General features: G+C 63.5%; 50 protein-coding genes and 2 tRNA genes (2 of these 52 only partly in view). 12 read left to right on the top strand and 40 right to left on the bottom strand.

Features of this window, described 5'->3' with window-relative positions:
* The 5 genes from atuC to H3H51_RS08605 all read left to right on the top strand — a co-directional run.
* Positions 1–272, top strand: the 3' portion of a protein-coding gene (gene atuC, locus H3H51_RS08625; protein ID WP_183088629.1) for a geranyl-CoA carboxylase subunit beta. It extends 1345 nt beyond the left edge of the window; the window shows 272 of its 1617 coding nt (coding positions 1346–1617); its start codon lies beyond the left edge, outside the window; its stop codon occupies positions 270–272.
* Positions 273–292: 20 nt separating this feature from the next.
* Positions 293–1453 (top strand): citronellyl-CoA dehydrogenase, encoded by a 1161-nt coding sequence (gene atuD, locus H3H51_RS08620; protein ID WP_183088628.1) that lies wholly within the window; start codon positions 293–295, stop codon positions 1451–1453.
* A 10-nt stretch (positions 1454–1463) separates the two neighbouring features.
* Positions 1464–2261: an enoyl-CoA hydratase/isomerase family protein gene (locus tag H3H51_RS08615; RefSeq protein WP_183088627.1), complete on the top strand. Its 798-nt coding sequence runs from the start codon at positions 1464–1466 to the stop codon at positions 2259–2261.
* A gap of 156 nt (positions 2262–2417) precedes the next feature.
* The gene (gene atuF, locus H3H51_RS08610) at positions 2418–4406 is read left to right on the top strand and encodes a geranyl-CoA carboxylase subunit apha (RefSeq protein WP_183088626.1); all 1989 of its coding nucleotides are present in this window, start codon (positions 2418–2420) and stop codon (positions 4404–4406) included.
* 208 nt (positions 4407–4614) lie between these two features.
* Positions 4615–5439, top strand: coding sequence for an SDR family oxidoreductase (locus H3H51_RS08605; RefSeq protein ID WP_183088625.1), 825 nt, complete (start codon positions 4615–4617; stop codon positions 5437–5439).
* An 81-nt stretch (positions 5440–5520) separates the two neighbouring features.
* Here the strand turns inward: H3H51_RS08605 and H3H51_RS08600 are convergent, their stop codons facing one another.
* Positions 5521–7155, bottom strand: a complete 1635-nt coding sequence (locus tag H3H51_RS08600) for a mechanosensitive ion channel family protein (protein ID WP_183088624.1) — start codon at positions 7153–7155, stop codon at positions 5521–5523.
* A gap of 109 nt (positions 7156–7264) precedes the next feature.
* The gene (locus tag H3H51_RS08595; RefSeq protein WP_183088623.1) at positions 7265–7945 is read right to left on the bottom strand and encodes a Fe2+-dependent dioxygenase; all 681 of its coding nucleotides are present in this window, start codon (positions 7943–7945) and stop codon (positions 7265–7267) included.
* A 268-nt stretch (positions 7946–8213) separates the two neighbouring features.
* On the opposite strand from H3H51_RS08595, the gene H3H51_RS08590 reads away from it, so the two are divergent.
* Together H3H51_RS08590 and H3H51_RS08585 are read left to right on the top strand one after the other, a co-directional pair.
* The gene (locus H3H51_RS08590; protein ID WP_183088784.1) at positions 8214–10793 is read left to right on the top strand and encodes an autotransporter domain-containing protein; all 2580 of its coding nucleotides are present in this window, start codon (positions 8214–8216) and stop codon (positions 10791–10793) included.
* 105 nt (positions 10794–10898) lie between these two features.
* Positions 10899–11741: a dienelactone hydrolase family protein gene (locus H3H51_RS08585; protein ID WP_183088622.1), complete on the top strand. Its 843-nt coding sequence runs from the start codon at positions 10899–10901 to the stop codon at positions 11739–11741.
* A gap of 1 nt (position 11742) precedes the next feature.
* Here the strand turns inward: H3H51_RS08585 and H3H51_RS08580 are convergent, their stop codons facing one another.
* From H3H51_RS08580 to H3H51_RS08545, 8 genes are all read right to left on the bottom strand, one after another.
* Complete coding sequence (locus H3H51_RS08580) at positions 11743–12276, bottom strand: hypothetical protein (RefSeq protein WP_183088621.1); 534 nt, start codon at positions 12274–12276, stop codon at positions 11743–11745.
* A 151-nt stretch (positions 12277–12427) separates the two neighbouring features.
* Positions 12428–13342: a hypothetical protein gene (locus H3H51_RS08575; protein WP_183088620.1), complete on the bottom strand. Its 915-nt coding sequence runs from the start codon at positions 13340–13342 to the stop codon at positions 12428–12430.
* Positions 13339–13923 carry an RNA polymerase sigma factor gene (locus tag H3H51_RS08570; RefSeq protein WP_183088619.1) on the bottom strand — a complete coding sequence of 195 codons (585 nt, stop codon included), beginning with the start codon at positions 13921–13923 and terminating at the stop codon, positions 13339–13341. The genes H3H51_RS08575 and H3H51_RS08570 overlap by 4 nt, the downstream gene beginning before the upstream one ends.
* Positions 13924–15675, bottom strand: a complete 1752-nt coding sequence (locus H3H51_RS08565) for a vWA domain-containing protein (RefSeq protein WP_183088618.1) — start codon at positions 15673–15675, stop codon at positions 13924–13926.
* 84 nt (positions 15676–15759) lie between these two features.
* Entirely contained in the window at positions 15760–17193 is a 1434-nt protein-coding gene (locus tag H3H51_RS08560) for an aminotransferase-like domain-containing protein (protein WP_183088617.1), read from the bottom strand.
* 202 nt (positions 17194–17395) lie between these two features.
* Complete coding sequence (locus H3H51_RS08555; RefSeq protein ID WP_183088616.1) at positions 17396–18199, bottom strand: OmpA family protein; 804 nt, start codon at positions 18197–18199, stop codon at positions 17396–17398.
* Between the two features lie 2 nt (positions 18200–18201).
* The gene (locus H3H51_RS08550) at positions 18202–18525 is read right to left on the bottom strand and encodes a DUF4398 domain-containing protein (protein ID WP_183088783.1); all 324 of its coding nucleotides are present in this window, start codon (positions 18523–18525) and stop codon (positions 18202–18204) included.
* A 23-nt stretch (positions 18526–18548) separates the two neighbouring features.
* A complete protein-coding gene (locus tag H3H51_RS08545) occupies positions 18549–19385 on the bottom strand; it encodes a substrate-binding periplasmic protein (protein ID WP_183088615.1) in 837 nt (278 codons plus the stop codon).
* A 112-nt stretch (positions 19386–19497) separates the two neighbouring features.
* Between H3H51_RS08545 and H3H51_RS08540 the strand changes: the two genes are divergently transcribed.
* The gene (locus H3H51_RS08540; RefSeq protein ID WP_183088614.1) at positions 19498–20427 is read left to right on the top strand and encodes an alpha/beta fold hydrolase; all 930 of its coding nucleotides are present in this window, start codon (positions 19498–19500) and stop codon (positions 20425–20427) included.
* A 101-nt stretch (positions 20428–20528) separates the two neighbouring features.
* Here H3H51_RS08540 and H3H51_RS08535 read toward each other — a convergent pair whose 3' ends face one another.
* Complete coding sequence (locus tag H3H51_RS08535; RefSeq protein WP_183088613.1) at positions 20529–21458, bottom strand: electron transfer flavoprotein subunit alpha/FixB family protein; 930 nt, start codon at positions 21456–21458, stop codon at positions 20529–20531.
* The gene (locus H3H51_RS08530; RefSeq protein ID WP_183088612.1) at positions 21459–22208 is read right to left on the bottom strand and encodes an electron transfer flavoprotein subunit beta/FixA family protein; all 750 of its coding nucleotides are present in this window, start codon (positions 22206–22208) and stop codon (positions 21459–21461) included.
* Between the two features lie 323 nt (positions 22209–22531).
* Between H3H51_RS08530 and H3H51_RS08525 the strand changes: the two genes are divergently transcribed.
* On the top strand, positions 22532–24196 hold the full coding sequence (locus tag H3H51_RS08525; RefSeq protein ID WP_183088611.1) for an electron transfer flavoprotein-ubiquinone oxidoreductase: 1665 nt from the start codon (positions 22532–22534) through the stop codon (positions 24194–24196).
* Positions 24197–24251: 55 nt separating this feature from the next.
* Here H3H51_RS08525 and H3H51_RS08520 read toward each other — a convergent pair whose 3' ends face one another.
* The 11 genes from H3H51_RS08520 to H3H51_RS08470 all read right to left on the bottom strand — a co-directional run bounded on the left by H3H51_RS08520 (position 24252) and on the right by H3H51_RS08470 (position 39096).
* Complete coding sequence (locus tag H3H51_RS08520; RefSeq protein WP_183088610.1) at positions 24252–24755, bottom strand: VOC family protein; 504 nt, start codon at positions 24753–24755, stop codon at positions 24252–24254.
* A 147-nt stretch (positions 24756–24902) separates the two neighbouring features.
* Positions 24903–27281, bottom strand: a complete 2379-nt coding sequence (locus H3H51_RS08515) for an efflux RND transporter permease subunit (protein WP_407926473.1) — start codon at positions 27279–27281, stop codon at positions 24903–24905.
* Between the two features lie 28 nt (positions 27282–27309).
* Entirely contained in the window at positions 27310–28389 is a 1080-nt protein-coding gene (locus H3H51_RS08510; RefSeq protein WP_183088608.1) for a WD40/YVTN/BNR-like repeat-containing protein, read from the bottom strand.
* Positions 28390–28606: 217 nt separating this feature from the next.
* A complete protein-coding gene (locus H3H51_RS08505; RefSeq protein WP_183088607.1) occupies positions 28607–29977 on the bottom strand; it encodes a DUF1329 domain-containing protein in 1371 nt (456 codons plus the stop codon).
* Positions 29978–30039: 62 nt separating this feature from the next.
* Positions 30040–31983 (bottom strand): DUF1302 domain-containing protein, encoded by a 1944-nt coding sequence (locus H3H51_RS08500; protein ID WP_183088606.1) that lies wholly within the window; start codon positions 31981–31983, stop codon positions 30040–30042.
* 571 nt (positions 31984–32554) lie between these two features.
* On the bottom strand, positions 32555–35212 hold the full coding sequence (pepN, locus tag H3H51_RS08495) for an aminopeptidase N (RefSeq protein WP_183088605.1): 2658 nt from the start codon (positions 35210–35212) through the stop codon (positions 32555–32557).
* Positions 35213–35226: 14 nt separating this feature from the next.
* Positions 35227–36057: a DUF2797 domain-containing protein gene (locus H3H51_RS08490; RefSeq protein ID WP_183088782.1), complete on the bottom strand. Its 831-nt coding sequence runs from the start codon at positions 36055–36057 to the stop codon at positions 35227–35229.
* A gap of 11 nt (positions 36058–36068) precedes the next feature.
* Positions 36069–36332 carry a YeaC family protein gene (locus H3H51_RS08485; protein WP_183088604.1) on the bottom strand — a complete coding sequence of 88 codons (264 nt, stop codon included), beginning with the start codon at positions 36330–36332 and terminating at the stop codon, positions 36069–36071.
* A gap of 40 nt (positions 36333–36372) precedes the next feature.
* Positions 36373–37236 (bottom strand): rhomboid family intramembrane serine protease, encoded by an 864-nt coding sequence (locus H3H51_RS08480; protein ID WP_183088603.1) that lies wholly within the window; start codon positions 37234–37236, stop codon positions 36373–36375.
* The gene (locus H3H51_RS08475) at positions 37233–38207 is read right to left on the bottom strand and encodes a metallophosphoesterase (RefSeq protein WP_183088602.1); all 975 of its coding nucleotides are present in this window, start codon (positions 38205–38207) and stop codon (positions 37233–37235) included. Before H3H51_RS08475 ends, H3H51_RS08480 begins: the two co-directional genes overlap by 4 nt.
* Before the next feature lies 1 nt (position 38208).
* A complete protein-coding gene (locus H3H51_RS08470) occupies positions 38209–39096 on the bottom strand; it encodes an NAD(+) kinase (protein ID WP_183088601.1) in 888 nt (295 codons plus the stop codon).
* A 79-nt stretch (positions 39097–39175) separates the two neighbouring features.
* On the opposite strand from H3H51_RS08470, the gene H3H51_RS08465 reads away from it, so the two are divergent.
* Positions 39176–40123 carry a DUF1853 family protein gene (locus H3H51_RS08465; protein ID WP_183088600.1) on the top strand — a complete coding sequence of 316 codons (948 nt, stop codon included), beginning with the start codon at positions 39176–39178 and terminating at the stop codon, positions 40121–40123.
* Here H3H51_RS08465 and H3H51_RS08460 read toward each other — a convergent pair.
* The 5 genes from H3H51_RS08460 to H3H51_RS08440 form a co-directional block, all read right to left on the bottom strand.
* On the bottom strand, positions 40120–41229 hold the full coding sequence (locus tag H3H51_RS08460; RefSeq protein ID WP_183088599.1) for a cyclic nucleotide-binding domain-containing protein: 1110 nt from the start codon (positions 41227–41229) through the stop codon (positions 40120–40122). The two genes, H3H51_RS08465 and H3H51_RS08460, sit on opposite strands and share 4 nt — an antisense overlap.
* Positions 41230–41261: 32 nt before the next feature.
* Positions 41262–42200 (bottom strand): 1-aminocyclopropane-1-carboxylate deaminase/D-cysteine desulfhydrase, encoded by a 939-nt coding sequence (locus H3H51_RS08455; protein WP_183088598.1) that lies wholly within the window; start codon positions 42198–42200, stop codon positions 41262–41264.
* The gene (locus H3H51_RS08450; protein ID WP_183088597.1) at positions 42200–43564 is read right to left on the bottom strand and encodes a chromosome partitioning protein ParA; all 1365 of its coding nucleotides are present in this window, start codon (positions 43562–43564) and stop codon (positions 42200–42202) included. The genes H3H51_RS08455 and H3H51_RS08450 overlap by 1 nt, the downstream gene beginning before the upstream one ends.
* Before the next feature lie 282 nt (positions 43565–43846).
* On the bottom strand, positions 43847–44278 hold the full coding sequence (locus H3H51_RS08445; RefSeq protein WP_183088596.1) for a nuclear transport factor 2 family protein: 432 nt from the start codon (positions 44276–44278) through the stop codon (positions 43847–43849).
* A gap of 329 nt (positions 44279–44607) precedes the next feature.
* Positions 44608–46641, bottom strand: a complete 2034-nt coding sequence (locus H3H51_RS08440; RefSeq protein WP_407926472.1) for an oxidoreductase — start codon at positions 46639–46641, stop codon at positions 44608–44610.
* Between the two features lie 215 nt (positions 46642–46856).
* Between H3H51_RS08440 and H3H51_RS08435 the strand changes: the two genes are divergently transcribed.
* Complete coding sequence (locus H3H51_RS08435) at positions 46857–47990, top strand: carbon-nitrogen hydrolase family protein (protein ID WP_407926478.1); 1134 nt, start codon at positions 46857–46859, stop codon at positions 47988–47990.
* Between the two features lies 1 nt (position 47991).
* Positions 47992–49035, top strand: a complete 1044-nt coding sequence (locus H3H51_RS08430) for an AraC family transcriptional regulator (protein WP_183088594.1) — start codon at positions 47992–47994, stop codon at positions 49033–49035.
* A gap of 229 nt (positions 49036–49264) precedes the next feature.
* On the opposite strand, the gene H3H51_RS08425 is transcribed toward H3H51_RS08430, so the two are convergent.
* The 12 genes from H3H51_RS08425 to H3H51_RS08370 all read right to left on the bottom strand — a co-directional run.
* Positions 49265–49341 (bottom strand) — tRNA-Asp (locus H3H51_RS08425).
* 19 nt (positions 49342–49360) lie between these two features.
* A tRNA-Val gene (locus H3H51_RS08420) sits at positions 49361–49436 on the bottom strand.
* Positions 49437–49674: 238 nt separating this feature from the next.
* Entirely contained in the window at positions 49675–50187 is a 513-nt protein-coding gene (locus H3H51_RS08415) for a type II secretion system protein M (RefSeq protein WP_235981315.1), read from the bottom strand.
* Positions 50188–50195: 8 nt separating this feature from the next.
* Entirely contained in the window at positions 50196–51341 is a 1146-nt protein-coding gene (gspL, locus tag H3H51_RS08410) for a type II secretion system protein GspL (protein WP_183088592.1), read from the bottom strand.
* On the bottom strand, positions 51338–52297 hold the full coding sequence (gene gspK, locus H3H51_RS08405; RefSeq protein WP_183088591.1) for a type II secretion system minor pseudopilin GspK: 960 nt from the start codon (positions 52295–52297) through the stop codon (positions 51338–51340). The genes gspL and gspK overlap by 4 nt, the downstream gene beginning before the upstream one ends.
* On the bottom strand, positions 52294–52965 hold the full coding sequence (gspJ, locus tag H3H51_RS08400) for a type II secretion system minor pseudopilin GspJ (RefSeq protein ID WP_183088590.1): 672 nt from the start codon (positions 52963–52965) through the stop codon (positions 52294–52296). Before gspJ ends, gspK begins: the two co-directional genes overlap by 4 nt.
* Positions 52962–53351, bottom strand: coding sequence for a type II secretion system minor pseudopilin GspI (gspI, locus tag H3H51_RS08395; RefSeq protein WP_183088589.1), 390 nt, complete (start codon positions 53349–53351; stop codon positions 52962–52964). Before gspI ends, gspJ begins: the two co-directional genes overlap by 4 nt.
* A complete protein-coding gene (gene gspH, locus H3H51_RS08390) occupies positions 53348–53872 on the bottom strand; it encodes a type II secretion system minor pseudopilin GspH (RefSeq protein ID WP_328803637.1) in 525 nt (174 codons plus the stop codon). Before gspH ends, gspI begins: the two co-directional genes overlap by 4 nt.
* Positions 53873–54059: 187 nt before the next feature.
* A complete protein-coding gene (gene gspG, locus H3H51_RS08385) occupies positions 54060–54569 on the bottom strand; it encodes a type II secretion system major pseudopilin GspG (RefSeq protein ID WP_407926477.1) in 510 nt (169 codons plus the stop codon).
* Between the two features lie 62 nt (positions 54570–54631).
* Positions 54632–55846 (bottom strand): GspF family T2SS innner membrane protein variant XcpS, encoded by a 1215-nt coding sequence (gene xcpS, locus H3H51_RS08380; RefSeq protein ID WP_183088586.1) that lies wholly within the window; start codon positions 55844–55846, stop codon positions 54632–54634.
* On the bottom strand, positions 55846–57357 hold the full coding sequence (gene gspE, locus H3H51_RS08375; protein ID WP_183088585.1) for a type II secretion system ATPase GspE: 1512 nt from the start codon (positions 57355–57357) through the stop codon (positions 55846–55848). Before gspE ends, xcpS begins: the two co-directional genes overlap by 1 nt.
* 223 nt (positions 57358–57580) lie before the next feature.
* Positions 57581–57671, bottom strand: the 3' end of a protein-coding gene (locus H3H51_RS08370; RefSeq protein ID WP_183088584.1) for a peroxidase family protein. The gene runs 2660 nt beyond the window's last position; 91 of the gene's 2751 nt are visible here — the last part of the coding sequence; its start codon lies off the right edge, out of view; its stop codon occupies positions 57581–57583.

Here is a 57671-nt window from a genome sequence, read left to right as displayed (position 1 = left end):
AGGCCGGCAAGGTGCTGCGCATTGTCACCGAGGACAAGCACCGCAAGGAAGGCAAAGAAGCCGACCCGAAGATGCTCGACATGCTGGAAATGGCCACCGCGCAGAAGCTCGACAGCCAATCCACCGCGCTGTACGGCACCGCCAGCCTGTGGGACGACGGCCTGATCGACCCACGTGACACGCGCAAGCTGCTCGGCTTCCTGCTGGATATCTGCGCAGAAGCCGAAGTACGCCCCCTCAAATCCAACTCGTTCGGCGTCGCCCGCCTGTAACCCTTCGGAGAACAATAAAAATGATCTTCACCCAAGAACACGAAGAGCTTCGCCGCACCGTCCGCAACTTCGTCGACAAGGAAATCAACCCGCACGTTGACGAGTGGGAAAAGGCCGGCGGCTTCCCCATGCACGATATCTTCAAGAAAGCCGGCGACCTCGGCCTGCTGGGTATCTCCAAACCGGAAAAATTCGGCGGCATGGGCCTCGACTACAGCTACTCGGTGGTCGCCGCCGAAGAGTTCGGCACCATCCACTGCGGCGGTATCCCCATGGCCATCGGCGTGCAGACCGACATGTGCACCCCGGCCCTGGCGCGCTTCGGCTCCGATGAGCTGCGCGAGGAATTCCTCCGTCCCGCCATCGCCGGCGACATGGTCGGCTGCATCGGCGTCTCCGAAGTCGGCGCCGGCTCCGACGTGGCCGGGCTGAAGACCACCGCGCGCAAGGACGGCGACGACTACGTGATCAACGGCGCGAAGATGTGGATCACCAACTCGCCGTCTGCCGACTTCATCTGCCTGCTGGCCAACACCAGCGACGACAAGCCCCACGTCAACAAGTCGCTGATCGTGGTGCCAATGAACACCCCGGGCATCAGCCTCAGCCCGCACCTGGACAAACTCGGCATGCGCAGCTCGGAGACCGCCCAGGTGTTCTTCGACAACGTGCGCGTGCCGCAGCGCAACCGCATCGGCCACGAAGGCGCCGGTTTCATGATGCAGATGCTGCAGTTCCAGGAAGAACGCATGTTCGGCGCGGCCAACATGATCAAGGGCCTGGAATACTGCGTCGACACCACCATCGAGTACTGCAAGCAGCGCCACACCTTTGGCCAGCCGCTGATCGACAACCAGGTCATCCACTTCCGCATGGCCGAGCTGCAGACCGAGATCGAGTCCCTGCGCGCCCTCGTCTACCACGCCACCGAGCTGTACATCAAAGGCCGCGACGTGACCAAGCTGGCCTCCATGGCCAAGCTCAAGGCCGGTCGCCTGGGTCGCGAAGTCACCGACAGCTGCCTGCAGTACTGGGGCGGCATGGGCTTCATGTGGGACAACCCGGTGTCGCGCGCCTACCGCGACGTGCGCCTGGTCTCCATCGGCGGCGGCGCCGACGAAATCATGCTGGGCATCATCTGCAAGCTGATGGGCACCCTGCCCGGCAAAAAGAAGGGCTGAGGAAGCAATCATGGCCGAACTGCCGAACTGCCAAACCCTGCTGCTGGAACAGGTCGAGGGCGTGCTCTACGTCACCCTCAACCGCCCGGACAGCCGTAATGCCATGAGCCTGGCGATGGTCGAGGAACTGCGCGCCGTGCTGCGTGCGGTACGCGGCGACCAGGCCGTGCGCGCCCTGGTGCTGCGCGGCGCTGAGGGCCACTTCTGCGCCGGCGGCGATATCAAGGACATGGCCGGTGCGCGGGCCAAAGGTGGCGACGCCTACCGCGAGCTGAACCGCGCCTTCGGCAGCCTGCTGGAGGAAGCCCAGTACGCGCCGCAAGTGCTGGTCGCCGTGCTGGAAGGCGCGGTGCTCGGTGGCGGTTTCGGCCTGGCCTGCGTCTCCGATATCGCCATTACCCACCAGGGCGCCAAGTTCGGCCTGCCGGAAACCAGTCTGGGCATTCTGCCGGCGCAGATCGCCCCCTTCGTGGTCAAGCGCATCGGCCTGACCCAGACCCGTCGCCTGGCCCTCACCGCCGCGCGTTTCGACGGTGCCGAGGCCTTGCGCCTGGGCCTGGTGCACTTCAGCGAAGCCGACGACCAGGCCGTGGTCGATCGCCTCGCCGAATGCCTGCAACAGATCCGCCAGTGCGCTCCTGGTGCCAACGCGGCGACCAAGGCGCTGCTGCTGGCCACCGAGACGGAAAACCTCGGCAGCCTGCTCGACCACGCCGCCGGCCAGTTCGCCGAAGCGGTGCTGGGTGGCGAAGGCATGGAAGGTACCATGGCCTTTGTGCAGAAGCGCAAGCCGAAGTGGGCGGAGTGATTTCAGGCACATGCGGACAACTCCCTCTCCCTCCGGGAGAGGGCTGGGGTGAGGGGAAGACCGCACAGGCTGAATCATCCCTCACCCCTAGCCCCTCTCCCGGAGGGAGAGGGGAACAAATCGAAGTGGTTTGAACGGCAGGAGTAGAACAACAACATGGCTGCATTCAACAAGATCCTCATCGCCAACCGTGGCGAGATCGCCTGCCGGGTGATGCGCACCGCGCAAGCCCTGGGCTACCGCACCGTGGCGGTGTACTCCGTGGCCGACGCCGGCGCACGCCATGTGCAACTGGCCGACGAGGCCGTGTGCATCGGCCCAGCCCAGGTCAACCAGTCGTATCTGCTGATCGACAACATCATCGCGGCGGCGCAGAAGACCGGCGCCGATGCCATCCACCCCGGCTACGGCTTCCTCTCCGAGAACGCCGACTTCGCCCGCGCCTGCGAGGCCGCCGGCATCGTATTTATCGGCCCGACCGTGGAAGCCATCCACCTGATGGGCAGCAAGCGCCTGTCGAAGATCGCCATGCTCGAAGCCGGCGTGCCGTGCATTCCCGGCTACGAAGGCGCCGCCCAGGACGACGACACCCTGAGCCGCGAGGCGGCGCGCATCGGCTACCCGCTGATGATCAAGGCCAGCGCCGGTGGCGGTGGCCGCGGCATGCGCCTGGTGCACGAATCCGGCGAACTGCTGGCGCAGATCCGCACCGCCCGTTCCGAGGCCCAGAACGCCTTCGGCTCCGGCGAGCTGATTCTCGAGCGCGCGGTGATCCGCCCGCGCCATGTGGAAATCCAGGTATTCGGCGACCAGCACGGCAACATCGTCTACCTCGGTGAACGCGACTGCTCGGTGCAGCGCCGCCACCAGAAAGTGGTCGAGGAAGCGCCCTGCCCGGTGATGACGCCCGAGCTGCGTAAAGCCATGGGCGAGGCAGCGGTGAAAGCCGCGGCCTCGGTCAACTACGTCGGTGCCGGCACCGTGGAGTTCCTGCTCGACCAGAGCGGCGAATTCTTCTTCCTGGAAATGAACACCCGCCTGCAGGTCGAGCACCCGGTCACCGAGCTGATCACCGGGCAAGACCTGGTCGCCTGGCAGATCCGCGCCGCCGAAGGGCAGCCGCTGCCGCTCCAGCAGGACGAGATCCGTCTCACTGGCCACGCCATGGAAGTACGCCTGTATGCCGAGGATTCGGCGCACAACTTCCTGCCGCAGACCGGCGAAGTGCTGCGCTGGGAACCGGCGTTGCTCGACGGCATCCGCATCGACCACGGTCTGGTCGAAGGCCAGGCCGTCAGCCCGTTCTACGACCCGATGCTGGCCAAGGTCATCGCCTACGGCGCCACCCGCGACGAGGCCCGGCGTAAGCTGGCCCGCGCGGTCGAGGATTGCGTGCTGCTCGGCGTCAACGGCAACCAGCGCTTTCTTGCCAACCTGCTCAAACACCCGGAATTCGCCGCCGGCAACGCGACCACGGCCTTCATCGCCGAACACTTCGCCGACGACCCGAGCCTGACGCCGCAAGCACCTGCTGCCAGTGAGCTGGCTACTGCCTGCGCCCTGCTCTACCAGGCCTCGGCCGATGCTCGCGCGCACCAGGGCGGCCTGGCCGGCTGGCGCAGCTCCGGCAGCGCACCCTGGCGCTTCGTACTCAAACAGGGCGAGCACAAGCACGAGGTCGAGCTGCACGTGCTGGAGTCCGGTCAGCAGCCGCTGCTACGCGCCCAGATCGGCGAGGGCCAGGTCGACCTGCGCCTGCTGGCCAGCGATGGCCGCTGGGCTAGCCTGGAACTGGATGGCATCCGCCAGCGCCGCGCCTATCACTTGAAGGGTGAGCAACTGTGGCTGTACGGCCATGCCGGCAACCTGGAGTTCACCGATGTCACCCACGAACCCGCCGGCGGGCAGAACGCCGCCAGCTCGGGTACGGTCAAGGCACCGATGGATGGCGCGATCGTCGAGGTGCTGGTCAGCGAAGGCCAGCAGGTCAGCAAAGGTCAGCTGTTGGTAGTGCTGGAAGCGATGAAGATGGAGCACCCGCTCAAGGCCGGCATCGATGGCGTAATCCGCCGCGTCGGAGTCAGCCAGGGCGACCAGGTGAAGAACCGTCAGGTGCTGGTGGAGATCGAAGCCGCCGAAGCCTGACCCTAGGGTGGATGGCGCCTTATTCATCCACCGCCACATCGCCAAGGTGGATGAACAGAGCGTCATCCACCCTACGAACTTACCCTGTAGGAGCCAGCTTGCTGGCGATATGGCCCCGCTGATCGCCAGCAAGCTGGCTCCTACACATGATGCCCCAATGCTCCACGTAGGGGCCTCAACAACAAACAACAAGCCCCGGAGCACGCCCATGTCCCTGCAAGGCAAAACCCTGTTCATCACCGGCGCCAGCCGCGGCATCGGTCGCGAGATCGCCCTCAAGGCTGCTGCCGACGGCGCCAATATTGTCATCGCCGCCAAGAGCGCCGAGGCCCACGCCAAGCTGCCGGGCACCATCCACTCGGTGGCTGCCGAGGTCGAAGCCGCTGGCGGCAAAGCGCTGGCCCTGCAGTTGGACGTGCGTGACGAAGCCGCGGTGAAGGTCGCCATGGCCCAGGCCGCCGAACACTTCGGCGGCATCGACGTGCTGATCAACAACGCCGGGGCCATCAAGCTGCTCGGAGTCGAACAGCTCGAGCCCAAGCGCTTCGACCTGATGTTCCAGATCAACACCCGCGCGGTGATGGTCTGCAGCCAGGCGGCAATTCCCTACCTGAAAAAGAGCGGCAACGGCCACATCCTCAGCCTGTCGCCGCCGCTGAACATCGACCCGAAATGGTTCGCCCAGTACGGCCCCTACACCGCGACCAAGTACGGCATGAGCATGCTGACGCTGGGCATGAGCGAGGAATTCAAGAAGTACGGCATCAGCGCCAATGCGCTATGGCCGAAGACCATGATCGCCACCGCGGCCATCGAGTTCGAGCTGGGCAGCCGCGACGCCTTCAAGCGCTCGCGCACCCCGGCGATCATGGCCGATGCAGCCCACGCGATTCTTTCCAGCCAGGGCCGCAGCATCACCGGGCGCTTGCTGATCGACGAAGACATCCTGCGCGAGCACGGCCAGACCGACTTCGAGCACTACCGCTTCGATGCCGATGGCGGCACTCTGGTGCCAGACCTGTTCGTCGACTGAGAGGCCATCCCGTGGGGCGGGTGCAGTCCGCGCCGCAGACTGCGCGGGTTACACCCGTCCTACGTTTCCCCCTGGCTGGCCTCAGACTTCCCCTTCGCGCCGCGCCGGCGCCGCGTATAGCTGGTCCTCTGGCACCACTTTGGCGTGCTGCGGGTCCATGATGTAGTGCGGCGACATGATCTGTACGCCGTACTCGTTGAACACATCCTGGATATTCGCGTGCAACGCCGACAGCAGCAGCGCGCGCGGCCGTGGCTGGCTGAGAATGGCCTGGGCCACCAGCCGGTACTCGGGGTAGTAATCGGACAGCGCCGTCTGGAACACCTGTGGCGCGGGCTCGGCAACGATGCCCTGAGTACGTCGTGCCGCCTCTATCAGCATCGCCTCAACCTGTCGCCACGGCGTGTCGTAGCCAATGGTCACTACCGTATCCACCACGTACCCCATGCCCTGCACGGCGCGCGAGTAGTTCTTGGTCACCGAGCTGGTGATCATCGAGTTGGGCAGCGTCAGCACCTCGCCCAGGCCGGTGCGGATACGGGTGGTGAACATACCCATCTCGGTCACCGTGCCCTCGTAGTCGCCGATGCGCACGTACTCGCCAGGACGCAGAGTGTGCGTGTAGGTGAGGATCAGCCCGGAAGCAGCCTGCCCCACCACGCTGGACGCACCCAGCGAAATCATCAGGCCGATCAGCACGGACAGTCCCTTGAACGCCTCGGTACCGGCACCCGGCAAGTACGGATAGGCCATGGCCAGGGCGAACAGCCAGATCGCCAGGGCGGTCAGGCGCATGGTCGGTGGCAGGGTCTCGTTGTTCAGCCAGGAGACGCTGCTATTGGGCACTGCAACACGCGTGAGCAGCCGCTTGGAAAAGCTGCTGACCCAGCGTGCAATGAAGAAGATCGCGATGGCCACACCCAACCCAGGAATGGCGCTGACGATGCTCTCCAGCAGGTAACTGGCGACGTCCACCAGGTAGGTGTTGAGGCTTTCGCCCCACGGCCGGGTGTAGGGGAAACGCGACAGCACGAAGCTAAGCCATTCATAGGCCAGCAGTAGCATCACCAGCCAGCGCAGCAGATTGAGCACGCGACTGACCATCGGGTAGAGCTGCCGCGAATCGATGACCTGGGCGCCGCCCAGGCGCAATTCCTCGGCCTTCTGCTGCATCACCGCCGGCAACACCTGCAGCACCTTGGCCCGGAGGAAATAGATCAGGCGAATCAGGCCGACGAAAATCAGCGTGGCCAGCACGGAATAGCCAATCGCCTTGAGCATGAAGCTCAGGTTGCGGCTCTCGCGCGTCTCGTCCACCACCTGCCGCAGCTTGCCGGCCGCAGTCTCGGCGGCCTGCTCGACGGTGTCCTGCTGCAGGGGGTCGACATCCTTGGGCGTCACCATGAATGCGCGGCGCCCGTCCAACAGCACGAGGTAGCTGTTGCGCACCGGCTGCAGCGTGACCTGCAACTCGCCCCCCACCTGCAGCACGTCATTGATCGCCGCACGCGCACGCGCAGCACGCACCTCCGGGGTTTCTCCCAGCAGTACCGCACGGAAAACGATGATGCTGCGGTTAGCTACCAACAACGGCGCCACCGAGTCACTGCTGACGACGGCCTCCTCGATGGTGTCCGGAATCTCTACCGCCAATGCCGGCAACGCCAGCAGCAACGCCAAGCCATACCCCAGAACGGCTTGCAGTGTCTTACGCATCAACAACTCTCCTTGTGTCTACAGCATTGCTGCTTAATCACCATCGACCATACCGCACAGCCAGTTTTCAGACTGCCTGTTGCCTGCACATGACGCCAGCCAGTGCGGCTCAGACCTCCGCCCAGCGCCGCAATAGATTGTGGTAGACGCCCGTCAGCTGCGCACAACCGGCATGCCCGCTACCCAGCTCGCGGTTGAGCTGCTGGACGCTGTTGTCCAGCTGGAACAGCAGGCTGCGTTCGCCAGCATCGCGCACCATGCTTTGCAGCCAGAAGAACGAGCTGATCCGCGCGCCGCGGGTGACCGGGTTGACCCGGTGCAGGCTGCTGGACGGATACAGGATCAGGTCGCCGGCCGGCAGCTTGACGCTGTGCGCGCCCAAAGTGTCCTCCACCAGCAGCTCGCCGCCGTCATATTCCTGCGGGTCGGTGAGGAACAGCGTGGCCGACAGATCGCTACGAATACGCTCGCCGCCCTGGCTGGCCATGATCGCGTTATCCACATGCAGGCCGTAAGCCTGGCCGCCCTGATAACAGTTGAAACGCGGCGCCAGAATGCGCTGCGGCAGCGCCGCCGAGATGAACAGGGGATTGCGCTCCAGCGCCTGGAGAATCACCTGACCAACCGCCTTGGCCTCGGCCGAGTCCACCGGCAACTGCAGGTTGTCCTTGACCGTGATGGCCTGGTGGCCAGCTGTGCTCTTGCCATCACTCCAGCGCGCCTGCAGCAGAAGCTGGCGGCACTCGGCCACTTGCTGCGGGCTAAGCACCCGCGGGATATGCACCATCATTGCCAATCAACTCCACAAACCGACATCGCGGATATAAGAACAGGCAGCCCGCAGGCTGTATAGCGCCGGCCACGACAAAACCACGCCCTGATTGGCCGTAAAACGGCACCCGCGTACCAATAAGTTCAGGCAAAATGCCATCAATCTGCCATCAATTGGCGCCGCATGAAGAACGCGTCGACAAGAGCGTGACTCCCGCAGCACGACACACCAAGAGCGTTTTCGCATTGTTTGCCGGCTCCCTTAGTCCGGCCTCCCCGGGGAAATCATGAATAAAGCCTTCCGTATCGTCTGGAGTCACGTCCGCAATGCCTTCGTCGTGGTAGACGAACACACCAGCGCGCGTGGCAAACTCAGTGGTGGCACCCTGCTGCTTGCAGGTGCGGGGATTAGCCTGATGGCCAGTGGGGCACAGGCCGTTGCTCTTTGTAGCTCGGGCAACAACACCATCAGTACTGCCGAGTCCTACTCCTGCAACCTGTACTCCGATGGCAGCAGTGTCGCTATCACCAGCATCGGCAGCATCACCGTGTCGGGCAATGCCGCAGTCTCCACCTTTGACAGCTTCGGCACCATCAGCAACGCCGGCAGCCTGATCAACAATGGTGGCAGCGACCACAGGAACGGTGCTGCCATCCTGCTGGATGCCGGTGAAGGCAATGAGAGCGGCGTCAGCGTAAACAACCTCGCCGGGGCCACTATCCAGGGCTTCTACAGTGGCATCACGCTGGATGCGAGCGGCGATACCCTCAGCGTCGACAGCATCAGCAACGCTGGCACCATCACCGGCCAAATCGGCATCTACGCGGAAGGTGATGTAGATCTCGGCACCCTCAATAACAGCGGCACCATCAGCGGTATCACCAGCAACGGTGGTGCCGGCATTGTCCTGGAGGACGGTGCAGACATCGACGTGCTCAATAACAGCGGCACCATCACGGGTAGCCAACTGGGTATCGGCGGCACGGGTTTCAGCATCGCCGATGAGATCAACAACAGTGGCGTGATCTCTGGCGGCATATTCTCCCTCTTCGATGAGCCGGCCGGCCCTGCCAGCATCTTTATCGTCAACATCACGGGCACCACGGCGCGTCTGGTTGGCGACGTTTATGCCGAGCGCGCCGTACTCGGCCTTAAATCCGGCGCCGTCTTCACCAATGAAAACGCCATTGCCGTGCAGCTCTTCAATATTGAAGAAGGCGCCACCCTGCAGATGGGCGCCGGCACCCGCACCAGCACCAGCACCAGCACCGGCTATATCGCCGCTGACGGCATTACCGTCTCCGGCGGTTTCAACAACGGCGGCACCCTGAGCCTGGCCGCTGGCACCACCGGCACGATCAACGGCAACTACGCACAAGCTGCTCAGGGCGTCCTGCAGATCGGCGTCGCCGATGACAGCACCTACGGCAAACTGGTGGTCAACGGTACGGCCCGGCTCGTCGAAAATGCCAAAATTGTGGTCGATGTGAGCAACCCCAACTACGCCTTCAGCGCCAGCAGCCTGCAGGATGTGCTCACTGCCACCACTCTCGATAGCGCCGGTACTTTCCAGGTCAGCGACAACTCGCTGTTGTTCAACTTCGGCGCAGTCAAGGACGGCAATACCGTAGACCTGACTCTGGCTGCCGCCGAAGAGCCGGAAGAGCCAGAAGAACCGCAAACCCCGGTTGAGCCGGAAGAACCCCAAACCCCGGTTGAGCCTGAAACTCCACAAGAGCCTGGCGGCAATTCCGGCCTGGTGGAGGATATTGTCACCAGTTTGGGCAACATCCCCGCCCTTGGCGCCGCCCAGGTACTGGATCAGGTCATCAGCAACGCCCCCAATGGCGAGCTGGCTGGCAACTTCGTCGGTCTGAGCAACGAACAGGACGTCTCCGACGCCGTCACCCAGACCCTGCCGACCATCGCCGGCAGCACCAACAACGCCACCGGCAGCACCCTGGCCGGCATCAACCGTGTCATCCAAGCGCGCCAGAGCAGCAACAGCGGTCTCTCTTCCGGTGACGCACCGCTCTCCGAAGAGAACGTGTGGATCAAGACCTTCGGCTCCTGGGCCGAGCAGGACGAGCGCAGCGGTATCTCCGGCTACGATGCCGACACCAAAGGCCTGGCCATCGGTGCCGACGCCGCCGTCTCCGAGGCCACTCGCCTGGGCCTGGCTTTCGCCTATGCCCAGACCGACATCGATAGCGACTCCGACATCGCCCCGCAAGATGCGCAGATCGACACCTTCCAGCTGATCGGTTACGGCAGCTACGCCCTGACCCCCGATACCGAGCTGAACTTCCAGCTCGATGCCGGGCAGAACCGCAACGAAAGCACGCGCCACATGCCGTTCGCCGACGCCACAGCCAAGGCTGATTACGACGGCTACAACGCCCACGCCGGCCTCGGTATCGGCCACAGCCTGCGCCTGAATGAGCAGCTGACCTTCGTGCCGTCGGCTCGGGCCGACTACACCTGGATCGGCACCGACTCCTATCACGAGAAAGGTGCCGGCGCCCTGGATCTGGACGTGGACAGCAACGACACCGAAGAGCTGCTGTTCAGTGTCGACGGCAAGGTCGACTACAAACTGAGCGAGGCCACTGTACTCAGCGCCAACCTGGGTGCCGGCTACGACGCGATCAACGAAGACGGTTCCATCACCTCGACCTACGCCGGCGCCTCAAGCGCTGCGTTCAGCACGCCAGGTTTGGACATGGAACCCTGGTTGGCTCGCGCCGGCCTGGGCCTGGACCACACCCTGGAAAACGGCACCGAAGTCAGCCTGCGCTACGACGCCGAAGCACGTAGCGACTTCACCAACCAGGGCGCCTCGATCAAGGCACGCTGGGCCTTCTGATGCGGAGCCGGCTCACCCAGCGGGTGAGCCGGCCGCTTCAGTGCGTTGGCAAGGGGTGTCCGGCAACCTATGCTGGACACCTTCTCGCCGTGGCGCTTGTGCTTCATGCCTGACCTGCGCGTTCTCGCCCTACTCCTGACCTTGCTGCTCAGTGCCTGTGCCTCGCCGCCGTCGCCAGACGATCGTCGGCAACTGGCTCTAGATCTGGCCCTTCCGCATGCCTGGCAGAGTGTCGAGATCGACGCCCTGCCCTTCACCCTGCAAGCGTTCATACCCGCCCAGTTCGCCAACGATCAACGTTTGGTGCTGTATATCGAAGGTGACGGTTTCGCCTGGGCCAACCGTAGCCACCCCTCCAGTGACCCAACTCCGCTCAATCCCCTTGCCCTGCGCCTGGCGCTGGCACAACCGGAGGGCAATGCCGCCTATCTGGCTCGCCCATGCCAATACCTGGGGGCGCATCGAGGTGCCTGCACGCAACGCTACTGGACCGATGCACGCTTCGCCGAAGAGGTAGTCGCCAGTCTCGACCAGGCAATCAGTCTCCTGAAAACCCGGGCCAACGCCAGCGAGCTGACGCTGGTCGGATACTCTGGTGGCGGGGCACTTGCCCTGTTGCTTGCCGCCCGCCGCGACGATGTGCGCCGCATCGTCAGCGTAAGCGGCAACCTCGACCATGCGGCCTGGACGGACTATCACCGCGTACAACCACTGAAGTACTCGCTCAATCCACTCGATGTACAAGCCGAACTGGCCACGGTCGAGCAATGGCACCTGATCGGCGCGAATGATCGAGTCACCCCGCCGGCGCTGGTCGAACGCTTTGTCGCCAGCTATACGGATGCCCGTACCAGCAGGGTGTGGGTGATGCCGGGGTATGACCATGCCTGCTGCTGGGCCCAGCACTGGCCTGAACTCTGGCGCCGTATCGAAGCCACCCAGCGCTGAGCTAGTTGCGAAACTTGAACTGCAGCTCCGCGCCTTCTACCGAGTCCCAGTAGTTCTCGGTGCGGTCATTGGTGATCAGGCGGCCGTTGAGCTCGAACGGCCCCGGTTCCTTGGGCTTTTCCACGAACATCTCGGGCAGCAGCGACGGCGGGGAAAAGTCGACCTCGGCCGATTCATCCGGCTGCAATTGCTCGACCAGGCCTGGCGGCAGGCGAAGGTCCAGCCTGGCCGGCGGTAACGGCTTGCTCGATGACACCTTGGACGCCGGCTTGGGCTTGCTGTCCTCGGGCTTGGGCAAGCTGGTGTCCTTGACCACCTGGCTACCCAGCGCTGGCAGGACTGGCGGTGCTTGCTTGGCAGCTGCCTCGGCGGGTTTGGTTGCATCACGCGCTGGCGGAGCCGGCGGTTGGGGCGGCTGCACTTCGGGGGCGCTGGTCGGAGACACTGCCGGCTTGGGAGCGGGCGCAGGGTTGTCGTCACAGGCGACGAGCAGGCCCAACACCAGCAGCAAGGTGAGGAAACGGTAACGGAACATGGCGGGCAGGTATGGCAAAGGACGCCCTATGCTCCCCCCTGCCCCGCATTCTGGCAAGCCAACCGCTCTATTACGGCAACCTCACTCATTGCTTGTGCGTGCCTGCAGGCCAGCGCTACCAGGGGCTCGACTCAACTAAGCGGCTCGCGATTTAACGCGAGCTGCCCGATTGCTCCACCTCAGTCTGCAGACGCTTGAGCTCAGCTTGCAGGTCCTGCTGCGGATACTCCGCTTGCAAGGTCTTTAGCAACTGATCGGCCTGCGCCTGCCGGCCTTCCTCGCGCAGCTTGAGTACTTCGCGCAAACGCACGTCCAAAGGCGGCGCCTCATCGGACAGGAACTGCTGCCCCTCGGCGTTGCCCTGGGACTGCATCGTTGCCCGCGCGGCGGTCTGAGATTTGGCCTTCGCATCGGCCGCAGCCTGCGCCTTGGCCTTGGCTTGTGCAAAAGCCTTGGCCTCAGCTTCGGTCCTCGAAGGCGGCTGGACCATGTCGGCAGTCGCATCGCTCAGCGCCTCAACCTGTGGTGCAGCAGGTTTGGCCAGGGGCATCTGTCGCGCCACGCTGGGTGCCGGTGCCGGTGCGGGGGCGGCATAGGAGGCATCAGGGTCGATAGCACCCGCCACGGACTCGGCCGCGCCCATCTTCTTCTGCACCGCTTCGGCCTTTCTCTCCTCGAACTCGGCGGATTGCTTGTGGGCTTCGTTGGCCATACGGGGCGCCATTTCCCGCAGCATCGGCGCGGCAGGCGCCTGGGCCGCAACGGGTGCAGGCAAATCGTAGGTGCTCGGCAGTTGCTCCTGGGTGCGCCAGGTCAGGCTCAGCCCCACGCCGACGATGGCCAGGCTGGCAAAGGCTGCCGACCAGCGAGTGCGATTGCCGGGACCGAACAGCCAGGCATGTACACGCTGGCTCCAGCGTGTTTCAGCCACAGGCGTGGCCACGGCCTGGCGGGCGGCATTGAGAATCAGCGCATCCAGCGCGGCAGAGGGCTCGCCCTGGCTGTGCTGGCGGAAATGCTGGAGCAACTGCTGCTCCTGTTGCAGGTCTTGCTCGGACGGGCTCATGCGGATACCTCCTCGGCCGAAGCCGGATCGGCCAACAGCCGACGTAACTTGTTCAGGGCGTAACGCAGACGGCTTTTTACCGTCTCCGCCGGAGTACGGGTGAGCTCAGCGATCTCGTGCAGCTCCAGATCGCCGTGGGCGCGCAGCAGGAACACCTCGCGCTGCTCCTCGGGCAGGTCGGCCAGGGCCGCCTGCAACCGCTCCTGGTCGCGACTGAGCAGCAGTTGCTGCTCGGGCCCGGGGCCCGGATCGGCGCTGGCGTGCTGCTGCTCGTCGTACTCATCGAGCTTTCCCTGGTGGCGACCGGACTTGCGCCAGTGGTCGACCAGGCGGTTACGTGCGATCTGGTACAGCCAGGTCTTGAACAGCACCGCCTCGCGTTGCTCGCTGGCGCTGCGGATCAGGCTCATCCAGGTGTCCTGGAACACTTCCTCGGCCAGCGCATGATCGCCGCACAGGCCGAGCAAGAAACGAAACAGGCCGAGGCGATGGCGCTCATAGAGCTGCGCAAACGCCGCGGCCTCGCCGTTGCGATAACGCCGCAGCAGCGCGGCGTCATCGTCTCTCAAGGGTTGGTTCAATTAGTCGGCCCTGACTTGAACGTTTTCCGGAGTTTGCAGGCTTTGTGCGAGCTCCACCAGTTGCACAAACTCGGCACGCAGACCGTAGCGGTCCTCACCCTTGGCATCACGCGCCAGCCGGGCGCTGTCGGCCAGGTTGAACTCGCCGGTGTATTTGCCATCCTTGAGCTGTTGGGCGAAAGCGGCCACCGCGGCGGCGAAACGCAGGTCCTCGCTGGCCTGGGCAATCGGCATCACACCCTCGCCTTTGCCAATCGGTACCTCGACCAGCTTGCTGCTGCCACCCTGGGGCGCCTTGTAGCGCAGACGCAGCCAGGCGATTTCACCCGGCTTGCCCTCACCCTTGCCGGCCTGGGCATAGCGCAGTGGCTCCAGCCAGCCCTTGGCGCCGACCGGGACGATTTCATACAGCGCGGTGACCGTGTGCCCGGCTCCGATCTCACCGGCATCGACCTTGTCGTTGCTGAAATCCTCACGCTTCAGCGCACGGTTCTCGTAGCCCAGCAGGCGGTACTCGCTGACTTGCGCCGGGTTGAATTCGACCTGGATCTTCACATCCTTGGCCACCACGGCCAGGGTCGAACTCATCTGCTCCACCAGCACCTTGCGCGCCTCGCGCAGGTTGTCGATGTACGCATAGTTGCCGTCGCCGGCATCGGCCAGTTGCTCCATCAACTGTTCGTTGTAGTTGTCGGTGCCGAAACCCAGGGTGGTCAGCGACACGCCACTCTTGCGCTTGTCGGCAGCCAGTTGCTTGAGGGTCTCGAAGTCGCTGATGCCGACGTTGAAGTCGCCATCGGTAGCCAGCAGGATGCGGTTGATCCCGCCCTTGAGCATGCCCTGCTGCGCTTGCTCATAGGCCAGCTGGATGCCCGACTCGCCGGCCGTTGAGCCGCCGGCGCTGAGCTGATCGATGGCCGCGCGGATCTTGGCCTTCTCGCTGCCGGCGGTGGATTCGAGCACCACGCCGGCCGTACCGGCATAGGTGACCAGGGCTACGCGATCCTGCGGGCGCAGTTGGTCGACCAGCAGTTTCAGCGTGCTCTGCACCATCGGCAGGCCTTCGCGTCTATCCATCGAGCCGGACACGTCGACCAGGAATACCAGGTTGGCGGGCGGCAGATCGGCGGCCTGCATATCCGAGGCCTTGATCGCCACCCGTAGCAGGCGGGTCTGCGGGTTCCACGGCGAGGCGGCCAGCTCGGTGCTGACGCCAAACGGTGTTTCACCCGTGGGCTGCGGATAGGCATAGGGGAAATAGTTGACCAACTCTTCCAGGCGTACCGCTTCCTGGGGCGGCAGGCTGCCACTGTTGAGGAAGCGCCGCACGTTGGCGTAGCTGCCGGTATCGACGTCGATGCTGAAGGTCGACACCGGCTGCTGGGCTACGGCCTGCACCGGGTTGTCGGCGACTTTCTGGTACTGCTCGCGGTAGACATCCTGATAGCCGAACTGCGCGCTGTCAGCCATTGGCGCCGGAGCCACCATCGGCAGGCTCTGCGGCAGCATCTTGCGTGCTTCCATGGCACCGGCGACGCTGGCAGCTTCAGCCTTGGCAGGGGCACGATAGGCGGCGTTGGCATCCAGCTCTTCGTGCAGCACCTGCTGCCGCACCAACGGCTCATCCGGCTTGGCGGCAGCTTTCTTCTCGGCGTCGTTATTGGCCACGCTGCAGGCGGCCAGGCTAAGGGCCAGGCCGGCCGTGAAGCCGGCAAGCAGGGGTTGGCGGAGCAAGGTAGTGAGGTCGGACATGGCGGCGGTCTCCTGGGGCGAAAAGTCCATTCGCTGAGGTAGACGCAGCCGCCGCAAACGACGGGTTAAGCCCTGCCGAAAAAATCAGCCGGCCGCTTCCTGGCACAGCTGCCCGGCGAGCATGCCGAGGGTCATGATCGCCCGCTCGGCCTCGCGGCTCCACGGCACGCCGCAGGTCAGGCGCAGGCAGTGATTGAACTGCTCGGTGTTGCTGAAGATCAGCCCCGGCGCGCTGCTGATGCCCTGCTGCAACGCGCGAACGTGCAGCTCCTTGGCGCTGATCCGCCCTGGCAGGCTGACCCAGAGGATGAAGCCGCCGTTGGGCCGGGTCATCTGCGTGCCTTCCGGGAAGTACTGCTGCACCGCCAACTGGTAGGCGGTCATGTTCTTGCGGTACTCCTGGCGGATATAGCGCAGGTGACGGTCGTAGCCACCGTTTTCCAGGTACGCCGCCACGCCCATCTGGGTGACACTGCAGGCCGAGTGGGTGCTGAAGGTCTGCAGGCGCACCACCTCCTCCTGGTGCCGACCGGCGATGATCCAGCCGATCCGCACGCCGGGCGACAGGGTCTTGGAGAAGCTCGAGCAGTACACCACCTGGTCATCGCGATCATGGGCCTTGAGCGCCTTGCTCGGACCCGGCTCGAACAGCAGCTCGCCGTAGATGTCGTCCTCGATCACCTGGATGCCATAGTCGGCTGTGAGCTTGAGCAGCTGCTTCTGACGCTCCTCGGGAATGCTCCCACCCATGGGGTTGCTCAGGCGCGCGGTGAGGATCAGCGCCTTGATCGGCCACTGGTTGGCCGCCAACTGCAAGGCTTCCAGGCTCATGCCGGTGCTCGGGTCGCAGGGAATCTCGATGACCTTGAGGCCAAGCAGTTCAGCCAGTTGCAGCAGGCCGTAATAGGTCGGCGACTCGGCGGCAATCAGGTCACCTGGTTTGGTGGTAACGCGCAGGGCCATGTGAATGGCATCCACGCAGCCGTGGGTGATCACCACTTCCGAGGGATCGACCATCACCCCGGCATCGCGCATGCGGATCGCCACCTGGCGCCGCAGCGGCTCGAAGCCCGGGCTGAACATGTAGCTGAATGCCCGCGGGCTGTGGAAACGGGTGACCTTGGCCAGTTGCTGGTGCAGCGCACGCACGGGCAGATAGTCCACATGCGGCACGGCGGCGCCGAGGGGGAACACGCCCTCCTGGCGCGAGTCGGTGAGCACCTGGCTAATGATGCTGCTGCGGGTGACCATCGAAGGCCGCTCGACCCGCGCGATATCGGGGGTTGGCACGGTCAGCGCGGCAGTCTGGTGCACATAGAAGCCGGATTGCGGACGCGCGCGGATCAGCCCCTGATCCTCCAGATTGGCGTAGGCCTGCAGCACGGTGGCGTGGCTGACGCTGAGTTGCGAGCTCATCTTGCGCACGGACGGCACCCGCTCGCCGGGTTGGTAGACGCCACGGCGAATATCCTCAGCCAGTTGCTGGGCGATGCGCTGGTAGAGCAACAAACTGGTCATGCGGGCGATCCTTTCGCGACTGAACCGTAACAGTAGCGGAGCACATGAAGGCTGTGGCGATACAGATAAGGAGTTTACGAGCGATACAGTTGCCGCTGTTACACCAATTAGGCGTATTGCGGCAGTACAGTCTGTACCGTTTCGATCTAGCAATAAAAAACCCCGGGCAACTGCACCGGGGTTTTGGCAGGCGGCGTGGCGATCAGCGACTGGGCGCGAGACGGCCCTTGTCATCGGAGAAGAGAATCTCCACACGCCGGTTCTGCGCGCGCCCCTGCTTGGAGGCGTTCTCTGCCAGTGGATGGGCCTCGCCATAGCCTTGCACCGCGATGCGCTTGGCGTCGATGCCTAGGTCGACCAGCATGTCGGCCACCGCCTGTGCGCGGGCCCGCGAGAGCTCAAGGTTCTCTTTGGGATCGCCGCGACTGTCGCTGTAACCCTCGATACGCACGGTGCGGCGCGGGTTGATTTGCAGGAACTGCACAAGCTTGAGCAGAGTACGGTTGGCCGAGCTGTTCAGGTCCGCACGACCGGCATCAAACAGCACGTCGCCAAGGGTCATCACCAGGCCGCGATCGGTCTCGCTGGCTGCCAGGTTGATCGTCTGCTCGTCGATCTGCGACCCCAACTGCTGCACGCTGAGCAACTTGGCTTCGCGCAACGCCAATTGCAGCCGCTCACGTTCCAGATCGAGCTTGGCCGCGCGCTCATGGTTGAGGTTCAGCTCGCTGTGCTGCGTGGCAATCTCGCTGTAGCGCTGGCTGAGGTAGGCGTAATGCAGCACGTCCTCGTCGCTGCCCCAGTAGCTGGACAGACGATCGGCACGCGCCAGCGACTCGCCGGCACGGATCACATCCTTCGGTGCGCTGCGCAGCACGTTGGTGTTTTCCTTGACGCTCTGGAAGCTGGCCGCAGCCTGCGCCAGGGCCTCATCGCTCTCCTGGCTGGCACAGCCGCCCAGCAGGGCCAGGGACAGCAGCAGAGCGCTGCCCAGGGTGATATCCATCTTCACTGCACATCTCCCAACTGCTTGCGCAGGCGCGTGATGCGCACGTTCAGTTCATCCAGTTGAGCCTGGCTCTTCTGGGTCAGGACCTTGGCCTCTGCCAGGCGTGCGTCCAACTCGGCCTGCTCGGCAAGCACGCGAGCGCGCTTATAGTCTTCCTCGCCCATGTTCTTTTCGGCGCGGGTAAGTTTCGCCTCAGCCAGCTGCATTTCTTCAATCTGCTGGGCACCCACGGCGCGAGCCTGCTCAACCGCCTGGGTGGTCAGGCGCATCTGTTCGTTGGGGGCTGGGTCGTTGGCACAGCCAGCCAGAGCCAGCAGCGCCAATACGGCGCTAAGACGTCGCTTGTTCACAGAGAACCTTCCTGCTCTTTCGGAGGGACACTCGCTGGTTGTAACTGCTGCGTCTTCCAACGCTCCAGATTGCGCTGCAGGAGAGTCTCCGGCAGGCCAGCGGCGGTCAATTCTGTCATCTTTTTCGCCAGCTGTCCGCGCAGCCAGGGCTCGTTGCAAGCCGAGTCATGGGACAGCGTGAGGTACAGCCCTCCACTGGAAATCGGTGGTTCCAGGGTTTCCAGATCCGCCAGCATGCCCAAGGTGTCCGCTACCGCAACACCGGGATAGCGCTCATAAAGTACATACTCGGTACGCCCCAACAGCAGCTTCTGGAAGGCCTGGGTTAGACTCGGTACGGTTTCCAGGCTGAGGTTGGCCTTGGCAAAACTGTCGAACTGCTGACCGAAGCTGTTGTTGACCAGGGTGCCGCCGGTACGACCGCGCAGGTCATCCCAGCCGGCATAGGGAAAGCCCTTGTCCTTGCGCACCCAGACCACGCTGGGCGTGAGGAAGAAGGCCGGATGCACGTAGTCCATGGTTTCCAGGCGCGGCAGGGTCAGGAAAGCGCCGGCCAATAGATCGACCCGGCCAGTACGCACCTCATCCTGCGCCCGCGACCAGGGGCCGGTGTAAATGACCTCAATCTTCACCCCCAGTTGCTCGCCGATATGCGTCAGCAGGTCGGCATTGGCTCCGATCAGGTGTTCCGGGCTATGCGGGTCACGCCACAGGTATGGCGGATACTCCGGATTGCCGGTCGCCACCAGGCGCTCGCACTTGCCCGCTGCATTCGCCAAACCGGGCAGCAGGATCAAGAGCAGCAGGGCCTTGAACAGGGGTTGATCGCGCATGGGCACATACCGGCGTTGGGGTGGGGACAGCTTGCACTATCTAACTGTCATCGACAGTCTTCATGCTAGCGTAATACGCCATTCAAATAATAATTAGCGATAAGGAATCGCCATGAAAAAGCTGCTTTTAGGCATCGTTCTCCTTCTGGCGGCCACTGCGGCCACCCTTTACCTCTCCCCTACTACTCTGATTGCCGCCGCACAGCTCGTCGAGCGGCAAATGGCCGGGCTGTCGACCCACGATATCCAGGTCGGCGAGTTCAACATTCGCTATTACGAAGGCGGGCCGGCGGATGGCGAAACCATCCTGATGCTGCACGGTTTCGGCGGCAACCGCGACACCTGGTTGCGCTTCGCCCGGCATTTCACCCAGCGCTATCACGTTATCGCCATGGACCTTCCCGGCTTCGGTGAAAGCAGCAAGCCGGATACCAGCTATGACGTCGCCAGCCAGGCTGAGCGCGTGCATGCCCTGGCCAAGGCGCTGGGCATCCAGAAGCTGCACCTGATCGGCAACTCCATGGGCGGCCACATTGCGGCGCTCTACGCCGCACGCCATCCGGATGACGTCCTCAGCCTGGCCCTGCTGAACAATGCCGGCGTGAGCTCACCGACCAAGAGCGAGATGTTCCAGCGCGTCCAGCGTGGCGAACCCAACCCGCTGGTAGTGCGCAAACCTGAAGATTTCGATGCCCTGATGCACTTCATCTTCGTCACCCCGCCAGAGATGCCGGAATCGCTCAAACGCCACTTCGCCGAACAATCGATGGCCAACCGCGAACACTACGACCATATCTTCGCCCAGCTGCGCGCGCAGTATGTGCCGCTGGAGCCGGAGCTGCCCAAGATCCAGGCACCGACCTTGCTGCTGTGGGGTGACCAGGATCGCGTGCTGGATGTGTCCAGCATCGAGGTCATGAAGCCGCTGCTGAAGAAACCCAGCGTGGTGATCATGAAGGATTGCGGCCACGTACCGATGCTCGAGCGCCCGGAAGAAACCGCCCAGCACTACCAGGCCTTCCTCGACGCCAGCCGGGGTTGAGCCAAATGCGCGAAAGGCATTTTTGATGCAATTTTGAATAGTGCAGGCAACAAAAAACCCGCTCGATGAGCGGGTTTTTTTGTGGGAGCGGGAAAGCTGGCTTACACCAGTTTTTCCAGTTCCGGTACGGCTTCGAACAGGTCAGCGACCAGGCCGTAGTCAGCCACCTGGAAGATCGGGGCTTCTTCGTCCTTGTTGATCGCGACGATCACTTTGGAGTCTTTCATGCCCGCCAGGTGCTGGATGGCACCGGAGATACCGACCGCGATGTACAGCTGCGGTGCGACGATCTTGCCGGTCTGGCCAACCTGCATGTCGTTCGGTACGAAACCGGCGTCGACAGCGGCGCGCGAAGCACCAACAGCAGCGCCCAGCTTGTCGGCCAGGGCGTACAGGTGCTTGAAGTTGTCACCGTTCTGCATGCCACGGCCGCCGGAAACGACGATCTTGGCAGCGGTCAGTTCCGGACGATCGGACTTGGCCAGCTCTTCGCCAACGAAGGCAGACTTGCCAGCGTCAGCCGAACCGCTCACTGCTTCAACGGCAGCGGAACCACCTTCGGCAGCAACCGGGTCGAAACCGGTGCTACGTACGGTGATGACTTTCACGGCAGCCGAAGACTGCACGGTAGCGATGGCGTTACCGGCATAGATCGGGCGCTTGAAGGTGTCGGCGCTTTCAACGGCGATGATCTCGGAGATCTGATCAACGTCCAGCTGAGCGGCAACGCGCGGCAGGATGTTCTTACCGTTGCTGGTAGCAGCAGCCAGGATGTGGCTGTAGCCCTTGCCCAGTTCGGCAACCAGCGGCGCAACGTTTTCCGGCAGCTGGTGAGCGTAGGCAGCGTTGTCAGCAACCAGCACCTTGGCGACGCCAGCAACTTTGGCAGCGGCTTCGGCAGCAGCACCGCAAGCGGCGCCGGCAACCAGCACGTGGATGTCGCCGCCGATCTTCGCAGCAGCAGCCACGGTGTTCAGGGTGGCAGCAGCCAGGGCGGCGTTGGTGTGTTCAGCGATAACCAGGATAGTCATTTAGATTACCTTCGCCTCGTTCTTCAGTTTCTCGACCAGTTCAGCCACGGACTTGACCTTGATACCTGCGCTGCGAGCAGCCGGCGCTTCGACTTTCAGGGTCTTGACGGTGGAGGCGGTGGAAACGCCCAGGGCGTCCGGAGTCACCACGTCGAGCGGCTTCTTCTTGGCCTTCATGATGTTCGGCAGCGACGCGTAGCGCGGCTCGTTCAGGCGCAGGTCGGTGGTGACGATGGCCGGAAGATTCAGCGCAACGGTCTGCAGACCGCCGTCGATTTCACGGGTCACGTTGACCTTGTCGCCAGCCACTTCGACTTTCGAAGCGAAGGTGCCTTGGGCATAGCCAGTCAGGGCGCCCAGCATCTGGCCAGTCTGGTTGTTGTCGCTGTCGATGGCTTGTTTGCCGAGGATGACCAGCTGCGGCTGCTCTTTCTCGACCACTGCCTTGAGCAGCTTGGCCACGGCCAGGGAGTTCAGCTCGTCAGCCGACTCGACCAGAATGGCGCGGTCAGCACCCAGAGCCAGCGCAGTGCGCAGTTGCTCTTGAGCAGTGTTCGGGCCGATGGTGACGACGACGATTTCGCTCGCAACACCTTTCTCTTTCAGGCGTACGGCTTCTTCTACGGCGATTTCGCAGAAGGGGTTCATCGACATCTTGACGTTGGCGAGGTCGACGCCGGAGTTGTCCGCTTTGACGCGAACCTTGACGTTGTAGTCGACCACTCGTTTGACAGCTACAAGAACCTTCATGGATTCCTCGTTACTCTCCGGTGAATAAGGATGTCGCCAAGGCAAGCCTGGCCGGTGATGCAGGTCGGCCGGAACCGACGATGAGCTCATACGGCGAGCGCAAAACCGACCGTATCTTGACCGGATCGCCTTTTTCGGTCAACACGAAAAAGCGCCTTCTATCCGGCGCCAAGCCTTGCTCTACCGGGCTTTGACAAAATTCAAACAAACGTTTGTATTGGACGCGCAGAGGGCTGTGGATATAATGCCCACGCGCAGGCCAGAGAAAGCCTAGCCCCAAAGCAAAATCAATAACACCGAAGAGCCTTGAGTAGGAGATTTCTGTGGAACGCGAATTTATGGAATTCGACGTCGTCATCGTCGGTGCCGGTCCGTCCGGTCTGTCCGCCGCCTGCCGACTGAAGCAGAAGGCCGCCGACGCCGGCAAAGAGATCAGCGTCTGTGTGGTCGAGAAGGGTTCCGAAGTCGGCGCCCACATCCTCTCCGGCGCGGTCTTCGAACCTCGCGCGTTGAACGAACTGTTCCCCAACTGGCAGGAACTGGGTGCTCCGCTGAACACCCCGGTCAAGCGCGACGACATCTATATGCTGAAGAGCGCCGAAAGCGCTATCAAAGTGCCTGACCTGTTCGTGCCGAAAACCATGCACAACGAGGGCAACTACATCATCTCCCTGGGCAACCTGTGCCGCTGGCTGGCCCAGCAGGCCGAAGCCCTGGGCGTCGAGATCTACCCGGGCTTCGCCGCCCAGGAAGCGCTGATCGACGAGAACGGTGTAGTGCGCGGTATCGTCACCGGTGACCTGGGTGTCGACCGTGAGGGCCATCCGAAGGAAGGCTACTACACCCCCGGCATGGAACTGCGTGGCAAGTACACCCTGTTCGCCGAAGGCTGCCGTGGCCACATCGGCAAGCAGCTGATCAAGAAATTCAACCTGGATAGCGAAGCCGACGCCCAGCACTACGGTATCGGCATCAAGGAAATCTGGGACATCGACCCGGCCAAGCACGAGCAAGGCCTGGTGGTGCACACCGCTGGCTGGCCGCTGGATGTAGTTGGCACCGAAAACACCGGTGGCTCCTTCCTTTATCACCTGGAAAACAACCAGGTAGTGGTTGGTCTGATCGTCGACCTGTCCTATGGCAACCCGTTCCTCTCGCCGTTCGACGAGTTCCAGCGCTACAAGCATCACCCGGTGATCGCTCAGTACCTAGAAGGCGGCAAGCGCGTTGCCTACGGCGCTCGCGCCATCTGCAAAGGCGGCCTCAACTCCCTGCCGAAAATGGTCTTCCCGGGCGGCGCGCTGATCGGCTGCGACCTCGGCACCCTGAACTTCGCCAAGATCAAGGGCAGCCACACTGCGATGAAGTCCGGCATGCTGGCTGCTGATGCCGTCGCCGACGTACTGCTGGCTGACGGCCAGGGCGGCGACCTGCTCAATGGCTATGTCGATGGCTTCAAGGCCAGTTGGCTCTACGACGAGCTGTTCCGCAGCCGCAACTTCGGCCCGGCACTGCACAAGTTCGGCCCGGTCTTCGGTGGCGGCCTCAACTGGCTGGACCAGAACATCTTCGGCGGCAAGATTCCCTTCACCCTGCACGACACCAAGCCGGACTATGCCTGCCTGAAGCCTGCTGCAGAGTCGAAGCGTATCGACTACCCGAAACCGGACGGCAAGCTGAGCTTCGACAAACTGTCCTCGGTGTTCCTCTCCAACACCAACCACGAGGAAGAGCAGCCCTGCCACCTGAAACTGGCCGACGCCAGCATTCCGCTGAGCAAGAACCTGCCGCTGTACGACGAACCGGCGCAGCGCTACTGCCCGGCTGGCGTGTACGAAATCGTCACCCAGGAAGACGGCGAGAAGAAGTTCCAGATCAACGCGCAGAACTGCGTGCACTGCAAAACCTGTGACATCAAGGACCCGGCCCAGAACATCAACTGGGTGGCCCCTGAAGGCACCGGCGGCCCGAATTACCCCAACATGTAATTCACGCCGCACCGAAAAAGCCGCCGCAAGGCGGCTTTTTCATGCCTGGGATATCTCAACCCTGGCCATCGAACGCTCGCTGCAAGACTGCGATATCCAGCCTCTGCATCTGCAACACCGCCTGCATGGCGCGCTGCGCAGCCGCGCCATCCGCAGCACAGAGCATCTGCGGCAACACCCGCGGCACGACCTGCCAGGCCAGCCCATAGCGATCACGCAACCAGCCACACTGCTGCGCCTCCCTGGCACCACCCTCCCCCAGCCGCTGCCAGTAGTGATCGACCTCCGCTTGGTCGTCACACATGACCTGCAACGAAACGGCTTCGTTGAAGGTGAACAGCGGCCCGCCATTCAGAGCAGTGAAGCCCTGCCCTGCCAGCTCAAAGGCCACCGTCATCACGCTACCCGCCGGTCGGCCGTGGAATTCGAAGCCAGCTTCGCCATAGCGACTGACTTGGGTGATTCTCGAGTCGGGGAAGATGGCGGTGTAGAACACAGCCGCCGCCTCAGCCTGGCTGTCGAACCACAGGCAAGGGGTGATCCGTTGAATATGCGCCATGATCTGCCTCCTGATCGCTTTGCGCCACAGCCGGAAACGGCTGCAGTCATCAGCTAGTCGGTTGCCGGCCTTGCCAATCGACAGGTCATTCAGTCAAGCAAAGAAAAAGGGCTCCCGAAGGAGCCCTTTGTCATGTCACATCAACCATCAGTGCGCGAACAGCGAACCGCCTTTCTTGCCGGCCAGTTTCTCCGGCTTGATCAGGAAGCGCGCCAGGGCTGGCAGCAGCCACAGGGCACCGAACATGTTCCACAACAGCATGAAGGTCAGCATCAGGCCCATGTCGGCCTGGAACTTGATGGCCGAGAACATCCAGGTCACCACACCGATGGCCAGGCACAGACCGGTGAACATCACCGCCTTACCAGTGGACTTCAGGGTCTGGTAATAGGCCTCTTGCAGCGACATGCCAGCCCGCAGGAAGCTTTCCAGGCGGCTGTAGATGTAGATGCCGTAGTCGACACCAATACCCACACCCAGGGCGATTACCGGCATGGTCGCCACCTTCACGCCGATACCCAGCCAAGCCATCAGGGCGTTGCCGAGGATGGAGGTGAGGATCAGCGGCAGGACGATGCACAGCATGGCGCCGAACGAGCGGAAGGTGATCAGGCACATCACCGCGACGCAGATGTACACCAGGGTCAGGATCTTCAGCTCGGACTTGGCGATGACCTCGTTGGTCGCGGCCTCGATACCGGCGTTACCGGCCGCCAGGATGAACTCCAGGCCGTCCTTATTGTGCTCCTTGGCGAACTCCTGGGCCACGCCGACAGCGCGCTTGAGGGTTTCCGCCTTGTGGTCGTTGAGGAACACCAGTACCGGCGCCAGCGAACAGTCGGCGTTGTACAGGCCATCCGCACGGGCGATGGAGTTGTTGAGGATGTCCGGGTTACGCGACAGGGTTTCCCATTTCAGGTTGCCCTCGTTCATGCCCTTGATCACCTGCTTGGACACGCTGACCATGGAAATGGCCGACTGCACGCCCTCGGTGTTCTGCATCCGCCACATCAGCTCGTCCATCGGCGCCAGGGTCTCGTGGGTCGAGCAGGCTTCGTTGGGCGTCTTGACCATCACCACCAGCACGTCGGAGCTGGTGGAGTAGTTGCTGATGATGAAGTTGTTGTCCTTGTTGTAGCGCGAGTCGGCACGCAGCTCCGGCGCACCCTGATCGAGGTCGCCGATCTGCAGGTGGTGCTTCTGGTACCAGAAACCGCCGACACCAGCCGCCAGGGCAATAACCACAGAGATCGGCGCGACTACCGGGTGGGCAAAGTTGGACAGCAAGCGCCAGAAGGCATGCTCGCGATTAGCGTCCTTCTTGCTGCGCTCGATGGCCTTCTTGCTGATACCGATGTAGGAAATAGCCACCGGCAGCAGGATCAGGTTGGTGAACACGATCACGCCGACACCGATGGACGCACCGATGGCCAGCTCGCGGATCACGCCGATATCGATCACCAGCAGGGTGATGAAGCCAACGGCGTCTACCAGGATGGCGATCATGCCCGGCAGGAACAGCTGACGGAATGTGCGGCGTGCTGCAGTCAGGGCGTTGTCGGCGTCACTCGACTGCAGGGCGATACCGTTGATCTTCTGTACGCCGTGGGAAATACCGATGGCGAAGATCAGGAATGGCACCAGCATCGAGTACGGATCGAGACCGAAGCCGACCAGGTTCATCAGGCCCAGCTGCCAGACCACCGCGATCAGGGTGGTCGACACCACCGAGATGGTGGAGCGGATGCACCAACTGAACCAGTACAGCAGGACCAGGGTGATCGCCAGGGCGATGCCGAAGAACGCCACGACCATCAGCAGGCCGTCGATCAGGTCACCGACCTTCTTGGCAAAACCAACGATGTGGATCTGCACATTGGGGTTCTGCAGCTGGTACTTGTCGCGGATCTTCTCTTCCAGCTCATGGGAGAACTGGCGGTAGTCGAGCTTGAGCAACTTGCTCTGGTCTTTCGGATCCGGGTACTGCTCGAGCAGCGGGATATCGATGATGCTCGACTTGAAGTTGTTGCCAACCAGGCGCCCGATCTGCCCCGACTTGAGCACGTTGTTACGCAACTCGTTGAGGCTGCCGGAAGAACCGTCGTAGGTCTGCGGGATGACTTCACCACCGGCGAAGCCTTCTTCGGTCACTTCGGTCCAGCGTACGCTCGGACTCCACAGTGACTTCAGGCCGGAACGATCGACACCGGAAATGTAGAACACCTCGTCATGGATCTGACGCAGGGTTTCCATGTATTCCTTGGTGAAGATGTCACCATTCTTGGCTTCCACCGAGATACGCACGGTGTTGCCCAGGTTGGCCAGGTCGTTGCGGTGCTCCATCATCTTCTGGATGAACGGATGCTCCAGCGGAATCATCTTCTCGAAGCTGGTCGAAGGACGGATGTGCGTGGCCTGCCAGAGCAGGAACACACTGACCAGCAGGCACAGCGCAATCACCACCGGCCGGTTGTTGAAAATCAGGCGTTCAAGGAATGTTGCCTTGTCCTGGTGATGGCTAGTCATCGTATTCATTACCTTTTGTAGCCCCGGCTTATTGTTGTTGGCCCGGTTCGGCGCCAGTCGGTGAAGCGATTTGCACGCCAGCCTGTCCAACCAGGATCAGGTTGCCGCCCGCGTCGTCCGTTACACCCGCAAGCGAGGCACGGTCTGCACGGTTGATCACGCTGAAGGTGCGCCCGGCGTCCGAGCTGCTCAGCACGCTGCCGCCATGACCCACGATGACCAGGTTGCCATCCTTGAGCAGGCTGGCATTGGCCAGGCCGAATTCCAGCGGGCCGTTATCGGCCACCAGCTTGATCTGCTGCCAGGTCTTGCCGAAATCGGTGGAGCGGAACAGGTTGCCGCGCAGGCCATAGACCAGCAGGGTATTGGCATTGACGGTACCGACAGCACCGAACAGCGACCCCTCGTAAGGGCCCTGCACGCGCTCCCAGGTCTGACCCCAGTCGGCGGAACGGTACATGCTGCCCTGCTCACCGACGACGAACAGACCGGCATCCTTCACAGCAGTGATGCCGTTCAGGTGGAAGCCATCTTCGTTGTCCAGGCGATCACTGACATCGTTCCAGCTCTTGCCACCGTCGGTGGTTTCCAGCAGCGCACCGTAGGCACCTACGGCGTAGCCCAGGTTGGCGTCGCGGAACCAGACGTCGAGCAGCGGCGCTTCACGGCTGAGGTCTTCGTACTGCAGCGTCCAGTTGGCGCCGCCGTCGTCGGTGGCGAGGATCTGCGCATCGTGACCAACGGCCCAGCCGTGCTTGTCATCGACGAAGTACAGGGCAGTGAGCAACTGACGGCTCGGTACCCGGGCCTGCACCCAGTTCTTGCCGGCATCGTCGGAGAACAGGATGTGGCCACGATCACCCACGGCAACCAGACGCTTGCCGGCATGGGCAATGTCCAGCAGCAAGCCGCTGACGGCTTTGGGCGATTCGATGGAATAGACGGTTGCTGCATCGGCAGCAGCAGCCTGAACAGGTGCAGCAAGGATCAGTGCCGAGCAGATACCCAGCAAGGACAATGCTTTCGCCAGCGGCGAGAGATGACGGGCCGGGGCCTGGACGGAGTTCAGACGACCGAAGCGGGTGCGCCGCATGACGGGCTCACGCATAAAATTCCCCCTTTATTCTTATAGGTGGGTACATGCCTTATGGCAGGCGAGCCATGCTATACGGCTTTGGAAAAATCTGACAATCGGCGTGACGTTATGTTTTGTAAGCGTCGAAGCCCGCCGTACAGCCTGGAAAAACAAAGGCCGCTACTACTGTAGCGGCCTTTGTCAGGGGCGCCCCATCTATTGGCCCGCTCCCCGATGGAAACCAACAGGCCTAGCGCGTGCCGCGGCGACGCAGGGCTGAAGGCGTGAACTCGCTGTCTGCGGGCACTGCCTTGGCGAAGTCGGCGGTACCTGGCTCCTCGCTATCGAGGTTCTGCACGTAGTAGCGACGGCTCTGCAGGTCGTGGAAGGCCTCCATGGCCGACCAGGTGGTAGGCAGGTCGTAGTAGTTTTTCAGGTAGGCGATTGAGACGCGCCACAGCTCGCCACGGGTGTCGTATTGATCGACCACGGCGGCCTGCCAGCTGTCCTCATCGAGGAACAGCGTGCGCTTGCCGTACACATGGCGGGAGCCCGGCTTGAGCGTGCCCTCCACCACCCACACGCGGTGCAACTCGTTGCGGGTCAGCGCCGGGTTGACATGCCCCACCTGCAGCAGGTCCTTGTACTTCACCCCGTCGGCGGCGATGCGGTAGTTGTTGTAGGGGATATACAACTCTTTCTTGCCCAGCAGCTTCCAGGTGTAGCGATCCGGAGAGCCGTTGAACATGTCGGTGTCGTCGGCAGTGCGCAAACCTTCGGAAGCGGAGATCGGCGTGTCGTACGCCAGGTTCGGCGCACGGCGCACGCGGCGCTGGCCGGCGGCGTAAGCCCAGGCCTGGCGCGGCTCCTTGACCTGATCCAGGGTCTCATGCACCAGCGCCGCACCACCGGCCAGACGGGCCGGGCTCTTGGTGAAGTTCAGGTAGTAGAAGAGGATGTTGCCCAGATCGGCGTAGCTGCCTTTCGGATCGTAGTAGCGGAACAGCGCCTCGACCTCAGACACCACCGGCGAATAGACGCCGTTGCGCTGCACCGCGGCCTCCACCGAACGGCGAGTGATGTAGGTACCGCGATAACGCACGATATGGTTCCACAGCGCCTCGACCCCATCCTGCGGAATCGGGAACGGGATACCGCCGTAGGCATCGGAGAAACCGTTACCACCCTCGACCAGCTTGGCGGTGGTGGCGTTCTTGATGCTGTTGTCATAGACCCACTGCGGCGCCGAGCCAGAACGGCGGCTCGGGTAGATCGGCATGTTGAAGGTCTCAGGATAGGAGTTGAACAGCGCGATCTGCCCCGCGGTCAACTTGTCCTTGTACTGATCGAGGTTGGCCTTGGTGATGGTGAACAGCGGCTTGTCGTCCGGGAAGGGATCGACGTGGTGCGAACCACTGCCCTTGTACCCGGCAGGAGCCTGAGTAATACCACCGGTCCAGGCCGGGATCGAACCATCGGCATTACCGGCCTTTTCAGCACCGAAGGGAGTCAGGCTGGTGCCGAGCTTGGCGGCATCCTGTGGCGAAACCGCCGCCAGCGCATTGCCGGCGCAGAACGCCAGGGCAACGGCAGCGCCGATCAGCGAGAGCTTGTTCAGCATGGTGATTCTCCGTGTTGAGTCAGTGTCGGGGCTGCGCGCAGCCCCGCTCGAAAGCGCATGGATCAGAAGGAGTACTTGACGTTGATCCCGACGTTGTCGCGATCGCGCCCGGAGTTGTTCTGCCCGGCACCGTAGAACTCGGTGTACTGCAGCTCGGCTTCCAGGCTGTTGAGGTAATTGGCACGGATACCGGTGGTGTAGGCCATGCGCCCTTCGATGAAGTTGCCGGTCTGGTGCGAGTTGCCCTGGAAGTCATGCTTGAACACGCCAAACGGCGACAGGTTGACCCCGGCGTACACGTCGTTCCAGGTACCGGACAGCACCAGGGTGTAGCCGTAGGCATCGCGGCTGATCTGGTCGTCGCTGCTGTAGCCCGACACATAGGAGCCATTCTGCCGCCCGGAGAAGCCGCGCTTGGAACCGTCGTAGGCGGTGTAGCTCAGGCTGCTGGCGCGGGCATGCTCGGACGCCAGTTCGGCCACGCCGAACAGCGAGTCAAAGCCAAACGAAGGGCCGAAGTTGTAGATGGTGCCGAGCGAGGTGTTGTACGCCTCGATGCGCTCGTAGTTGTGGAAGGTCGGACCACGGCACAGGAGCTTGCCGGAAATATCGGCACAAGCCTGGTCGGCCGATACGCTGCCGTCGTAGATGTTGGTCTGGCCGAAGAAGCCCTGGCCGAGCAAGTCACCGAGCAGGTCGTTGGTGGCACTGATACCCACCGGCAAATTGGGGCGGTAGCTCACCTCACCGAATACCGAGGCATTGCCCAGGGTGGTGTTGAAGCTGAAGCCGTAGACGCGGATATCTTCCACGTACTCGCGGCGACCGACAGCGTTGCTGGCCGCGTCGAGGGTCGCGACCGCCGGTGCCAGCGCCCCGCCGATTGCCCCACCGCCCAGCGATGCCGCCAGGTCGGTCATGTCGACACCCTGATAGTGGCCCAGGTCCACCGCGATCTGCGGCTCCTTGGCGTGGTAGTTGATGAAGTACATACCGAACTCGGTGGCGTTCAGCTCTTCGGCGATATAACGGAAGGCCAGGCCGTACTGGCCATCGTTCTTGGCATTGATGTCGCTGCCGATATTCGCCACTTTGAACACGTTGTAGTTCGGGTCCAGGTAGGAATTCGGCCCGAACGGGCCATTGCCCACCTGGCCGGCGGTCAAGGCAGTCTGGTAACCGGACATGACCGTGCCCAGCAACGGATTGTCATAAGCGGTGTAGGCCGTATTGCCGCCCTCGGCGAACAGGTCCGTCTCAGAGAAGAAAGTGCCGGCCGGGTCGATCGCCGTCTCTTTCCAGTTCCACTGGTAATAGGCTTCCATCGACAGGCTGTCGGTCAGGCCCATGTTGAAGTTGAATGCCTCCACCGGCACCAGCACTTCCTTCAACTCGGAACCGGGCAGGCGGAACTTGGCCGCGTCCACCGGATTGGTGGTGTTGATCCCGCCGCGGTAGAAGATGCCCTCGCCCCAGTTGAATACCTGGTTGCCGACTTTCACCGTCAGCGGCATATCACCCACATCCCAGTTGCCATAGACATAGGCGTCGAGGATCTGCGCATCGCGACCGGCCTTGTGCCGGGTCGCCTCGGTGAACTGGTCGTTGTTCGGGTAGCTCTGGCTCGGACGGTAGTCGTCGTTGTCGTTGCGCTTGTCCATGATCTGCGTGTCATAGAACGCCGTGCCACGCACGAACATACCGTAGTTCTGGTAGGTCGCTTCCAGGTCGGACGTGACCTTGAACACCTCGGAAACCAGCCCGGTATCGAAGTTGCGGTTGCCGTCGTTGCCGTTGGTGTCGTCGTTGGTCTTGTCCCGTCCCTGCACCCGATACAACTGGCCGTAGGACAGCGTGGTGTCCAGAGAGCCGGCGATTTCATTGTCGGCGAAGCTGAACTCCACCGCCTGCGCCGAAGCGGCAAACATCAGCGGCAGCAGGCCGAGCAGAGTGAAGCCAGCTTTCGCCGGGGCGAGGAAAAGGGACTTGCGCAAAGGTTTGTGCATCGACAGCTCCACGGATCATTGTTCTTGTTATGGGAGGCCATCCTTGAAGCGCAGCTAGGACAGCGCATCCGCCTGGATCGACAAGCTGCTATTCAAGATCGATACCAACAGCGAACGTTGAGCGCGAATTCGTCTCGCCACGAATTTTCAGCGAGGCACACCCGCCACCACTGGACAGAAAATGAACAGAAGAAAACCAAGCAAGCGCTTGCTGTCTCTATTTGTCGGTGCGATGGCGCGATTTAGCCTTGAGAAAAAATGCCGCGGAAAAATCAGAAGTCAGGCCGGAAAAGGCTGATGCAGAGAGGGGCGATGCGGATGAAGCTGACCCGGTAGAAAGGAAACAGAAGCAGCGGACGGGTAACACTTTTGAGCTACCCGTCCGGGTTACGGTAACGCTGCGGAATCCGCTTAGGATCTCGCGAGCTAGAGCGAGACAAGGCGCTACGCCAGTAACAGCCTTCGGCTGGTCAAAGCAGCCGAAGACGCGCAGTTTACGAGGTGTAAATGAGCGGCTGAGGCTGTTTTTTAACGCAGTATCGCCGACGCGCAGCAGATCATAGGAGGCTTCTCAAGCGAGGCTCTTGCTGACCACCTCATAGACGTCGCTGGACAGCTCGCCGGAAGCGAGGATGCGCTCCAACTCACCCTTCATCAGCGCCTGGCGTTTGTCGTCGTACTTGCGCCAGCGGGTCAGCGGGCTCAACTGGCGCGAAGCGATCTGCGGGTTCGAAGCGTTCAGGCTGATCACCTGATCGGCCAGGAAGCGGTAGCCGCTGCCGTCCGCGGCATGGAAGTTGACCAGGTTCTGCCCGGCAAACGCGCCAATCAGGGCGCGCACCTTGTTTGGGTTCTTCAAGGTGAACGCCGGGTGCTGCATCAGCGCCTGGACCCGCGCCAGGCCGCCCGGCAAGGTGCTGCCGGCCTGCACGCTGAACCACTGATCCATCACCAGCGGGTTGTCCTTGAAGTGCTCGGCAAAGGCCGCGAGCGTCGTAGCGCGCTCACTCTCGAACGGTGAATTGACCAGCACCGCCAGGGCGGTCAGGCGCTCGGTCATGTTGTCGCACGCTTCGTACTGCTCCAGACAAGCCGCTAGCACTTCCGGGCGACCACTGAGCACCAGGTATGACAGCGCAATGTTCTGCAGGCTACGGCGGGCGAAGTGCGTGAACTCGGCGATATAGGCAGTGCTGCGCGACAGTTCGCGGTTGGCCTGGTAACGCTGCCACAGCAGGTCGAACAGCGCGGTGGCCAGCTCGCCACGGGCAAACTCGCGCGCGGCGTGGATGGCGTCGACATCGGCCACCTCGCTGATTTCAGTGAGGTAGGCCTCGCCCGGCAGCGAGAGCATCTCGGCGACCATGGCCTGATCCAGCTGCTCGTCCTGCAGCACGCTGCGCAGGGCAGCGACCAGGCGCTGGTCGAGCACCAGGGCCTCGCCACGCTGGTACTGGCCGATCAGTTCCTGCAGCACCTGTACGGAAAGCTGCTGACCAGCTTCCCAACGGTTGAAACCGTCGCTGTCGTGCTGCATGAGGAACATCAGCTGGTCGCGGTCGTAGGGGAAGCTCAGCTTGACCGGCGCGGAGAAACCGCGCAGCAGCGAAGGCAAAGGCTTCTCGGCGAGGTTGATGAAGGTGAAGGCCTGCTCGGCCTGGGTCACCTGCAGCACGCGCGAACGGCCTACCGGCGCCTCCTCGCCAACCAGTTGCAGCGGCAGCTCACGGCCCTGAGCGTCGAGCAAGGCCAGCTCGACCGGAATCACGAACGGCAACTTCTCGGCCTGCCCTGGCGTGGCCGGGCAGCTCTGGCGGAATTCCAGGCGGTAGCTGTTGGCCGCTGCGTCGTAGCTCGCACTGGCTTCCAGGCGCGGCGTGCCGGCCTGGGTGTACCAGCGTTTGAACTGGGTCAGGTCGACGCCACTGGCGTCTTCCATGGCCTGCACGAAGTCGTCGCAGGTCACGGCCTGGCCGTCGTGGCGCGCAAAATACAGGTCCGAACCCTTGCGGAAGGTCTCTGCACCCAACAGGGTGTGGATCATGCGCAGCACTTCGGAACCCTTTTCGTAGATGGTCAGGGTGTAGAAGTTAGAGATCTCCATGTACGCATCCGGGCGTACCGGGTGAGCCATCGGGCCGGCGTCCTCGGCGAACTGGTGGGTGCGCAGGTAGGCAACGTCCTCGATGCGCTTGACCGTGCGCGAGTTCATGTCGGCACTGAATTCGCTGTCGCGGAACACGGTGAAGCCTTCCTTGAGCGACAGCTGGAACCAGTCGCGGCAGGTCACGCGGTTACCCGACCAGTTGTGGAAATATTCGTGGGCGACAACAGCCTCGACGCGCTGGTGGGCGGCATCGGTGGCGGTCTCGGCCTTAGCCAGCACGCAGCTGGAGTTGAAGATGTTGAGGCCCTTGTTCTCCATGGCGCCCATGTTGAAGTCGTTGACCGCGACGATCATGAAGATGTCCAGGTCGTATTCGCGACCGTACACCTCCTCGTCCCACTTCATCGATTTCTTCAGGCTGTCCATGGCGTGCTGCACCTTGTCGATGTTCTCCGGCTCGACGTAGATGCGCAGGGTTACGGCGCGCTGGCTCATGGTGGTGAACTGGTCTTCCACGCACCAGAGGTCGCCGGCGACCAGGGCGAACAGGTAGGCCGGCTTCATGAACGGGTCTTCCCAGGTCGCCCAATGACGGCCGCCCTCTTCGCTACCACTGGCGATCGGGTTGCCGTTCGACAGCAGTACCGGGTAGCTGTGCTGCTCGGCGCTGAGGGTCGTGGTGAACTTGCTCATCACGTCCGGGCGGTCGAGGTAGTAGGTGATCTTGCGAAAGCCCTCGGCCTCGCACTGGGTGCAGAACATGCCGCTGGACTTGTACAGGCCTTCCAGCGCGGTGTTGCTTTCCGGGTGGATGCGCACGCTGCTGTCGATGACGAAGCTGGCGGCGGTCGGCTGCAGGGTCAGGTGGCTGTCGTCGAGCTGGTAGTCGGCGGCGGACAACTCGCGGTCATCCAGGGCCACGCTGAGCAGCTCCAGTTGCTGGCCGTCGAGCACCAGCGGCGGCAGGTCGGCGCTCAGGGTCGGGTTGCGGCGCATCACCAGTTGCGCGTGGACCAGGGTGTGGTCCTCGAACAGCTCGAAGGTCAGATGGGTCTCGTCGATCAGGTAGTCGGGGGCCTGATAGTCCTTGAGGTAGATCATTTTCGGCTGTTCGGTACGCATCGGCTTGTGGCCTCTTATTCGGTGAGTACGGCGACCTGGTAGGCCGTGTATTTGCGCAGGTTGATCACGCCCGTGTCGAGGATCAGGTACTGGCCCTTGATCCCGCGCAGGATGCCCTCCACGACGGGGGTTTTCTCCAGGTCATGGCTGGCGACCTTGGTCGGGTAGGCCTCGACCGGGTAACGAATTTCCAGCACCTCGACATCGCTGACCGGCTGGATCGCCTGCAGGCCAAAGCGCTGTTGCAGCGCAGCGATGCCTTCGGCGCAACTGCTCATCAGCTGTTCGCGCACGCCGGCGAGGTCGACCGGCTCGGCATCGCCCTTGAGCAAGGCGCGCCAGTTGGTCTTGTCGGCCACCTGGGTACGCAACAGGTCTTCGACGAAGCCGGACTGTTGGCGGGTGGCCACGCGGAAGATCGGCAGCGCCTGGCTGGCGCCCTGGTCCAGCCAGCGGGTGGGAATCTGGCTGGCGCGGGTGATGCCGACCTTGATCCCCGAGGAATTGGCCAGGTACACCACATGATCGGTCATGCAGAACTGCTCGCCCCACTGCGGCTCACGGCAGGTGCCGGCATCGTAGTGGCAGCGCTCCGGGCTCATGATGCAGCTGTCGCACTGCGCCAGCTTGGTGAAGCAGAGGTAGCAGTAGCCCTGGGCGAAGCTCTTCTTGGTCTTGCGCCCGCAGTGGCTGCAATGGATCGCGCCAAGAAATTCCAGGCGAATACGCTTGCCCAGCAGCGGGTTGACCGGCACTTCCTGCTCATCCAGGCGGAACGCGTATTGCGCCGTATCGCCCAGGCGCACCGTCATCTTGCTCAGCGCACCGCGGCCCAGCTCGTTCATGGTCTGGGTCATCAGTGCAGGGTGTCGTTGGATTTGAACAGGATGTTGGGAATCGGCTCGGCGTGGGACTGGCATTCCTGCGGGCCCATGTAGCCGGTGCGCTGCTCCTCGGGCAGGTTCTGCAGCTCCCAGGCGATCATGGCCTGCAGCGACAGCTCCCTCTGCTCCTGGCTCAGTTTGCGGCCGTCCGGCCATTTACCGATTTCCACCGCCAGTTTCAGGCTCTGGTAGATCTCGGGGGTGATGTTTTCGATCATTTCGGCAAAGGACGACATCTGTAACTCCAACAGCAGAATACTCAAACAGGCAGCCAGTTTACCGGCGCAGGCGCGCCAGCGCACCGCCCAACAGGCCAGTGGCACAGCCCGCCAGCAGGCCGCCGACGTGCGCCGCGTTGGCGATGGAGCCAAAACCGAGCAGGTCGACCACGCCACTGAGGCACACCAGCAGCCAGATCAGCATCATCACCAGCACGCCGCGCGGCAGCCGATACGCCGGCGTTGGGGCCAGCAACTGGAAGATCCAGCAGTGCCCGAGCAGCCCATACAGCACGCCAGACAAACCACCAAACAGCGACGGCCCGCCAAACCAGAACTGCGCCAGGTTCGACAGCAGGCCGATCAGCAGGGTCAGCCCCAACAGCATCAGGCCACCCTGGCGCACCTCGATACGCCGGCCCAGCTCCCAGTACCACATGCCGTTCATGGCCAGATGGAGGATGCCGAAATGGATCAGCATCGGCGTGAACAGGCGCCACCACTGCCCTGCCTGCAAGTTCTCCAGCCAGGGTGAGAAGTAGAGGTAGTCGCCCTCGATGCGAAAATCCTGGAAGGTCAGCCAGCGCAGCACCGAGAAACCCTCGCCAAGCTGGGTAACCGCTGCGACCAGCACGGCCAACAGCAACACGGCGGTCGTCAGCGGGCTGGCGCGCAACTGACGCAGGACACCACCGGCACCCTTCGGTGGCACTGGCGGCAACAGCGACTCGTCGACTTCGCCTTGCGGGTAGTTCTGGTACAGGCCACGCACCTGCTCGGCCAGCGACTCGGCCGGCACCCAGAGCACCTGCTCGCCGCCCTCTTCGCTGACCCGATGCGGCACCCGCAAACGCCGCAGCAAGCCGACGAAACCGCTCAGATCCTCGTCGAGAGGCCTACGCAACACCACCACCGAACTCATCTCGGTGCCTCCACACGCTCGACATCGACCCAGACGAACTTGCCCGGTTCCAGCTGCCGTTCCTGATCCAGGCGGTAGGCCACCAGCTTGCCGTACATCACCGCGCTGTAGTCCAGGCAGGCCAGGTTCGGCCGAATCGGCGCCGGGTTGCCGCGCCGCCAGTAGTGACCGACGAACAACATGGGCTCGTCCAGACCGTACTGCAGCAAGCGGTTCTTCTCGGTCGTCGGCAGCGGCATGCTGGCAACGCTTTCAGGCAGGGCATCGGGCTGGAACACTACATCTCCATAGGTCTGCGGATTGTCTTCCCAGAATTTGGTGCGAAAGAAGGCGCGGGTAAAGCCTTCCTCGCTGGTCAGGGTCAGGCCCTGGGGCAGGCGCATATCGGTACCGCGCAGCAGGCGTTCGAATACCCGATTGGCGAAGCTGCCGGGCACAGCGGAGGCACTGACGAAAGCCTGGTCGACCCGGCCATCAGCGTACTGTGACTTGAGTGCGGCGATCAGCTCGACATCCCAGCAGGCATGCACCATGCGAAAACGTCCGGCATCGATGAACAACGGCAGCTGCTGGAACCAGGCGAGAAAATCCTGCCAGTCGTGCGGGTGCTGCTCGAACTGGCGAAAAGTCTGCTGCAGCAGACGCTCGTGACGTGGCGAATGCTCGCGCACGAACTGCCGACTGCTGCCTTCCGGCGCCGGCGTGTGCCAGCCGAGGGCGTTGTATTCGTGGTTGCCCATGATGCAGTGGGCGGCGCCGGCCGCGACCATGTCGTGCACCAGGTGCAGCGCCTCGCGAATGCGTGGACCACGGTCGATGATGTCGCCCAGAAACAGCACCTGGCGCTGCGGATGGCGCCAGACCCCGGCCTGGCGGTGATAACCCAGCTGCTCCAGCAGACGCTGCAGGGTATGCGCACAACCGTGCACATCACCAATCAGGTCGTAGCCGCGCGCCGGGTCGAGAAGCATCCTAGTCGTGGCCTCCGAGCCGGCTGCCCCAGCCCAGTTTGGTCCGACACGCCTCGTAGTAGTTGTGATCGAGCGGATGGATCAGGCGCAGCTTCTGTGGCTTCTTGGCCACCGTGATGGTGTCGCCAGGCGCGCAGGTGAAGTGGTTCTGCCCATCGCACGAGACCAGCGGGTAGATCTGCAGGTCATCGGCCACCACCACTTTCAGCTCGCTATTGCTGTCGACCACGATCGGCCGGCTGGACAGGGTATGCGGGTACATCGGCACGATGACGATGGCATCCAGTTTGGGGTGCATGATCGGCCCACCGGCAGACAGCGAGTACGCGGTGGAGCCGGTCGGCGTGGCGATGATCAGGCCGTCGGCCTTCTGGCTGCAGACGAACTGGCCGTCGATGTACAGCTCGAACTCGATCATCTTGGTCGACTTGCCCGGGTGCAGCACCACGTCGTTGAGCGCATCGCCCTGACCGATGGCCTCGCCGTGACGGCGAACTTCGGCTTCCAGAAGAAAACGACTCTCCTCGAGGAAGTTCCCTTCCAGCACCTCCGCGACCTTCACTTCCAGCTCGTCCGGACGAATGTCGGTGAGAAAGCCCAGGCTGCCCCGGTTGATCCCCAGTACCGGGATCTTGTGCCGGGCCAGGGCGCGGGCGGCACCGAGCATGCTGCCGTCGCCACCGACGACGATCACCAGGTCGCAGACTTCACCAAGGATCTTCCGCGAGCAGGTCTGCAGACCATGCCCCGGCAGCACCTCGGCGATGGTGTCTTCGAGAATCACATGCAGATGGCGCTCGAGCAGGAAGGTCTTCAAGCGGCGAATGGTATCCAGCACCTGGGCACTGCCCAGGCGGCCGATGATACCGATATTGCGAAACTGCTCCATGGGGCGCTCTGCAACGGGAGTAATGGCCAGGATTATGGGCGAAAGCCGGCAAGCGCAGCAAACCGGCTATGCTCGGCCCATGAACGCCCTGCCCCCGCTCTGCGACGTACTCAGCGAACTGCGCCATCCTGCCGTGCGTGATCTCGCCTGGGCGCTGCTCGCCCCCAGCCTGCTCGATGGCAGCAGCGTGGCGGTGCGCCACCCACTGGCCGCCAGCGCCTGGGCCCATCGCCCGGGGCAATTGCTCGACTGGTTGCACCATCAGCAACGCGACAGTCAGGCCCTGCAACAGTTTCTCGCCGCCGGTTCCAGCCGCCTGGGGCGCTACTACGAGCGGCTCTGGCAATTTGCCCTGGAGCAGGCGCCGGATATCCAGTTACTGGCCGCCAACCTGCCGATCCGTGAACGAGGCCGTACCGTCGGCGAGCTGGACCTGCTGCTGCGCGATGAACAGGGCCTGCAGCACCTGGAGCTGGCAATCAAGCTCTACCTGGGGCCCGAACAGCTGAGCGGCGAAGACCCGCAACACTGGCTGGGCCCCGCGAGCGAGGATCGCCTGGGGCTCAAGCTGCAACACCTGCAACAGCATCAACTGCCCCTGTCCCGCAACCCGGCTGCCGCATCCGCCCTGGCCGAACTGAGTGACGAATTACCTACTGCGAGCCTGTGGTTGGGCGGTTACCTGTTCTACCCCAACGCTGTCGCCTGCGCTGCGCCGACTGGCACCCGCGCCCAGCACCTGCGCGGGTGCTGGCTGCACCGCCGCGACTGGGTCCAATGGCTAGCCGAGCACAGCGACGCACGCTGGCAGCCACTGGCGCGCCACGCCTGGTTGGCGCCGGCACGGGTGGAAGAAAGCCAGGTATGGACGCCAGCGCAACTGGCGGAGTGGCTGCAGCAATTGCCCGACACTGCCGCTGCGCAATTGCTGGTCGGCCTACGGCCTGACGACAGTGGGGATTGGCAGGAAAGCCAGCGGCTGTTTCTGGTCAGCGATGAATGGCCGAAATCGGCCACGCCGCACTAGTTGCTGCGCTCGGTGCGCCCACCGGAACGCGCCAGGTAACCGGGGCCGTTTTCACAGAGCAGGCCATCGCGCTGGATGGCCGGCAGGGCGTCCACCCCATCGCGCAAGGCATAGGCGGTGAAGCCCAGCTGCGACAGCAGGAACACCGCACTGGCGCTGCGCTTGCCGCTGTCGCAGTAGCACAGGTAGGTGCGCGCCTTGTCCAGCAGGCGGGTTTTCAGGCGTAGCAGGTGCAGCGGCATGTTCAGGCTTTGCAGGGCATGAGAGCGTTCGTATTCGTCCTGCAGGCGGACGTCCAGCCACTGCGCACCCGCAGACAGCAGACGCGCGGCTTCGCCGAAGGAAACTTCATCGACCACCGGGGCCTTGAGCAAGGAGAAGAAATCCTGGCGATCCAGGCGCAGCACCACGCCTGGTTCGATCAGCGTCACCGTGGCATTGCGTGGTTGATCGGAAAGCAGTGCTTCCTCGCCAAAACAGGCCCCCACTTCCAGCTCGGCCAATACCTGGCGCGAGCTGTCGCCACCACGAAACACCTCGGCCCTGCCGCTCTTGAGGAAATAACAGCAGTCACCCGCCTCCCCCTCGACCAGCACCCGGCTGTCCGCCGGCAAGTCGATCGGCCGCAGGCGTTCAAGCATGGCCTGCACGTTGGCCGGCGGCACCTTGGTGAACAGCGGGTTCTCCAGCAGGCGCTCCAGCCATTCGACATCCTCGCCCTTGCCACCGAGTTCCAGTAGCAGGTCGTGATAAGCCAGGCGCCAGGTGAGCAAGCGGCTGAGGGTGGCGCTATCCAGTGCCAGCACACTGACATCGCTGACCGCACGGGCTTCCTGCTGACGTGGCAGGCTCGGCGACAGCGGATGGCAACTGGCACTGCTGCCGGCCTGCAGACGCTGCTCCTGGCCATCGGCACTGCGCAGCAGCAACTCACCGGAAAGCAGGTAATAGGTCGTGCGCGCCTGATCCCCCTGGCGGAACAGCAACTGCCCGGCCAGCAGATGCTGGGGTACCAGTTGACTACGCAGCTCGCGCCACTGCTGCTCGGAGAGCACATTGAGCGGAGTGAAACTGCGCAACTGTTCGGGGTTCAGCGGCTCGATCATCGAAACCTGTCCTTGCTTCATTCTTTTGGTGCTCAGCCCTGCGATGGCTGGCCTGCAGTCAGGGAGCGCCGCCCCTGCAAACCACCGGTATGCACGAACAGCAAGCGCGAGCCCCTGGCAAAGTAACCGGCCTCTACCTCACCGCGCAATGCCAGCAGCGCCTTGCCGGTATAGACCGGTTCCAGCGGCACCCCGGACTGCGCTTCGCTGTCACGCACAAAGCGTAGTAGCTCGGCATCCGTACGGGCGAAACCACCACGGGCCGCCGGCACCAGCTTGTAGCCGGCATCCGCGCGACCGGCCTCGCCCAGGAGCGCACTCAGGTTGACCTCCACACCATCGCCAGGCGGTACGGCGAGCGCACCGTGCACCCAGCGCTGCCCCGCTTCGGCCAGCACCAGCCCCGCCAGCGTGGTGCCGGTACCGGCGGCCAGCCACCAGCCGTCGTGATCACTCCAACCAAGAGCGGCCAGTTGCGCTTGCGCCATATCGGCAATGCTCATGCAGGCCTGGGCGGCGGCCAAACCGCCCCCGCCCTCAGGCACCGGATACAACTGTGGGTAGCGCTCCATCCAGGGCACCCAGAAATCCGCCCGATGCCGCGCCCGATAGCCGGCATAGCCAAGCCAGTGCAACTGCATGCCAAAGGCCTGCAGGTCGCGCTGAGTCGGATTGTCCTGCGGCTCGCCGCGCAGCAGGCCGACCGTGGCAAAGCCAAAGCGTTGCCCGGCAGCGGCCAGTGCATGCAGATGATTGGAGTGGGCTCCACCGAGGCTGATGATGCCCTCGGCGCCCGCCTGTTCGGCGGCCTGCAGATGTGGCAACAGCTTGAACCATTTGTTGCCGGAGATCAGCGGATCGAGCAGATCGAGGCGCAGCACCGCCACCTCGACACCCGCAGCCTTCAGCCAATCCAGATGCAGAGGCTGCAGCGGCGCGCCGGGGTTCCAGCGCGGGACCTGCAGCACCACTAGCTGACGGTGCGCAGGCGGCTGCCGGCCTTGTGCCGGGCGCAACAGTTGGAGTCACCGACTACAAAGCGGCTGGGGGTTTCCACCCGGTCGATAGGCATCGCGCAGCGCTCGCCGGATGGCAGGCTGGCTTCACAGGTCGGTTGCGAATAATGGCCGAGCCACTGGCGATACTGCGCCTCGGAGACGAAGCACTTGGCCGCTGCGTAGCTCATCGGGTTGTCCTGGTAGCGGGCAATATCCTGCAACGGGATGGTCAGGTGGCCGGCACCCGGGTGATAGACCACGAACACCACGCCGAGCCTGGAAAGGCGCTCGAGAATCTGCTCGCCACTCTGCCCGGCCAGTTCGTCGCGCTCGCTCTTCAGGCGTTGCAGCTCCTGCTGCAGCTGGGTTTCCTGCTCGGCGCGGTAGGCCAGCTCGACGTCACGGATCGCCACCTGCTCCTTGTACTCCGCCACGGCAGCCGCCACCTTGGCCTGCAACTCGCCGCCGAACTGGGTGCGCAGGATGTCCGCCTCGGTACGCCCGTGGCGCTCCAGGGCACGCAGCTGCTGGGACATTTCCTCGCGGGTGCTCTGGAAGTTGTTGACCTGCTCGTCCAGTTGCTGCTTGAGGCTGGTGTTCAGGTCTTCCTGCTGACGCAGGGCCTGGTGCAGGTTGTGGATTTCCGTCTGCAGCGAGCGCTGACGCTCGTCCATGGCCAGCTTGAGGCGGCCCAGCTCTTCTTCATGCTGGGTGCCCAGGGTACTGATGCGCAGGCGCTGCTGCTTGATCAGCTGGGCGGTTTTCAGGCGGTGTTCCTGTTCTTTCTGCTCGGCTTGTTTTTCAGCCGTATCGCGCCCCGGATCGGGCGCCTGCCACTTTTCTTCTGAGGCCATTTGCAGACGATCGGAGAGCACCACGCTGTCCTCATCGATCACCAGCAGGCCCATCTGGTTACGCTTGACCGCATCGCGCAGCACCGCCAGGTCGTTCTTGCCTGGCGCCAGGCTCGGGTCCCACAGGTGCATCTGGTGCCAGGAGACCGGGCACTGGCTGCGGCAGGCCAGGCGGATCGGCCCGGCACCCAGGTCCGGCCCGCGCCCGGCGTTGTCGGCCAGATGGCGCAGCGGCAGGTTCCAGCCGCTGTCGGCGGCACCCTTTTCGTCGAAGTCCAGGTAGAAGAACACCGCGGCACGCACCATCAGGCGCGGATTGATCAGCACATAGGCCATGCGCATCTGCTCGTCGGCGTATTCCGGCATGTTGACCACACCATCGAGCAGGGCTTCGAATTCGGGGAAAAGCATTTCCTTGCAGATGCCGCGCTCATTGAAGAACAGCACGGCTTCGACCATCTGCGGTTTGTTCTGCATGCTCATGTTTTTCCTCCGGGCCGGCACGGTATTACACGTGGGACGGTGACCTGATCGCGGGTGCAGGTAACGCGCCCTTGAGGAGCCAGCCCTCTGTTTCGAGCAAGTCTAGGGGAAAAAGCGCAGCAGGCAGTGTGATTGGGTTGGCAGTCATCCGCCACCGGAGGGCGGCGGACAAACGGTGCAATGAAACTGTGATGGGGTTGGGTCTGTTGATCTTTCGATACATGCCGCATGGCGCGATTTGCCGTCGCTGCCGCGCCGAAGCGTCTACAGACCCTAGGTAAATCAGCCTTTGGCGGCTGCCAGCAGAGGCGCCAGGCGCCGCCCCATCTCCTCGCCGAGGGCCTGCAGGCCGCTCATGGGACGAATCATCACTTCGAACTCGACGATCTTGCCGCTCTCGTCGAAACGAATCATGTCGATGCCCTTGAGCTCGCGCCCACCGACCTTGGCACTGAATTCCAGCACCACGTTGAGGCCATCGGCACTGGCCAGTTCGCGGTGGTAAACGAAATCCTGGAATACCTGCAGCACCGTATTGAGGATGACGTTGACCATCGGCGCGCCGGGATACGGGGTGTGCGCCATCGGCGAACGAAACACCGCCTGTGGGTGCAGCAGCTCGGGAAGCTGACTCAGATTCTGCGCAGAGATGAACTGGTGCCAGCGCTGCAGTGACGCGGCCGCTGCCGGTTGCAAGTGAAGATCGGTGGACATGGGGTGCTCCTTATTGTTGTAAGCCACATACAAAACGCCCCGCACGTGGGTCTGTCCCTGCTGTATTCGCGAACCGCGTTGCTGCGGAAAATCTCGCCAGGCTAGGCGTGGGACGCAGGCAATGGTGTTCCCTTGCCAAGTCCCGCAACAACGCATGGCGAGATTTTCCGCGCAACCCGCAGGGACGGGCCAGTTTTTGCGCGGAACGTCGTTGCTCGACGGCTCATTTGGACGACCAAACCTCGCGTCTCACGCCTAGCTCCGCGCAAAAACTGGCTCCGGCGCGAATCGCTAATACAGCAGGGACAGCCCCCCGAGGCGTCGATGGATCAGAGTTCGGCAGCGAGGCGCGAGCCCTGGTTGATCGCCCGCTTGGCGTCCAGCTCGGCGGCCACATCGGCACCACCAATCAGGTGCACGTTCTGCCCGGCGGCAACCAGGTCGTCCTGCAGCTCGCGCAGCGGGTCCTGGCCGGCGCAGACGACCACGGTGTCCACCGGCAGCACTTGCGGCTCGCCTTCGCCAATGCGGATGTGCAGGCCAGCGTCGTCGACCTTGAGGTACTCGACCGAGTTGAGCATCTGCACGTTCTTGTTCTTCAGGCCGGTGCGGTGAATCCAGCCGGTGGTTTTGCCCAGGCCGTCGCCGACCTTGGTTTTCTTGCGCTGCAGGAGGAACACCTGGCGCGCGGCCGGATGCACATCGGCCTTGATCCCGGCGATACCACCGCGCGCTTCGAGGTCACCGTCGATGCCCCACTCCTTCCAGAACGCATCGCGGTTCTGGCTGGTGGCTTCGCCCTGGTGGGTGATGAACTCGGAGACGTCGAAACCGATACCGCCAGCACCGATCACTGCGACGGTCTGGCCGACCGGCTTGCGCTGCAGGATGGCGTCCAGGTAGCTGATCACCTTGGCGTTGTCGATGCCTTCGATGGCCGGGGTACGCGGCGCGATGCCGGTGGCCAGGATGATCTCGTCATAGCCGCCCTTGGCCAGATCGTCAGCCGACACACGGGTGTTCAGGCGCAGGTCGACGCCAGTGGTTTCCAGCTTGCGCTTGAAGTAGCGCAGGGTCTCGTAGAACTCTTCCTTGCCCGGCACGCGCTTGGCCACGTTGAACTGGCCGCCGATCTCGCTGGCCGAGTCGAACAGGGTCACGCTGTGGCCGCGCTCGGCGGCCACGGTGGCGGCGGAAAGGCCCGCCGGGCCGGCACCAACCACGGCGATCTTCTTCACTGCGGTGGTGGGGATGTAGTTCAGCTCGGTCTCGTGGCAGGCGCGCGGGTTGACCAGGCAGCTGGTCAGCTTGCCGCCAAAAGTGTGATCCAGGCAGGCCTGGTTGCAACCGATGCAGGTGTTGATTTCGTCGGCGCGGCCGGCAGCAGCCTTGTTGACGAAGTCCGGGTCGGCGAGGAATGGACGGGCCATGGACACCATGTCGGCGTCGCCTTCGGCCAGTACCTGCTCGGCGACTTCCGGGGTGTTGATGCGGTTGGTGGTGATCAGCGGGATGCTGACTTCGCCCTTGAGCTTGGCGGTGACCTTGGTGAACGCGGCGCGCGGCACCTTGGTGGCGATGGTCGGGATACGCGCTTCGTGCCAGCCGATGCCGGTGTTGATGATGGTCGCGCCGGCCTTCTCGATGGCCTTGGCCAGCAGGACGATCTCGTCCCAGGTGCTGCCGCCTTCGACCAGATCGAGCATCGACAGGCGATAAATGATGATGAAGTTCGGGCCGACGGCCTCGCGCACGCGGCGCACGATTTCCACCGGCAGACGCATGCGGTTTTCGTAGCTGCCGCCCCAACGGTCGGTGCGGTGGTTGGTATGGGCGGCAAGGAACTGGTTGATGAAGTAGCCTTCCGAACCCATGATCTCGACGCCGTCGTACTCGGCCTGCTGGGCCAGTACGGAGCAGTTGATGAAGTCCTGGATCTGCTTCTCGATGCCTTCCTCGTCCAGCTCACGCGGCTTGAACGGGTTGATCGGCGCCTGGATCGCACTCGGCGCTACCGATTTCGGGCTGTAGGCATAACGGCCGGCATGCAGGATCTGCATGGCGATCTTGCCGCCCGCCTCATGCACCGCCTTGGTCACGATCTTGTGTTTCTCGGCTTCCTCGACCGTGGTCAGCTTGGCCGCGCCGGAATACACGCCGCCTTCTTCGTTCGGGCCGATACCGCCGGTGACCATCAGGCCGACACCACCACGGGCACGTTCGGCAAAGTAGGCCGCCATGCGCTCGAAGCCGCCCGGCTTCTCTTCCAGGCCGGTGTGCATGGAGCCCATCAGGGTACGGTTCTTCAGGGTGGTGAAGCCGAGGTCGAGCGGGGCCAGCAGGTGCGGGTACTGAGCGGACATGGATATCTCCAGAACAAGCATGCAATTCACGGGATGCCGCGGTCTCAACAGGACCGCGATCAGTTATGGGGCAGACGATAAAGAGCAGTCACGCGCCGCTCAATGATCGAAACTTACAACTTATTGATCAAAAGTAGCAGCATGGCTTGGCAGCGCCGAGCCACTCCCCTACCCTGAGCCTAGGTTCCTACTCCGACTATTCCATGCCTACGTTGATTCGCCGCAGCCTGCGGCTGTTGTTTCCCGCCCTGTTTCTCGCCCTGCTCCTGGCTTACGCCGCCTGGACGCAATCACGCCCCCACAGCCACTACCTGAGCGACCTGCGCAGCGAAGTCGGCCCCAACCTCGGCACTCCGTCGGGCAAAGGCAACCTGCTGGGTATCCAGCCGGCGCTGTACAACGTCGACTACCGCAGCGTCGGCAACCTGCAACGCAAGCTGTCTGCCTACCTGGACAAGGCCCACAGCGAAGGCCTGCTGACCCCCCGCACCGTGGTCATCCTGCCCGAACACATCGGCACCTGGCTGGTCGCTGCCGGGGAGAAACCCCAGGTGTTCGCCGCCCACCAAATCGACCAGGCCATGCTCTGGCTGGCCCTCAGCCACCCGCTCGATCTCACCGCTGCGCTGCTCACCGGCCATGGGCCGCAACGCCTGTACGACGCGCTGTTTCGCATGAAGGCCAAGCAGATGGCCCGCGACTACCAGCAGCTGTTCGGTGGCCTGGCCAAGCGCTATGGAGTGACGCTGGTGGCCGGCTCGATCCTGCTGCCTGACCCGCATGTGCGCGACGGCGTACTGCAAGTTGGCAGTGGCCCGCTGTACAACGCCAGCCAGGTCTTTGCCGCCGATGGCTCGGCGCTGGGCCAGCCGCAACGCAAGGTCTATCCGATTCCCGAGGAAGCCGGCTTCACCGCCGCAGCTCCTGAAACAGAACTGCATGTAGTCACGACACCTGCCGGACGCCTGGGTGTGCTGATCTGCGCGGACAGTTGGTATCCCGCCGGTTACCAGCAACTCGCCAGCCAGCAAGTCGATCTGCTCGCCGTGCCGGCCTTTCTGACCGGCAACCAGCACTGGAGCCAGCCCTGGGGCGGCTACACCACCTTCGCCGGCACCCCTGCGGATGTCACCAGCCAACCCGGTCAGCTCAGCGAAGGCGAAGCCTGGCAACGCCACTCGCTGCCGACTCGCCTGGCCAGCACCCAGGCCCACGCCGGCATGACCGTATTCATGCGTGGCCAGCTCTGGAACCTGGGCAGCGACGGCCACAGCATGGTCGTCGGAGTTGATGGGCTGACGCTGGCGAGCGAGGCGCCGGGCGGCCAATTGATCAACCTCTGGCTGTGACATGAAGACCCCGCGCGTGCGCCTGGGCGACCTGTCCGTAGGCTTCGTCCACGGACTCGTCGATGCCATGCGCGAAGCCGGCCAGGATGCCGCCCCGCTGCTCGATCAATTCAGCCTGGACCCCTCACGCCTGGCCGAGCCCCAGGGGCGCCTGTCGATTCCGCGCTACATGCGCCTCGGCCACAGCGCCATGCAGTTGTGCGGCGACCCGGCACTGGGCCTGGCCATGGGGCGCCTGAGCCACCTTGGCCAGCTCGGCCTGGCCGGGGTCACCGCTGCCCAGGCGCCGACCCTGCGCGAAGCGGCGCGCACCCTGAGCCGCTTCGAGCCGCTGTATGCCCACAACTATCGCGGCCAGTCGAGCTTCCATGAGGACAGCCGTGGCGCCTGGCTGCGTTTCTATTCGATCAGCCCGTACAACGCCTACAACCGCTTCGTGGTCGATTCGGTACTGGCCGGCTGGCACAGCCACCTGAGCCAGCTCGGCGGCACGCCGCTGAAGGCGGAAAAGGTCGAAATCGAATTCGCCGCACCCAGCTATGCCGAGCGCTACAGCGAAGCCTTCGGCTGCCCGGTGGAGTTTTCCGCCAGCGCCAACCAGTTGCGCCTGAGTCTGCCTACCCTGGCCACTCGGGGCCAGGCGCACTGCCCGAGCACCTGGCAGCAATTGCTGGCGCTGTGCGAGCAGGAGCTGGAACAACGCACCCGCACCCGCAGCCTGCGCGAACGCATTGCCCGCATGCTCGGGCCCTTGCTGCACGGTCGGGAACCAGATCTGGAAGAAGTAGCCGCGCGCATGCAGTTGCCTGTGTGGACACTGCGACGCAAGTTGGCTGAGGAAGGCACGCAATACCGGGCGATTCTCAACGATACCCGGCGCGATCTGGCGATGGCTTACATCAGGGATACCGAACTGGCGTTCGGCGAGATTGCTTATCTACTCGGCTTCGCCTCGGCGGAAGCCTTTCAGCGCGCGTTCAAGCGCTGGAGCGGGCAGACTCCGGGGGAGTTTCGCCGCAGCCAGCGCCTCCAGGCAGAGTCATAGCTCGGTGGCGTCTTCGGCCGGCTCCGCTGGATCACGCTCATCGGCGTGGTACTCGAGCAGTTCTTCTACGTAATCGTCCATAGGGCGTTCTCCTGTTCTGACGTCATGGTCCAAACAAAGACCATGCCAAGAGACTGAAGATTCCCCATGACAAAAGCGTTACGTTAAAAATTTTTCCCGCCAGACGCGAAAAACCCCCAGTTCTTGCGAACTGAGGGCTTCTCTAATATGGCGCAGCGGACGGGACTCGAACCCGCGACCCCCGGCGTGACAGGCCGGTATTCTAACCGACTGAACTACCGCTGCGCGTCGGTCTCACAAGGGCTGGTGGGTGATGACGGGATCGAACCGCCGACCCTCTGCTTGTAAGGCAGATGCTCTCCCGGCTGAGCTAATCACCCGAGTAGCCTTGCGAGGTGGCGAAATTTACGCATCGGCCTTCGCTAAGTCAACACCCTGCTTGAAGTTTTTTTCTGCGGGGGATTTTCCAGGGCCCGCCGCCAGGTAACCGAACTGCGGCAAACAGGCTGCGCCAGGAGGTAGGCGCGCGGTTCCATGCAGGTGCCACGCATGGCCAACTGGCCCTGTTTCGGTGCAAACAGGGCCGCGCGCTACCTGGCGCCAGAGCGCCGTGCCGACTCAGGAACCGCTGCGCAACAACAGGCGACTGCTCACCAAGCCCTTGTCCGCACGCTCCAGGCCGGCTTCGTCGACCTGTACGCCCTGCTCCTCCAGGCTCATCAGCCATTGCAGCAAGCGCGGGAAATCGCTGGGTTGCAGGCTGACCTGCAGGCCGCCGTCGCCCTGGCTGTCCACCCGCTCCACGCTCAAGCCCTGGCTGCTGGCACTCGCGGTGACAAACCCTTGCAGGCGCGCCGGATCGAGGCTGACTTGCGGCTTGCCCTGCTGCGCGCGAACTTGCGGGGCATGCTCCTGCAGATACCGGTGCAGCTCACGTTGCTGCTGCAGATGGCTGCGCGCTTGAATCACCTGTTGCGCCGCCGGCTTCCACAGCAGCAGGTAGAGCAATGCCACCAGCAGAAACAGACCCAGCGCCGTCAGCGCCAGGCGATCACGCGAGGGCATGGCCTGCCAGCGACCCAGCAGGCCAGACTGCTGCAGGCGCTCCTGCAGGGGCAAGGTCAATCGCATCAACGCACTCATCCGTTACCCCCAATCACCAGGCGCGCGCTGACGCCATCATCCTCGCGGCTGGCCGAACCCATTTCCACCGCCACACCGGCCTCCAGCAGTTGCGTACGCAGCCGCTCCAGGGCGGCGAAATCGCGGGCCTGCAGACTGAACGCCAGGTCGCCACGCTGGGCGCTGTAGTCCAGTTGCTCGACTTGCACCTGGCCGTTCTCGGCATTGATCGCCACGGCAGCCTGATCGAGCAGGCCGAGCAACCGCCCGCCGCCGGCATCGCCGCTCTCGCCAAGGTGTTGGTCGAACTGGGCACGCAGGTTGATCAGCTTGCGGTCTTCGGGAAACAGCTCGTGGTACAGCGCTTCATTGGCCTCGGCATAACGCTGCGCCTCACGCTCCAGCTGCCAGCCCTGGACCAGGTTGAAGCCCCACTGCAGCAACAACCAGAGGCCAGCCAGCGCCAGCAGCGGGCGCCATGCCTGCAAACCGCTGGACGCTTCACGCCGGGCAAACTCGCCCTGGGCCAGATTGCCCGGTGCCCGCTGCTGGGCCAGCCAGACAAAGGGCTGGCCGATCTGCTGGCACTCGTCGATCAGCGCCGGTACGGCCTGCTCGTCATCGACATGTGCCACTCGCGGCGTTGGGCACTGCTCGGCGAGCTGCGGCCAATCCTGCGGGCGCAGGGCCAGACGCACATCGCCACTGCCGCCCAACAGCCAGCGCTGGCCCATGCACAGCAACTGGGTACCCTCGCCCACCAGCAGATCGGCATCCACTTCGATCCGCTGCGGTGGGTTGCCCGCACACAACACCAGCCAGGCGGACAACCAGGCACGGCGCACGGCGTAGACGCGGTGACGGCCATCCGCCAGCACCTCGCCGACGCACAGGTGGAATTGCTCGACGTCCTCGGCCAGCAGTTCCTCCACGGCGAACGGCAGTGCCTTGGCCAGCCAGCGCGCCTTGGTGATCGGTAACGCCACGGCGCAGACGGTCACCGCCTCCACCGGCAGCACCAGGCGCCAGGCCTGATCGGTTTTCGGCAGTGCCTGGGCAAACGGCATCGGCTCGCACAGCGGCCCGGTGACGCGCTGCACCAACAATTCGGGATCTGCACCGGCGCAAGCCTGCGGCGGTAGAAATAGACTAAGCGGACTCATTCCTCTGACTCCTTAGCGGGCAGCGGCACCAGGCCGTCTTGCCCCAAATCGCGCGCCAACACTCGGACGCGCCCATCTTTGCCACGTTGCAGGTAACTGACCAGTACCTGACGTCGATCACCCAACAACACTTCGGTGGTGACCTGAAAATACTGACTGCCGAATACCAGACCCGACGCCACCGCATCCGCGGTGAACAACTGCTTGAACTCGTCGAAATTACGGAAACCCTCGCGCCGCTGCATGGCCAGCACCGCACCCAGCGAACGCGGCTCCACGCCCGGGGCCAGGCTGGCCAACACCTGCGCGCTGGCAGTATTCACATTCAGGCCGACCTCGACCGGCAAAGCGCTGACAAACGGCTGCAGGCGGCGAAAGTCGGCATCGCTCATGCCCAGCAGCAGACGTAGCTCGGACACCTCAACGATAAGCCCGGGACCAGTGCGGTAGGCCGGTGCCAACAGCAGGTATTGATCATCTTCAGCGCCATTGCTGCTCACCGGATCCTGGTCGCTGTCGAGCCAGTCCTGCAAGCGCTCGGCATAGGGCTGCACGATGCCCAGCGAGAGCAGCAGGCGCTGAAAGCGCTGCACCGCGACGTTGTCTTCGCCGCCACTCTTCAGGCTATTGAGGTTGAAACGCCCGGACAGATCGTCGATATGCAGGTGCAGCTCGCCGCCACCGTCCAGCGGGAAGCTCAGGCGTGGCCGGGCCCAGGCCTCGCCGAGGAAGTCCAGTGGCTGGCTGGGGTTGCCCTGGCGCAGGTCGCGGCGCAGCACCGCCATCGCCAGGCGCTCGCCCCCTTCGGCGTAATACTGCGCCTGGCGCACCAGCAATTGGTTACCGGTGCTACGAATGGCCAGTTGCTGACGCAGCACCAGCCCGGCACACACCACCGTGACCAGCGCCACCACCAGCAGCACCATGATCAGCGCAACACCGCCCTGGCGCCTCACAAGTCGTTCTCCGAGGAGCCATCGCCCTCGCCGCTGCCGTCACCTTGCTGCTGTTTCTCGGCCGACTCAGGCAAGCGCCAGACCCGACGCAACTCGCCGTAGCGGCGCTGCTCGATCACCAGTTCGACGGCCTTGGGCATCTGGATCAGGGCTTGCTCGCTGCTGCTATTGGCCGGCGGCCAGTTCTGCAACCAGCGCCCCTCATCATCGAGAAAGAGCAGTTCAAAACGCGTCACCCCACCCAGCACATCCTGCACCCGGGGCTGGCTGTCCTGGGCCTGGTCCAGCACTGGCCAATAGGCACGCTGCCATTGCTCCCCCTGCAGCTGCCAGCGCACCCGCTGTAGGGTGGCGCGCGGTAGCCCCAGCGGGTTACGCCAGCCACTGCGGGTGAATTCCAGGTGGGTATTCTTGCCGCTATCACCGAGCAGCGCCGCTTGCGGATCGCCCAGCGGGTCGCGCACCGGGCGTAGGCGCGTCTGCAACAAGTCGCGTTCGAAAGCCGCCATGGCGCGCGTCAGGTGGCGCAGACGCTGCTCCTGCTCGCGCTGCCCCCGGTCGGCCTGCATCACACTGTCGAACATGCGGTAGGTGGCCAGCCCGAGCAGGGCAAAGATGGAAATGGCGATCAGCAGTTCGAGCAGGGTGAAACCACGTTGGCGCCTCATGGCTCGACCCCGACAAAACCGCTGAGGCTGACCAACGCCTGGTCCTCGATATTGCCGCGCAGGCCACTGTCCGGGCGCACCGCCACCCAGACGGTAACCCGGCGCATGTCCGGCTCGCTGGTCGCCTCGACCTTGCTTTGCCACAACCAGCGACGCCCGGCGTAGGTGTCCTCACCCGCTTCGCGCCCTTCACTGGGGGGAATCTCGGCCAGTTGCATGTCCTGCAGGTGGTTGTCCGCCAGCCACAGGGCGAAGGTCTTGTCCTCCAGGCGCGCTGCGGTCTGCAGGGCACGCGAGCTGGCGACCAGCACGCTGGCAGCGACCAGGGCAAAGATACCCAGGGCCACCAGCACTTCGAGCAGGGTGAAACCGCGTGAGCGCATCATTTCTTCGCTGGCCCCGACTGGCTTTCAACCTGCAGCGTCGGCTCATTGAAGCCATCGCTGGCCAGCAGCAACACCGGGGCACCGCGCTCGCGGCCGGAGAGACGCAGACGGAACGGGGTCAGCTCACCACTGGAGAGGATCAGCACCTGTGGCACCAGGGCCTTGCTGTCCTTTTTCTGCGCAGCCTGCGGCAGGCCGACCGCCTGCTCATCGAGCTCTAGCTTCAACTCGACCCAGTCCGGCAATGCATGCCCCTGCTCCGCCAGCGCCTGCCACTCGGCGCGCTGCGGTTCATAACGCAGTACCTGATAGCTCTGCCGGTCGATCAGCAGGCCGTACTCGCGGTTATCCAGTACCGCTTCGTCGAGCAATACCCGCAGCAAACTGCTGAGCCGCTCGCCTTCATCATTCAGCTTGCGCGCCGGGCTGGCGGCAATGCCGCTGCCAAGCACGGCCACACCCACCAGCACGCCGAGCAGCACCAGCACCACCAGCAGCTCGATCAGGGTGAAGCCACGCACGGACTTGCTGCGCGTCGGAAAAATTGCGTTAAGAGCGGCTTCGGAGGACGCTTGCGGCCAACGCCCTTTAGGGCGGCCCCGAAGGGGCGAGCGGAGCGAGTACTGCTCATTTACCATCTGTAAACTCCGCGTCCTCAGCCACTCTCGCCTTGCTTTTCTCTAGCTCGCTGCGCCCGAACAAGGTAGATCAAAGATCCCAGTTGCCGATATCAGCATTGTTGCCATCACCACCTTCCTGACCGTCGGCTCCGAGGGAGTAGAGGTCGATCTTGCCGTGGGTGCCGGGCGCCAGGTACAGGTAGGTATTGCCCCAGGGGTCGACGGGCAGCTTCTTCAGATAGCCCTCGGGGTTCCAGTTCTTCACTGGCGGCGTGCCGGTGGGCTTCTTCACCAGGGCTTCGAGGCCCTGCTGGGTGCTCGGGTAGTTCTGGTTGTCCAGCTTGTACATGTCCAGCGCAGCGCCGATGGCGCGGATGTCGTTCTGCGCCACGGTGACCTTGGCCTGGTCCGGACGGCCCATTACCTGCGGCACCACCAGTGCGGCGAGGATGCCGAGGATCACCACCACCACCATGATCTCGATCAGGGTGAAGCCCTGTTGCCCCGACCGCGCGACAACTGCTGCGCTTGGCGATGCGTCGTTGAAACCTGGCTCAGAATGCTCATTTACGACCTGTAAACTGCGCTTCTTCGCCAGGTTTCGCCTAGCCTCGCCGGCGCTCGCTACGTTTTCGCACAGTCGGTAATTGTTCATCGTATTCACCCCACCAGTTGGTTCAAAGACAGAATCGGCAGCAGGATGGCCAGCACGATCACCAGCACCACCGCCCCCATGAAGACCAGCATGAACGGCTCGAACAGCCCCACCAGCAGGCTGATGGTGGCCGCCAGGTCGTTTTCCTGGTTACGCGCCGTGCGCGACAGCATCTGATCCAGCTCGCCGGAGCGTTCGCCGCTGGCAATCATGTGCAGCATCATCGGCGGAAACTGCCGGCTGGCCTCCAGCGCTCGTGACAGGCTGCCGCCCTCGCGTACGCGCTGGGTGGCCTGAATCACGTCCGCGCGAATCACCCGGTTGACCACCACTTCGCTGCCAATCGCCAATGCCTCGACCAGCGGTACGCCGCTGCGCACCAGAATCGCCAGGGTCGAGGCGAAACGTGCCGTCTCGGTAGAGCGAATCAGCCCGCCGACCAGCGGTACACGCAGCAGGAAACCGTGCCAACGCTGGCGCATCGCGTCCTCGCGCAGCGCCCGCCGAAACAGCAGCACAGCCGCTACCAGCACCAGAATCACCAGCCAGCCCCAGCCCTTGGCGAAATCACTCACGGCAATCAAGCCGCGGGTCAGTGCCGGCAATTGCTGGCCGGAGTCGATGAATACCCGCACCACGTCCGGCACCACGTAGCCGAGCAGAAAACCAACGATGCTCAGCGAGGCGAACATCAGGATCATCGGATAGAGCAGAGCCAGCTGCACCTTCTGCCGCGACTGCTGGCGCTGCTCGGTATAGTCCGCCAGTTGCTCCAGCACCGGAGCCAGGTGCCCGGCATGTTCGCCAGCGGCCACTGTTGCGCGGTACAGATCGGGAAACGCGGCGGGAAAGGCCGCCAGGCTGCTGGCCAGACCATGCCCCTCCAGCACCCGCGCCCGCACGGCCAGCAGCATTGACTGGATGCGCGGCTGGCGCGATTGCGCTGCGGCGGCCCGCAATGCCTCTTCGATCGGCAGGGCGGCGCCGATCAGGGTCGCCAGTTGCCGGGTCACCAGCGCCAGATCGCGTGCCGACAGCCCACGGCGCATGCTGAAGCCGCTACCCTGCGGCGCCTCGCGACTGCGCATGGCCTCGACCTGCAGCGGCGCCAATTGACGCTCGCGCAGCAGCTGGCGGACCTGGCGCGCACTGTCTGCCTCCAGTACGCCTTTCTGTTGGCGGCCCTTGGCATCGAGAGCAATGTATTCGAAGGCAGCCATCAGTCTTCTCGCGTCACACGCAGCACTTCTTCCAGGGTGGTCACCCCTTCCAGCACCTTGCGCCGGCCGTCTTCGCGGATGCCGGGGCCGAGGCTGCGCGCGTGGCGGGTCAATTCCTGCTCGCCGGCGCCGTTGTGCACCAAGGTGCGCATCTGCTCGTCGAACACCACCAGTTCATAGATACCGGTACGCCCGCGGTAGCCCTGCTGGTGACAGTCGGCGCAGCCCTGGGCGTGGTAGATGGTCGGTTTGGCGTGCGGCTCGAGCCCCAGCAACGCACATTCGGCTTCATCAGCCGGGCGCGCCTCGCGACAGCTCGGGCACAACACGCGTACCAGACGCTGGGCCAGCACACCGAGCAACGAGGACGACAGCAGGAACGGCTCGACGCCCATGTCGACCAGGCGGGTCACCGCGCCCACCGCGCTGTTGGTGTGCAGGGTCGACAGCACCAGGTGGCCGGTCAGCGAGGCCTGCACGGCGATGTCGGCGGTTTCCTGGTCGCGGATCTCGCCGACCATCACCACGTCCGGGTCCTGGCGCAGTATCGCGCGCAGGCCGCGGGCGAAGGTCATGTCGACGCGCGGGTTGACCTGGGTCTGGCCGATGCCTTCGAGGTAGTACTCGATCGGGTCTTCGACGGTGAGGATGTTGCGGGTGCGGTCGTTGAGGGTGACCAGGCCGGCGTACAGCGTGGTGGTCTTGCCCGAGCCGGTGGGGCCGGTGACCAGCAGGATGCCGTGGGGCTTGCGCAGGTTCTCGTCGAGCAGGCGACGGTCGCGCTCGCTCATGCCCAGGTGCTGCAGCGACAGGCGCCCGGCCTGTTTATCCAGCAGGCGCAATACCACGCGCTCGCCATTGGCCGAGGGCAAGGTGGAAACGCGGATATCGACTTCGCGGCCACCCACCTTTAGCGAGATACGCCCGTCCTGCGGCACGCGCTTCTCGGCGATGTCCAGGCGCGCCATGACCTTGACCCGCGATACCAGCAAGGCCGCCAGCTCACGCCGGGGCTCGATCACTTCACGCAGGATGCCGTCGACCCGGAAACGCACCACCAGGCGCTTTTCGAAGGTTTCCAGGTGGATATCGGAGGCGCCGGCCTTGATCGCTTCGCTGAGGATGGCGTTGATCAGGCGGATGATCGGTGCGTCGTCTTCCTGCTCCAGCAAGTCGCCAGATTCAGGGGTGAGCTCGGCCAGGCTGGCCAGGTCCATCTCGGCGCCGAGGCCCTCGGCCATCAGGCGGACTTCCGAGGAATCGCGCTGGTAGGCGTTGCTCAGGGCCTGCTCGAAGGCTGCCGGCTCCAGCCACTGTAACGGCAGCAATTGCCCGGCGAAGCGCTGCGCCTCGGCCACGGCATGCAGGGCCACACCCTGGCGGCAGGCCAGGCATGGGCCCTCGACGGCATTGAGGAACAGCACGCCGTGGCGCTTGGCGAAGGCGAATGGCAGGGAGCGGACAGGCAAGCCTGCCGGGGCCGCTGCTGCGGAGTGCGGATCGGTGATCATGCGCGGACCTGTTCCTGGGTCAGGGGGTGTTCTGTTCTTGTTGTTATGGGCGCGACAGAGCGGCCCAAGTTAACGGATTCGGTAGAAAAATAAAGGCTGGTTGTTGCGTTAAGCGCGACAGCGCGCGCAATTGTATGAATAGGGCAGCCGACAGCCCGGTGAATCCGGGGGCCTGAATAGAAAAGCCCCGGCAGGTGCCGGGGCCTTCTTTGCTGCGTGAGGCTTACTTGTCTTCGTTGCGCTGGTGCTTGAAGAACACCCCGCTGTCGCCAAAGGCCGAGGCGATCAGCGGCGAGGTCAGTTCGATTTCACCG

The organism is Aquipseudomonas ullengensis (assembly GCF_014174475.1).
Classification (GTDB): Bacteria; Pseudomonadota; Gammaproteobacteria; order Pseudomonadales; family Pseudomonadaceae; genus Aquipseudomonas; species Aquipseudomonas ullengensis.
Note: the sequence above shows the minus strand (reverse complement) of the source record. Positions and strands in the feature narration are given on the sequence as shown.

Excerpts from the sequence above, each read along its gene's own strand:
- atuD (WP_183088628.1), top strand. The coding sequence starts at position 293 with ATGATCTTCACCCAAGAACACGAAGAGCTTCGCCGCACCGTCCGCAAC.
- H3H51_RS08615 (WP_183088627.1), top strand. The coding sequence starts at position 1,464 with ATGGCCGAACTGCCGAACTGCCAAACCCTGCTGCTGGAACAGGTCGAG.
- atuF (WP_183088626.1), top strand. The coding sequence starts at position 2,418 with ATGGCTGCATTCAACAAGATCCTCATCGCCAACCGTGGCGAGATCGCC.
- H3H51_RS08605 (WP_183088625.1), top strand. The coding sequence starts at position 4,615 with ATGTCCCTGCAAGGCAAAACCCTGTTCATCACCGGCGCCAGCCGCGGC.
- H3H51_RS08600 (WP_183088624.1), bottom strand. The coding sequence starts at position 7,155 with ATGCGTAAGACACTGCAAGCCGTTCTGGGGTATGGCTTGGCGTTGCTG.
- H3H51_RS08595 (WP_183088623.1), bottom strand. The coding sequence starts at position 7,945 with ATGATGGTGCATATCCCGCGGGTGCTTAGCCCGCAGCAAGTGGCCGAG.
- H3H51_RS08590 (WP_183088784.1), top strand. The coding sequence starts at position 8,214 with ATGAATAAAGCCTTCCGTATCGTCTGGAGTCACGTCCGCAATGCCTTC.
- H3H51_RS08585 (WP_183088622.1), top strand. The coding sequence starts at position 10,899 with ATGCCTGACCTGCGCGTTCTCGCCCTACTCCTGACCTTGCTGCTCAGT.
- H3H51_RS08580 (WP_183088621.1), bottom strand. The coding sequence starts at position 12,276 with ATGTTCCGTTACCGTTTCCTCACCTTGCTGCTGGTGTTGGGCCTGCTC.
- H3H51_RS08575 (WP_183088620.1), bottom strand. The coding sequence starts at position 13,342 with ATGAGCCCGTCCGAGCAAGACCTGCAACAGGAGCAGCAGTTGCTCCAG.
- H3H51_RS08565 (WP_183088618.1), bottom strand. The coding sequence starts at position 15,675 with ATGTCCGACCTCACTACCTTGCTCCGCCAACCCCTGCTTGCCGGCTTC.
- H3H51_RS08560 (WP_183088617.1), bottom strand. The coding sequence starts at position 17,193 with ATGACCAGTTTGTTGCTCTACCAGCGCATCGCCCAGCAACTGGCTGAG.
- H3H51_RS08555 (WP_183088616.1), bottom strand. The coding sequence starts at position 18,199 with ATGGATATCACCCTGGGCAGCGCTCTGCTGCTGTCCCTGGCCCTGCTG.
- H3H51_RS08545 (WP_183088615.1), bottom strand. The coding sequence starts at position 19,385 with ATGCGCGATCAACCCCTGTTCAAGGCCCTGCTGCTCTTGATCCTGCTG.
- H3H51_RS08540 (WP_183088614.1), top strand. The coding sequence starts at position 19,498 with ATGAAAAAGCTGCTTTTAGGCATCGTTCTCCTTCTGGCGGCCACTGCG.
- H3H51_RS08535 (WP_183088613.1), bottom strand. The coding sequence starts at position 21,458 with ATGACTATCCTGGTTATCGCTGAACACACCAACGCCGCCCTGGCTGCT.
- H3H51_RS08530 (WP_183088612.1), bottom strand. The coding sequence starts at position 22,208 with ATGAAGGTTCTTGTAGCTGTCAAACGAGTGGTCGACTACAACGTCAAG.
- H3H51_RS08520 (WP_183088610.1), bottom strand. The coding sequence starts at position 24,755 with ATGGCGCATATTCAACGGATCACCCCTTGCCTGTGGTTCGACAGCCAG.
- H3H51_RS08515 (WP_407926473.1), bottom strand. The coding sequence starts at position 27,281 with ATGACTAGCCATCACCAGGACAAGGCAACATTCCTTGAACGCCTGATT.
- H3H51_RS08510 (WP_183088608.1), bottom strand. The coding sequence starts at position 28,389 with ATGCGTGAGCCCGTCATGCGGCGCACCCGCTTCGGTCGTCTGAACTCC.
- H3H51_RS08505 (WP_183088607.1), bottom strand. The coding sequence starts at position 29,977 with ATGCTGAACAAGCTCTCGCTGATCGGCGCTGCCGTTGCCCTGGCGTTC.
- H3H51_RS08500 (WP_183088606.1), bottom strand. The coding sequence starts at position 31,983 with ATGCACAAACCTTTGCGCAAGTCCCTTTTCCTCGCCCCGGCGAAAGCT.
- pepN (WP_183088605.1), bottom strand. The coding sequence starts at position 35,212 with ATGCGTACCGAACAGCCGAAAATGATCTACCTCAAGGACTATCAGGCC.
- H3H51_RS08490 (WP_183088782.1), bottom strand. The coding sequence starts at position 36,057 with ATGAACGAGCTGGGCCGCGGTGCGCTGAGCAAGATGACGGTGCGCCTG.
- H3H51_RS08485 (WP_183088604.1), bottom strand. The coding sequence starts at position 36,332 with ATGTCGTCCTTTGCCGAAATGATCGAAAACATCACCCCCGAGATCTAC.
- H3H51_RS08480 (WP_183088603.1), bottom strand. The coding sequence starts at position 37,236 with ATGAGTTCGGTGGTGGTGTTGCGTAGGCCTCTCGACGAGGATCTGAGC.
- H3H51_RS08475 (WP_183088602.1), bottom strand. The coding sequence starts at position 38,207 with ATGCTTCTCGACCCGGCGCGCGGCTACGACCTGATTGGTGATGTGCAC.
- H3H51_RS08470 (WP_183088601.1), bottom strand. The coding sequence starts at position 39,096 with ATGGAGCAGTTTCGCAATATCGGTATCATCGGCCGCCTGGGCAGTGCC.
- H3H51_RS08465 (WP_183088600.1), top strand. The coding sequence starts at position 39,176 with ATGAACGCCCTGCCCCCGCTCTGCGACGTACTCAGCGAACTGCGCCAT.
- H3H51_RS08460 (WP_183088599.1), bottom strand. The coding sequence starts at position 41,229 with ATGATCGAGCCGCTGAACCCCGAACAGTTGCGCAGTTTCACTCCGCTC.
- H3H51_RS08450 (WP_183088597.1), bottom strand. The coding sequence starts at position 43,564 with ATGAGCATGCAGAACAAACCGCAGATGGTCGAAGCCGTGCTGTTCTTC.
- H3H51_RS08445 (WP_183088596.1), bottom strand. The coding sequence starts at position 44,278 with ATGTCCACCGATCTTCACTTGCAACCGGCAGCGGCCGCGTCACTGCAG.
- H3H51_RS08440 (WP_407926472.1), bottom strand. The coding sequence starts at position 46,641 with ATGTCCGCTCAGTACCCGCACCTGCTGGCCCCGCTCGACCTCGGCTTC.
- H3H51_RS08430 (WP_183088594.1), top strand. The coding sequence starts at position 47,992 with ATGAAGACCCCGCGCGTGCGCCTGGGCGACCTGTCCGTAGGCTTCGTC.
- H3H51_RS08415 (WP_235981315.1), bottom strand. The coding sequence starts at position 50,187 with ATGCGATTGACCTTGCCCCTGCAGGAGCGCCTGCAGCAGTCTGGCCTG.
- gspL (WP_183088592.1), bottom strand. The coding sequence starts at position 51,341 with ATGAGTCCGCTTAGTCTATTTCTACCGCCGCAGGCTTGCGCCGGTGCA.
- gspJ (WP_183088590.1), bottom strand. The coding sequence starts at position 52,965 with ATGAGGCGCCAACGTGGTTTCACCCTGCTCGAACTGCTGATCGCCATT.
- gspI (WP_183088589.1), bottom strand. The coding sequence starts at position 53,351 with ATGATGCGCTCACGCGGTTTCACCCTGCTCGAAGTGCTGGTGGCCCTG.
- xcpS (WP_183088586.1), bottom strand. The coding sequence starts at position 55,846 with ATGGCTGCCTTCGAATACATTGCTCTCGATGCCAAGGGCCGCCAACAG.
- gspE (WP_183088585.1), bottom strand. The coding sequence starts at position 57,357 with ATGATCACCGATCCGCACTCCGCAGCAGCGGCCCCGGCAGGCTTGCCT.